This window comes from Amycolatopsis saalfeldensis, from assembly GCF_900110575.1.
In the GTDB taxonomy this organism is placed as follows: Bacteria; Actinomycetota; Actinomycetes; order Mycobacteriales; family Pseudonocardiaceae; genus Amycolatopsis; species Amycolatopsis saalfeldensis.
The window spans coordinates 56896-112405 of record NZ_FOEF01000006.1 but is presented as its reverse complement, the minus strand read 5'-3'; the positions used below and the strand labels follow the sequence as shown (position 1 = coordinate 112405).

The window sequence follows — 55510 nt, the reverse complement described above, 5'->3', positions numbered from 1 at the left end:
GGGCCGATCGCGATCGGCACCGAGGGGTCGAAGCCGATGACCGCAGGCGACCCGATGGACGCCGGCCCCGCGGACCAGCCCGCCGCGGACGCGGTGACCGGGGCGGGGGTCGCGGTGGCCATGATCGACACGCCGCTGTTCCGGCACCCGGTGTTCACCGGCCGCGACGTCTCGACGCGCGAATGGCACACGAAGGGGACCACCACGCTGCTGACCAACCGGGCCGGGCACGGCACGTTCGTCTGCTCCGTGATCCTCGCGCACGCCCCCGCGGCGCGGATCGAGGCCGACGGCGCGCTCGACGGCGCGACCAGCGAGGCGACCGAGTGGGAGGTGGCCCAGGAGATCGTGCGGCTCGGCGACCGGGCCGACATCCTGAACCTCTCGCTGGCGTCGCACACGCTCGACGGCGCTCCGTCGCTGGTGCTGCGCCGCGCGGTGGACCGGCTGCCCCGCCGCGTGCTGGTGATCGCGGCGGCGGGCAACCACGGGGAGACCGAGGACCCGCTGCTGACCGGCACCACCCCGATGTGGCCCGCCGCCCTGCCGGGGGTGGTCGCGGTCGGCGCGATGGACCGCGACGGCATCCGGCTGCCCTTCAGCCCGGACGCGCCGTGGGTGTCCTGCCAGGCGGTCGGGTTCGAGGTGCGCGGGGCCTACCCGGGCGGCTGGGCGAAGTGGACCGGCACGTCGTTCGCCGCCGCCCGCGTGACCGGCATGGTGGCGGCGTGGACCGTGCCGGGGCGGGTGAGCCCCGCGGAGGCGTTCGAACTGGTGCTGGACGACCCGGGTTCAGGCGTCGAGCGGTACCACTGGACCGGCCCGAACCCGGGACAATGAGCCCCATGCGGGACGACCCGTCGGTGGTGGCGCTGGTGACCAGGGCTCGTGGTGGGGACCGCGGCGCGTGGGACGAGATCGTCGAGCGGTACGCGCCGCTGGTCTGGGCCGTCTGCGGGCGGCACCGGCTCTCCGGCGCCGACGCGGACGACGTTGGGGCCGCGGTCTGGCTCCGCCTGGTCGAGCAGCTGGGCCGCCTCCGCGAGCCCGCCGCGCTGCCCGGCTGGCTCGCGACGACCACCCGCCACGAGTGCTTGCGCCTGCTGCGCGCGAAGCTGCGCCAGATCCCGGTGGAGGACGACCCCTTCCCCGACGAGGCCGTCGCGGCGGCCGACGAGTGGCTGCTGGCCGAAGAGCGCCGGCTCGCGCTGCGAAGGGGTTTCGCCACACTTCCCGAACGCTGCCGCCGGCTGCTGGAGATGCTGTTCGACGATCCGCCCGTGGCGTACGCGAGGATCAGCGAGCAGCTCGGCATGGCGGTCGGCGGCATCGGCCCCAACCGGCTGCGGTGCCTCGGCCTGCTGCGCCGCAGCCCGCCTGTCGCGGCGCTGGCCCCGACCACGGCGGGAGCCTGAGATGCCGGACGACTGGGACTCCGACGAGCGGCTGCTGGCCGACCTCGCCGACGCCCTGCGCGAGCGGCGTGCAGTGCCGGAAAGCTTTGTCACCGCGGCAAAAGCGGCCTTCACCTGGCATGCGGTCGACGCCGAACTGGCCGAGCTGGCGCCCGCCGCGCCCGCCGGCACCCGCGCGGGCGGCGGCGGGCACCGTTCGCTGACCTTCACCGCCGGCGGCCTGACCGTCTCCGTGGAGCTGACGCCGGACGCGCTGCTGGGCCAGCTCGTCCCGCCCTCGGCCGCCACGGTCGAGCTCTGCGGCCCGGACGGAGTCGTCGCGAGCACGGCCGCCGACGAGGTCGGCTGGTTCACGCTGCGGCCCGCGCCCAGGGGCCTGTTCCGGCTCCGGGTGCGCACCGGCACCGGGCCCGACGTGCACACGGAGTGGACGCGCGCCTGACGTCTCGTGCGCCACATCCGGGGCACCCGGCGCGACCGGACCGCCGGGTGCCCCGGATGATGAAGGCATGGACGAGCCCGGATTCGACGCCGACCTGCCCGCCCGCGTCGAGGGCGCGCTGGCCGCGTTCCTGGGCCGCGCCGGCGAGCAGATCGTGCGCACCGAGCCCAGTGTGGCGGCCGGGATCGAGGCGCTGTCCGGGTTCGTGCTGGGCGGCGGCAAGCGGATCCGGCCGACGTTCGCGTGGTGGGGCTGGCGCGGCGCCGGCGGCGCGGCCTCCGGGCCGGACGCCGAGGGCGCGCTGCAGGTGGTGTCGAGCCTCGAGCTGATCCAGGCCTGCGCGCTGATCCACGACGACCTGATCGACTCCTCCGACTCCCGCCGCGGCAATCCGACCGTGCACATCGCCTCGGCGAAGCAGCACGCCGACCAGGGCTGGCTCGGCTCCCCCGCGGCGTTTGGGCTGGCCAGCGCCGTGCTGGTCGGCGACCTCGCGCTGGCGTGGGCCGACGACATGTTCGCCGACGCCCCGCTGCCCGCCGCGACCCTCGCCGCCGCGCGCCCGGCGTGGCGCGCGATGCGCACGGAAGTGCTCGCCGGGCAGTACCTCGACGTCCGCACGCAGGCCGTCGGCGACGCCTCCCCCGAGGCCGCGCTGCGCATCGACCGGCTCAAGACCGCCGCGTACACCGTGCAACGCCCGCTGCACCTCGGCGCCGCGCTCGCCGGCGCGGACGAGGAGCTGATCGGCACGCTGCTGGAGTTCGGCGGCGACGTCGGCGTGGCGTTCCAGCTGCGGGACGACCTGCTGGGCGTGTTCGGCGACCCGTCCGTGACCGGCAAGCCCGCGGGCGACGACCTGCGCGAGGGCAAGCGGACCCTGCTCGTCGCGCTGGGCCTGGAGCTGGCGAAAGAGCGTGGTGAGGACGCCGCGGCCGAGGTGATCGCCGGAGCGATCGGCGCCGCCGACCTGTCCGACGCGGCGGTGGACACGGTGCGCGACGCGCTGACGGCCGTCGGCGCGGTCGACGCCATCGAGCGGCGCATCACCGAGCTGACGGCCTCGGCGATGGCCGCGCTCGAACGGGCCCGCCTGGCCGAGCCGGCCCCGGCGGCGCTGACCGAGCTGACCGAGCTGGCGACCCAGCGGACGTACTGATGGCGGGCCGGACCGTCACCGGGCCCACCGACCACGTGGTGGTGGTCGGGGCGGGGCTGGCCGGGCTCTCGGCCGCGCTGCACCTGCTCGGCGCCGGCCGCCGCGTCACGCTGCTGGAGCAGGCCAAGACCCCGGGCGGACGGGCCGGGCAACAGGACTTCGGCGGCAACGCCGTGGACACCGGCGCGAGTGTGCTCACCATGCCCGAGCTGGTCGACGAGGCCTTCCACGCCGTCGGCGAATCGCTCGCCGGCAACCTCCCGCTGACCCGGCTCGACCCGGCCTACCGCGCGCGGTTCGCGGACGGCAGCACGCTGGCGCTGCGCACCGACGGCGACGCGATGGAGGCCGAGATCCGCGCGTTCGCCGGGCCCGCGGAGGCGCGGGGCTACCGGCGGCTGCGGCGCTGGCTCACCGAGCTGTACACCACGCAGAAGGACCACTTCATCGGCGCGAACTTCGACTCGCCGTTCGGCCTCGCCCGGCCGGAGCTGGTGAAGCTCGCGGCGCTGGGCGGCTTCGGCCGGCTCGGCCCGAAGGTCGAAACCTTCCTGCGCGACGAACGCGTACGCCGGCTGTTCTCGTTCCAGGCGCTGTACGCGGGCCTCGACCCGGCGCGCGCGATGGGCGCGTACGGCGTCATCGCGTACATGGACACCGTCGGCGGCGTGTACTACCCGCGCGGTGGCATGGGCGCCATCGCGCGGTCGATGGCCGGCGCCGCCGGGCGCGCGGGGGCCGACCTGCGGTTCGGCACCGAAGCCGCTTGGCTGGAACGGGTTTCGTCGCGGGTGCGCGCGGTCCGGACGCGCTCGGGCGAGCGGATCGAGTGCGACGCGGTGGTCCTCGCGACCGAGCTGACCACGGCGTACCGGCTGCTCGGCGCGCGTCCCCGCCGGATCCTGCCGTTGTCGTACTCGCCTTCGGCCGTGGTGCTGCACGGGCGCACCGGCCGCTCGTGGCCGGAACTGGGCCACCACACGATCTTCTTCGGCGACGCGTGGGAGCGCACGTTCGCCGAGATCGTCCGCGAGGGCCGGCTCATGAGCGACCCCTCGCTGCTGGTCACCCGCCCGACCGCGACCGAGCCGGGGCTGGCCGGCGACGGTGGCGAGATCGTCTCCGTGCTCGCGCCGGCGCCGAACCTGCACCGCGGCCGCATCGACTGGCCACGCGTCGGCGGCGCCTACCAAGAAGAGCTGGTGCGCACGCTGGAAGCACGCGGGCTGACCGGTTTCAGCGGCGAGTTCGCCGTCGACGAGCTGATCACGCCCGAGGACTGGGCCGCGCGCGGGCTCGCCGCCGGCACCCCGTTCTCGCTGGCGCACACGTTTGCCCAGACCGGCCCGTTCCGGCCCGCCAACCTGGTGCGGGCCGCGGGCAACGTGGTGCTCGCGGGCAGCGGCACCACTCCCGGCGTCGGCGTCCCGCCGGTGCTGATCTCCGGACGACTCGCCGCGGAAAGGATCACCGGCCGGTGAACGAACTGGACGCCGCCGGCATCACCGGCCCCGCCCTGCGGTCCGCGTACGCCGAGTGCCGCCGCATCAACGCCCACCACGGCCGCACGTTCTTCCTCGCCACCCGGCTGCTCCCGGCGCGGGCCCGGCCTTCGGCGCACGCGTTGTACGGCTTCGCGCGGATGGCCGACGAACTGGTCGACAACCCGTCGCCGGGCACCGACCCGGCAGTGGCGCTGGACAAGGTCAGCGGACTGGTCGACGAGGTCTACGGCGGCGGCGAGCCCGCCGGCCCCGTGCTCGCCGCGCTGGCCGACACCGTCCGCCGCCACGGCATCGAACGCGGGCTGGTGGACGCGTTCCTGCACTCGATGCGGATGGACCTGACGATCACGGAGTACGCGACGTACGCCGAACTTGCCGAGTACGTGCACGGTTCGGCGAGTGTGATCGGGCTGCAGATGCTGCCGGTGTTCGGCACCGTCGTGCCGCTCGCGGACGCGGCCCCGAGCGCCGCCGCGCTCGGGGAAGCCTTCCAGCTCACCAACTTCCTGCGTGACATCGGCGAAGACCTGGACCGCGGCCGGCTGTACCTGCCCACCGAGGAGCTGGCGGCCTTCGGCGCGGACCGGGCGCTGCTGGTCGAATCGCGCCGCCGCCGGGTGCCGGACGCGCGGGTGCGCCGCGCGCTGGCCGTCGCGGTTTCGCGCAACCGCGCGGTCTACCGTCGCGCCGAGGCCGGGATTCCCTTGCTGCGCCCCGAATCCCGCCCGTGCGTGCGGACCGCGATCACGCTGTACGAAGGCATCCTGGACGAGATCGAGGCGCTGGACTACGACGTGCTCAACCGCCGCGCGGTCGTCGGCAAGGGCCGCCGGCTCGCGGTCGCGTTGCCGGAGCTGGTCCGGCTCCGGCTTGGCATTTTCCGTGGTTGCGGGCCTACGCTGCGATCATGACCACTGCTTCGAACAGGCGGCTCCGGGTCGGGGTCCAGCTCCAGCCGCAGCACGCCGATTACGACAGCATCCGCCGGGCGGCCGCGGGGGCCGAAGACCTCGGCGTCGACATCGTCTTCAACTGGGACCACTTCTACCCGCTCTACGGCGAGCCCGAGGGCAAGCACTTCGAGTGCTGGACGATGCTCGGCGCGTGGGCCGAAGCGACGTCCCGCGTGGAGATCGGCGCGCTGGTGACGTGCAACAGCTACCGCAACCCCGAGCTGCTCGCCGACATGGCGCGCACCGTCGACAACATCTCCGGCGGGCGGCTCATCCTCGGCATCGGCTCCGGCTGGTTCGAGAAGGACTACGACGAGTACGGCTACGAATTCGGCACCGCGGGCGGACGGCTGAACGACCTGGCCGACTCCCTGCCGCGGATCGAATCGCGGCTGGGCAAGCTGAATCCCGCGCCGACGCGCAAGATCCCCGTGCTGATCGGGGGCGGCGGCGAGAAGAAGACCCTCAAGCTGGTCGCGAAGCACGCCGACATCTGGCACGGCTTCGGCGACGCGGAGGTCGTCGAGCGCAAGGTGAAGATCCTCGACCAGCACTGCGCGGACGTGGGCCGCGACCCGGCCGAGATCGAGCGCTCCTGCGCGGTGGAGGGCAGCCCGGACGAGCTGGGCCCGAAGCTCGTCGCGCAGGGCGTCTCGCTGTTCACCGTGGGCCTCACCGGGCCGGACTACGACCTGTCCAAGGTCAAGCCGTGGATCGACTGGCGGGACCGGCAGAACGGCTGAACCCGCACCGTCTCCGATGGCCCTCTCACTCCGGTGCGGGGGCCATCGTCTTGGCCCGGTGCGCCGCCACGCGCTCGCGGGTCGCACACCGCGTCGAGCAGTAGCGCCGTGGGCTGCCGCCGCCCAGGTGCGCGAACGGGCGCCCGCACGAGGGTGAGGCGCACAGCCCGCCCGGCGGCCCCTGTCGTTCGGACAGCAGCCCGGCCAATGCGAGCGCCGAGGACGTCACGAACCACGCGCCCCACGGCCCGTCGTCGGCCGCATCGACGTGCAGGTGCCAGCCGAAGTCGGCGTCGTGCGCGGTCAGCCGGGGCGGGCTCGCGTACTTCGTGAACAGCCGGTTGAGCACCTTCGCGGCGGCAGCGGTGTCCGGCGCGGCGAAGACCTCACGCAGTTCGAGCGCGGCTTTGTGCAGCTCGGTCACGGCGGCCGTGGTCAACGGTTCGTCCGGTTCTCCGTGCGCCATCAGCACTTCGACGACCCGGTCCGGGTCGGGCGGCTCGGGAAGCAGCACGTCGAGCAGGTCGACCGCGCGGCGCACCGCCGAGCGGCCACCCGGGAAATCCGGCGGCGGAACGGTCACACCCCACTGTAACGTCTTGCTTGTGTTGAGCCGTTACCTGGTCGGCGCGACGGCGGCCCGCAGTGGCGACGAGTCGTCCGGCCCGGCGTTGCTCCTGCTGGGGCTGAGCTCGTCGACCGCGGTCACGGGCTCGGCCCTGCTGGCCGGGCTGACCATCGCGGCCGCGTTCGGCGGGCCGTTGCTGGGCGCGGTGCTGGACCGGTCCCGCTCCCCCGGCCGGGTCCTGGCGGCGGCGCTCGCCGGGTACGCCGCCGGGCTCGCGCTGATCACGGTGCTCTTCGGCCGCGTGCCCTTCGCACTGGTGCTGGTGACGGCGGCGCTCGCCGGCCTGCTCAACCCGGCCGTCGCGGGCGGCTGGACCGCGCAACTGCCCGCGCTGGTCCCGCCGGAGCGGCTGCCGCGGGCGAGCACGCTCGACGCGATGACGTTCACCGCCGCCAGCCTGGCCGGCCCCGGGCTCGCCGGGCTGCTGGCGAACCTCGCGGGCGCGCCGGCCGCGCTCACCGTCGCGAGTGTGCTCGTCGCGGCGGCCGTTCCGGTCGCGTGGCGGCTGCCGCGCCGGGCGGAGCGCCCGCGGAACCCGCGAAAGCCCACCGCCGCCGCACTGTTTCTGGTCCGCAACCACCCGCTGCGCCGCGCGACCGTGACCACCACGCTCTCGTACGCCGGCATCGGCATGGCCATGGTCTGTTACCCGGTCCTGGGCCTCCACCGGCTCGGCGGCGCGGGCTACGGCACGCTGTTGCTGGCCGCCATGGCCGTGGCTTCCCTGCTCGCCAACGGGTTGCTGACCCGCCGCCCGCTGCCCGGCCCGCCGGACACGGCGGTGCTGCTCAGCACGGTTGTCCTCGGCGCGGGTTTCCTCGCGACCGCGGCGGCGCCGAACGCGATCCTGCTGGTCGCGGCCGCGACGCTGATCGGATTCGGCGAAGGTCCGCAGCTCTCGGCCGTGTTCGCGGTACGGCACCGGGAGGCGCCCGCGGACGTGCGAGCGCAGGTGTTCACCACCGCGGCGAGCGTGAAGATCGCCGGGATGGCCGCGGGCACGGCCGTCGCGGGACCGCTCGCCGGGCAGTCTCCGGCGGCGTGCCTGTGTGTCGCCGCCGGGCTGCAACTCGCCGCCGCGATCGGTTACCTGGTGTGTTCGCCGGGGACCGGAAAGCGGGACGGGCCGAGGACTAGAAGGCCATCGCCTGCGCGCGGCGCTTGACCTCGGTGCCGTGGCTCGTGCGGAGGGCGTTCACCGGGGTCGAGCCCGGCAGCGTGTCGTCCTCCTCGAAGAGCCAGCGCAGCATCTCGGTGCGGCTGAAGCCGGAGTCCGCGAGCACGGTGATCGTCCCCGCCAGCCCCTTGACCACGCCGTCCTTGACGAAAAACGCGCCCGGCACGCACAGCTCGCCGCCGCGCTTCACCGCGATCAGCTGGCCTTCGCGCAGCATCTGGCGCACCTTGTTGACCGAAGTCCCGAGGGCCTTCGCCACCTCCGTCAGCGGAAGAACCGCTACCGCGGGGTCGAGGACGTCTTCGGCGACAGGAATCCCACTCACAGGTGACACTGTGCCACATTCGACCGGCCGTCCCATTGGTACGCACGGGTGACCTGCCAGGTCACCTCCGGGCCACCCCCGGGGTTCCGTACGATTCAGCCGTGACACGGACGCATCCGAGCCTGGTCGGCACCCTGCTCGAACACCGCTACCGCGTGGACAAGCTGTTGGCCCGCGGGGGGATGTCGTCGGTCTACCGGGGGCTCGACACCCGGCTGGACCGGCAGGTGGCGATCAAGATCATGGATCCCCGCTTCGCCGACGACCGCTCGTTCGTGGAGCGGTTCGTGCGCGAGGCGCGCTCCGCCGCGCAGCTGCACCACCCGAACGTCGTCGCCGTGCACGACCAGGGCTTCGACGCCCCGGCCGGCGAGGATTCCGGGCTGGCGTTCCTGGTGATGGAGCTGGTCGACGGCGGCACGCTGCGCGATCTGATGGCCGAGCAGGGGCCGCTGGAGGTCGCGCTCGCGCTGAGCATCGCCGAGCCGGTGCTCTCGGCGCTGGCCGCCGCGCACGCCGCGGGGCTGGTGCACCGCGACGTCAAACCGGAGAACGTGCTGATCGGCCGCAGCAGCACCGTGCTCACCGGCGGGGTGGTGAAGGTCGGGGACTTCGGCCTGGTCCGCGCGGTCGCGAGCGCCGGGACCACCAGCTCCAGCGTCATCCTCGGCACCGTCGCCTACCTCTCCCCCGAGCAGGTCACCACCGGCGCCACCACGGCGCGCGGCGACGTCTACTCGGCCGGGATCCTGCTGTACGAGATGCTCACCGCCCAGGCGCCCTACACCGGCGACACCGCGCTCTCGGTGGCCTACCGGCACGTGAACGACGACGTCCCGCGGCCGAGCGACCTGCGGCCCGGCCTGCCGCCCGCGCTGGACGAGCTGATCCTGCGCGCCACCCGGCGCGACGCCGAACTGCGCCCGGCCGACGCCGGCGTCTTCCTCGCCGAGCTGCAGGCGGTCCGCGCCGAGCTGGGCCTGGCGCTGGTGGGCGTGCCGATCCCGCCCCCGCCGGACGGCGACGGCCTGTCCGACGCCGAGCGCACCCTGCCGCGCATCCCCGCCGTCACCGAGCAGACAATGCCGGTCTCCGGCCCGCGCGGCACCCGCGCGCTCACCAGGGCCGTGCCGGTGCCGCCACCGGGACCGCCGATGTCGCCGCCGACCGGCCAGCAGGCCGTGCCCCCGCCACCGCCACGGCGCCCGGCGCCCGCCGCGGAGAAGAAGCCGCGTGACCGCCGGAAGCTCATCGCGCTGGTCGCGCTCGGCGTGCTGGTGCTCGGCGGGCTGATCGGCGCGTACGCGTTCATCCTCAGCGACTCCGGGCCGAACACCTCGACCGTGCCGAAGCTCGTCGGGCTCAGCCAGGCCTCGGCGGGTGACGCGCTGCGGGCGGCCAAGCTGACCCCGCAGTACAGCCAGGAGTTCAGCAACACCGTCCCGGCCAACACGGTGATCAAGGCCGACCCGGCCGCGGGCACCGCGCTGGAGCCGAACGCCACCGTGTCCGTGGTCGTGTCCAAGGGCAAGCCGGTGGTGCCGGACATCCGGGTGGGCAGCCCGCTGGCCGACGCCACCAAGGCGATCCAGGACCAGCAGCTCACCGTCACGCAGGGCACGCCGGCCTTCAGCGACACCGCGCCCGAGGGCACCGTGGTGAGCGTCTCCCCCGCCGCCGGCACGCCGGTGGACATCGGCGGCCAGGTCACGCTGGTGCTGTCGAAGGGCCCCGAGCCGCTGCCGCCGGTGCCCGACGTCACCGGGCGGTCGAAGGACGAGGCGTTCGGGATCCTGCAGCAGGCCGGGTTCCAGCCGCAGGACGGCGGCGAGGAGTTCTCCCAGACCGTGCCGGCCGGCTCCGTCACCCGCACCGACCCGGCGGCGAACTCGCCGGGCAGCAAGGTGGTGAAGGTCTTCGTCTCCAACGCCGTGCAGGTGCCCGACGTCCGGTTCAAGCCGTTCGACCAGGCGGAGCAGATCCTCAAGGACGCCGGGCTGCAAGCCGATAAAGGCGGTAACGGCGGCGGCCACGGCCACGGTGGCGGGTTCGACTTCGTCTTCCAGCAGGACCCGCAGCCAGGGTCGCTGGTGCCGAAGGGCACGAAGGTGAAGATCCGCGGCTTCGGCGGCTGACCGCTGGCCACACTGGCGGAAAACCGGGAAGCTGTGGTAGCACAACAGCTGGCCGAGCGCCGGTAAGGGCTCCTTACCGGCCGTACGGGGCGAACGCGGAGGGAGCGTCGGACATGTTCGGCAAGGCGCTCTCCCCCGCGGCGGCCCGGTCGCCGGAGAACGGCGGCCCTTCAGCGCGCGAGCAGGCATGAGCTTCTTCACGGACGGTCCTCGCGAGCGCCCCCTGTTCCCGGTGCGGGAGCAGGAGCTGTTCAGTTACGAGGGCCGTCCCTGGACCGGCCCGCCGGGTGACCACATCGTCCCGGCGCTGCTGCCGTGGGCGGTGCCGCTCGGGCGCTCCGCGCGCACGATCGTCGCGCTGCGGGGCATCGAGGTGTGGCCGGAGGCGATGACGCTGCGGCTCGGCGTGTACTCGCGCGACAGCCTGCACGAAGGCCGTTCCGGCAGCCTGATCGACCATCGCCGGATCCCGGATTACAACGCGCTGCTGATCGGCGTGCTGTACTCGGACGGCCGCCGGGCCAGCTCGGAGACCATCTCGGTGCCCTCGGCCTCGGAGCCCGACCAGCCGGTGCTGCGCGCCCAGGGCGGCGGCGGCTCGCAGTTCCACCTCGACCACCAGGTCTTCGTCTGGCCGCTGCCGCAGGACGGGCCGCTGACCCTGGTCGTGCAGTGGCTCGACCGGGGCATCAAGGAAACACACACCGCCCTCGACGGCGCCGCCATCCGCGCCGCCGCCCACGAAGCCGGCGAGCTGTGGCCCGGGCTGCCGAAGCGGCCGGGCAACGGCGTCGCCGTCCGGCAGGCGGGTATTGCCTCGGTCTCCTTCAGCGGCTCGGCGTACGGCCAGGTGCCCGCCGCGATGCCGACGCCCGTCCCGCCCCCGGCGGAGGCGCTTCCGGCGGACGTGCCACCGACCGCCGTTCCCCCCACTGCGCTGCCGCAGCCCACGCCACTGCCGCAGCCGACCGCGCTGCCGCAGCGCAAGCCCCGGGCTACCACAGCCGAGTGAACCGCCGGGGAGTTAGCGCCCGCGAAACATCGTGACCACCCCCTCGTCATGTCGGGCTGGTGTGGTGGTCGTCGCCTGCCCGAATCCCGGCCGCACCAGGAAAGGCCGCCGAATGACGCGGACCTCGCTCAGCCCGCTCGACGTGGCTTTCCTTTGCCTGGAAAGCGAAACCGCGCCGATGCACATGGGCGCCGTGCTGACGTTCACCCCCGCCGGGCCGGTCTCCCCGGAGCGCCTGACCGCGCTGCTGGCCGAGCGGGCGGCGGAAATCCCGAAACTACGGCAGAAAACGCGCACCGAGCTGTTCCCGCCGGGCTCGGCGACCTGGTCGGAGGACCCGGGTTTCGCTGCCGCGCAACACATCCACCAGCACCGGGTGAGCACGTTCCACGACCTGGAGCCACTGGCGGAGTACGCGGCGCAGTGGATCGCGCAGCCCCTCGACACCGGGCGGCCGCTGTGGGAGCTGACCGTGGTGTCCGGTCTGCCCGAGGGCCGGTTCGCTGTGCTGCTCAAGCTGCACCACGCGCTCACCGACGGCGCGGGCGCGTACGCCGTGGCCGTCGGGCTGCTGGACGGCCTGCCGCTGACCGCGCGGGCCGCCGCCGCGGGACGTGATCCGGCCGGGGTGCCGCGGCCGCGCTCGGCGCTCGACACCGTCAAGGACACGTTCGCCCAGGCCGGTCAGACGGCCGAAATCGCGTCTTCGCTGGTGCGCGCCGCGCGGCCGCCGGCGCCGTTGCTGTCCGCGCCGGCCTCGGCCGAACGGCGGCTCGGCTTCGTCCGGCTGCCCGCCGCCGACCTTCGCCGGATCCGCCGCGCCCACGGCGGAACCGGCAACGACGTGGTACTCGCCGTGCTGTCCGGCGCGTTGCGCGAGTGGCTGGCCAACCGCGGGCAGCGCGTCGACGGCCGCACGCTGCGAGCGCTGATCCCGGTCAGCGTGCGCGGCCGCGCACGCACGCAACTGAGCGGCAACCAGCTGTCCGGCTACCTGTGCGACCTCCCGATCGGCATCGACGACCCGGTGCGGCGCCTCGCCGTCGTCCGCCAGGCGATGACCCGGAACAAGGCAGCCGGACCGTCCCGGGGCGCCGGGGCGTTCCCGCTGCTTGCCGGGCGCGTCCCGCCGGTCCTGCACCGCCTAGGCACGAAGACCGCCGGGCTGGCCGCGCCGCTGCTCTTCGACCTGGTGGTGACCGCCGTACCGCTGCCGCCCGCCCGCCTGACCCTGGACGGCGCCCCACTGGCCGAGGTGTACCCGTTCGTCCCCCTCGCCCCGCGCCACGCCGTCGGCATCGCCGTGGCCCCCTACCGCGACAACGTCCACATCGGACTCCAGGCCAACGGCGCGACCGTGCCGGACCTCGGCTCCCTGCGTGACGCCGTGCTGAAGTCGGCCGCCGCGCTGGTGCACACGGCCCAGCCGTTCTGACCACGGTGGTCGGGTACGGGGCGGCACGTGATCGGATGCTCTTGGAATAGGGGAGAGCCTCCGGGTTCGGTGTGGATTGCGACCGAAACCGGCAGGCTCCGTCCGGCCCGGTGTGTCATGGACGAGCAGTGGCCACTGCAGCGAGCCGCCGAGCGGTTGCAGGTCCCGGTCACGACCGCGAAACGCTGGGCCGGCCGCTACCGCGCCGAGGGCACCTGCACCGGGTTCTGACCCGTTACCCGTGTTCCCGGCTGGGCAACATCCCCGACGGTGGAGGGCATCGTGTCACCGGTCTGCAGAACAGGAAAGCCACCACCGCAGCTCGTTACCGCTACGGCAAACCCAAGATCGGCTCCAGCTATCCGCACAATGCCGTGGATGACCATTCCCGGCTGGCGTACAGCGAGATCCTGCCTGATGAGACCAAGGAAACCGCGGTCGCGTTCTGGGCCCGGGCGCGCGCGTTCTTCACTACCGCCGGGTTCACCATCCGACGGGTGCTGACCGACAACGGGTCCTGCTACAAGTCCTACCGCGCTGCGCGAGGCGGACATCGTCCACCAACGCACGCGGCCTTACCGGCCGCAGACCAAGGGGAAGGTGGAGCGATTCAACCAGGCTTATCCAGGGTGGTTGCACACCTACCATCACCACCGCGGCCACACCGCGCTCGGCGGCAAACCACCCGCCACCCGCATCCCCAACCTCACAGGTCAGAACACCTAGCTGTGCTGTTCGGCGAGATGGGGGCGGCCGGCTCGGGTGTGGCCGTCGATTCCGGTGTGGGTCGGTGGCAGGCCCATTCGTCGGACGACGGAGCGGCCGGCCTTGATCAGCGGCACACCGGGCAAGCCTCAGCCGCGCAGCATTTCCGCGACCAGGAAGGCCAGTTCGAGGGACTGCTGGGTGTTCAGTCGTGGGTCGCAGGCGGTTTCGTAGCGGCCGGAGAGGTCGATGTCGGAGATTTCCTGCGCGCCGCCGAGGCATTCGGTGACGTCTTCACCGGTCAGCTCGACGTGGATGCCGCCCGGGTAGGTGCCCAGCTTGTGGTGCACCTCGAAGAAGCCCTGGACCTCGTCGACGATGCGGTCGAAATGGCGGGTCTTGTAGCCGGTCGACGATTCGTGGGTGTTGCCGTGCATCGGGTCGCACTGCCAGATGACCTTGTGCCCGGACGCCTCGACCTTTTCGACGATCGCGGGCAGCACCTCGCGGACCTTGCCGTTGCCCATCCGCGAAATGAGCGTGAGCCGGCCGGGCTCGTGCCGCGGGTCGAGCCGCTCGACGTACTCCAGCGCCTGCTCCGGCGTGGTCGTCGGGCCGATCTTGAGCCCGATCGGGTTGGCCAGCAGCTCGGCGAACGCGATGTGCGCGCCGTCCAGCTGACGGGTCCGCTCCCCGACCCACAGGAAGTGCGAAGACAGGTTGTACAGCTTCGGGTTCGCCGCGTCGGCGTTGTCCAGCCGCAGCAGCGCGCGCTCGTAATCGAGCAGCAGCGCCTCGTGGCTGGCGAAGATCTCGGTGGAGTGCAGCGAGGTGTCGGAGACGCCGCAGGCATTCATGAACCGCAGGCCGCGGTCGATCTCGCCGGCCAGCGCCTCGTACCGCTCGCCGGCGGGCGAGGCGGACACGAAGTCCTTGTTCCAGTCGTGCACCTGGTGCAGGTCGGCCATGCCGGCGCCGGTGAGGGCGCGGACCAGGTTCATCGCCGCGCCCGCGTTCGCGTACGCGCGGATCATCCGGCCCGGGTCCGGCACCCGCAGCTCGGGCTTCGGCTCGAGCGAGTTGATGATGTCGCCGCGGTAGACCGGCAGGCCCAGCGCGTCGGTGGCCGCCGAGCGCGGCTTCGCGTACTGGCCGGCGATGCGGCCGACCTTGACCACCGGCAGGCTCGCGCCGTAGGTGAGCACCACGGCCATCTGCAGCAGCGTGCGCAGGTTCGCCCGGATGTGCGGCTCGGTGTTGGACTCGTAGGTCTCCGCGCAGTCGCCGCCCTGGAGCAGGAAGGCCTCGCCGTTGGCGACCATGGCGAGCCGGTTCTTCAGCCGGTCGATCTCGGCCGGCACAGTGATCGGCGGGACGCTCTCCAGGACGCCCCTGGCCCGCTTGGCCAGCTCCGGGTCCGGCCACTCGGGCTGCTGCGCGGCGGGCTTGGCCAGCGCCGCGTCGAGGCGCGCGCGCAGCTCGGGCGGCAGCGGCGGGAGTTCGGGAAGTGTGTCGACGGGAACGTCCACTGTCCAGTTCACGAGTCCCAGGATAAGGTCCGCCGGCCGCGCCGCCCCCGGTGGGCGGCAGACCCGCGGCGGACGCGAGCACCGTTCACGTAAACAGGCCCCGGTGCGCCATTGCACCGGGGCCTGCGCTCAGGGGACGGCGCTCAGACGACCGCCAGCGGCAGCGCCGTCGGGTGCACCGGCGCGGGCAGGTCCGAGGCGCCGGTGAGGAACGCGTCCACGGCGTTCGCGACCGAGCGGCCCTCCGCGATGGCCCACACCACCAGAGACGCGCCGCGGTGGGCGTCGCCGCAGACGAAGACGCCCGGGGAGGAGGTCTGCCAGTCGGCGCCGCAGGACAGGGTGCCGCGGCGGGTGAGCGAGAGGCCGAGGCCCTCGAGCAGCGGCATCTCCTCCACGCCCTCGAAGCCGATCGCCAGCAGCACCAGGTCGGCCGGCAGCACCTCGACCTCGTCACTGGTCGGCACGACCTCGCGACGGCCCGTCTCCGGGTCCTTCACGACGCGGACCTGCTGCAGCTCCACGGCCTTCACGTGACCGGCGCCGTCGTCGACGAAGCGCTTCACCGCGACGGCGAACTTGCGCTCCCCCGCCTCCTCGTGCGCCGGGTAGGTGCGCAGGATGTACGGCCAGGTCGGCCACGGCGAGCGCTCGTCGTCGCGGGTGGACGGCGGGATCGGGTACTGGTCCAGCTGCGTCACCGAAAGCGCGCCCTGCCGGGTCGCGGTGCCGTAGGAGTCGGCGCCGGTGTCGCCGCCGCCGATGATGACCACGTGCTTGCCGCCCGCGTCGACCGACGGCGGGCCGTCGCCCTCGACGAACTTGTTGGCCGGCACCAGGTGCTCCATCGCCAGGTGGATCCCGGCGAGGCCGCGGCCCTCGGTCGTCGTGTCGTCGCGGCCGCGCAGCGCGCCCACGGCGAGCACCACGGCGTCGTACCGGGCCCGCAGGTCTTCCACCGTGAGGTCGACGCCGACCTCGCAGCCGGTGACGAACCGCGTGCCCTCCTTGCGCAGCTGCGCCAGGCGCCGGTCGAGGACCTTCTTCTCCATCTTGAACTCGGGGATGCCGTACCGCAGCAGCCCGCCGAGCCGGTCGTCGCGCTCGAACACGGTGACCTCGTGGCCGGCGCGCGTCAGCTGCTGCGCGGCGGCCAGCCCGGCCGGGCCGGAGCCGACCACGGCCACCCGCTGGCCCGAGGAGACCTCCGCGGCGTGCGGCTGCACGTATCCCTGTTCCCAGGACTGGTCGGCGATCGTCTGCTCGACGCGCTTGATCGCCACCGCCCCGCCGGAAGCCGCCGAGATCGACAGCACACAGCCCGCCTCGCACGGGGCGGGGCACAGCTTCCCGGTGAACTCGGGGAAGTTGTTGGTGGCGTGCAGCCGATCGCTCGCCGCGGCCCAGTCGCCGCGGCGGACCAGGTCGTTCCACTCCGGGATCAGGTTGCCGAGCGGGCAGCCCGAGCCGCCGGAGTGGCAGAACGGGATGCCGCAGTCCATGCAGCGCGAGGCCTGCGTGCGCACGGCTTCGTTGCGCTCGCCCGGCTCGACGTCCGCGTAGACCTCGCCCCAGGAGGCGAGACGGTCCTCTTTGGACTTCTTCTTCGGCTCTTCGCGCCGGTACTTCACAAAACCGTTCGGATCAGCCACGAGCGGACTCCATGATCGCTTCGTCGACATCGCGACCGGCAGCGCGAGCCGCCTTCGCCGCGTCGAGCACCCGCTGGTAGTCGCGCGGCATCACCTTGGTGAACGCCGCGGAGCGCCGCGTCCAGTCGCCGAGCAGCGACGCGGCGACGGCCGAGCGGGTGAGGTCGTGGTGCTTGCGCACCGTCTGCTTGAGCCAGGCCAGGTCGTCCGCGTCCGGCGCCGTCAGGTCCACCATGTCCCGGTTTACCTTGGCGAGGTCGAGTTCGAGCACGTACGCGGTGCCGCCGGACATGCCGGCCGCCAGGTTGCGCCCGGTCGGCCCGAGCACCACGGCCCGGCCGCCGGTCATGTACTCGAAGGCGTGGTCCCCCACGCCCTCGGCGACCACGGTGGCGCCGGAGTTGCGGACGCAGAACCGCTCGCCCACCTGGCCGCGCAGGAACATCTCGCCGGACGTGGCGCCGTACGCGAGGGTGTTGCCCGCGATGGTCTGGCGCTCGGCGGCGAACGACGCGGCGGGGTCGGGGCGCACGACGATCCGGCCGCCGGAGAGGCCCTTGCCGACGTAGTCGTTCGCGTCGCCCACCATGTCTAGCGTGATGCCGCGGGGCAGGAACGCGCCCAGCGACTGCCCGGCCGAACCGGTGAGCAGCACGTGGATCGTGTCCTCGGGCAGGCCCTCCCCGCCGTAGCGGCGGGTGATCTCCGAGCCGAGCAGCGTGCCGACGGTGCGGTTGACGTTGCGCACCGGCAGCTCGAGCCTCACAGGGTGCGCGTCCTCCAGCGCCGCCTCGGCGAGCTGGATGAGCGTGCGGTCGAGCGCGTGCTCGAGGCCGTGTTCCTGGCCGCGGACCCGCCGCTTCGCGCCGCCGTAGGGGGTCTCGGACGGCATCTCGAAGATCGGCTTCAGGTCGAGGCCGGAGGTCTTCCAGTGCGCCACGGCCTCGTCGGTGTCCAGCATCTCGGCGTGCCCGATGGCCTCGTCGAGGGTGCGGAAACCCAGCTGCGCCAGCGTTTCCCGGACCTCCTGGGCGACGAACTCGAAGAACTTCACCACGTGCTCGACCTGGCCGGTGTAGCGCTCGCGCAGCTCCGGGTTCTGCGTCGCGACGCCGACCGGGCAGGTGTCGAGGTGGCAGACGCGCATCATGATGCAACCCGCGACGACGAGGGGGGCCGTCGCGAAACCGTACTCCTCGGCGCCGAGCAGCGCCGCGATCACCACGTCGCGGCCGGTCTTCATGGCGCCGTCCACCTGCACGGTGATGCGGTCGCGCAAACCGTTGAGCAGCAACGTCTGCTGGGTCTCGGCGAGCCCGATCTCCCAGGGCGTGCCCGCGTGCTTGAGCGAGTTCATCGGCGACGCGCCGGTGCCGCCGTCGTGGCCTGAGATGAGCACCACGTCGGCGTGCGCCTTGGACACGCCGGCCGCGACCGTGCCGACCCCGAGCGAGGACACCAGCTTCACGTGGACGCGCGCGTGCTCGTTGGCGTTCTTCAGGTCGTGGATCAGCTGGGCCAGGTCCTCGATGGAGTAGATGTCGTGGTGCGGCGGCGGCGAGATCAGCCCGACGCCGGGCGTCGAGTGCCGCGTGCGCGCGATCCACGGGTACACCTTGTTCGGCGGCAGCTGGCCGCCTTCGCCGGGCTTCGCGCCCTGCGCCATCTTGATCTGGATGTCGTCGGCGTTGACCAGGTACTCGCTGGTGACGCCGAACCGTCCGCTCGCGACCTGCTTGATCGCGCTGCGCCGCTGCGGGTCGTAGAGCCGCTCCGGGTCCTCGCCGCCCTCGCCGGTGTTGGACCGGCCGCCGATCCGGTTCATCGCGATGGCCAGCGTTTCGTGCGCCTCGGCGGAAATCGAGCCGTACGACATGGCGCCGGTGTTGAAGCGCTTGAAGATCGCCTCGGCGGGCTCGACCTCGTCCAGCGGCACCTGCTCGCGCGCACCCTCCTGGAACTTGAACAGCCCGCGCAGCGTGCCACCCTCGCGGTAGAGCCGGTGCACCTCGTCGGTGTACTTGCGGTACACGTCCTCACGGCCGGTCTTTCCCGCGTGCTGCAACAGGAACACCGTCTCCGGCGTGAACAGGTGCAGCTCGCCCTCGCGGCGGTAGGCGTACTCGCCGCCGGTGTCGAGTCCACGGTGGACCCGTTCGGTCGGGTTGTCCGGGTAGGCGCGGCGGTGCCGCACCGCGACCTCCTCGGCCAGCACCTCCAGCCCCACTCCGCCGAGCTTCGAGGACGTGCCGGTGAAGTACTCGTCGAGCAGGTCCTGGCTCAGCCCGAGCGATTCGAAGACCTGCGCCGCGGTGTACGCGCCGACGGTCGAGATGCCCATCTTCGACATGATCTTCAGGACGCCCTTCACGAGCGCCTGCACGTAGTTCCGGATCGCCTTCGCGGCCTCGATGCCGGTGATCCCGCCGGCGGCGGTCATGTCCTCGATCGTCTCGAAGGCGAGGTACGGGTTCACCGCCGCGGCGCCGTAACCCAGCAGCAGCGCGACGTGGTGCACCTCGCGGGCGTCGCCGCTCTCCACCACCAGCGCCACGCGCAGCCGCTCCTTGGTGCGCACCAGGTGGTGGTGCACCGAGGAAACCAGCAGCAGCGACGGGATCGGCGCCATCCGGTGGTCGGAGTCGCGGTCGGACAGCACCAGCGTGCGCGCCCCGGCCGCGATCGCCTCGGACGCCTCGCGCCGCACCCGCTCGATCGCCGACGCCAGCGCCCCGGCGCCGCCGCTCACCTCGTACAGTCCGGAAAGGACACTGCACGCGAAGCCCGGCAGGTCGCCGTCGTCGTTGATGTGGATGAGCTTGGCCAGCTCGTCGTTGTCGATCACCGGGTACGGCAGGTTCAGGTGCCGGCACGACGCGGGGCCGGGCGCGAGCAGGTTGCGCTCCGGGCCCATGATCCGCGCCATCGAGGTGACCAGCTCCTCGCGGATGGCGTCCAGCGGCGGGTTGGTCACCTGCGCGAAGTTCTGCTTGAAGTAGTCGTAGAGCAGCCGGGACCGCTGGGACAGCACGGCGACCGGGGTGTCCGAGCCCATCGAGCCGATCGGCTCGGCGCCCTTGGCGGCCATCGGCGCGAGCAGGATCTTCAGCTCCTCCTCGGTGTAGCCGAAGGAGAGCTGGCGGCGCAGCACCGAGTCGTGGCTCTGCACGATGTGGTCGCGGTCGGGCAGGTCGGCCAGCTTGAGCAGCCCGGCGTGCAGCCAGCCCTCGTACGGCAGCTTCGCCGCGAGCGCCGATTTGACCTCTTCGTCGTCGACGATCCGGCCGGCCACGGTGTCCACCAGGAACATCCGGCCGGGCTTGAGGCGGCCCTTGGCGACCACGTTCTCCGGGGCCACGTCGAGCACCCCGGTCTCGCTGGCGAGCACCACGCGGTCGTCCGCCGTGCGCCACCACCGGGCCGGGCGCAGGCCGTTGCGGTCCAGCACCGCGCCGACCAGGCGGCCGTCGGTGAAGGTGACGCAGGCCGGGCCGTCCCACGGCTCCATCAGGCTGGCGTGGAACTGGTAGAACGCGCGCCGCGCCGGGTCCATCGTGGCGTGGTTTTCCCACGCCTCCGGGATCATCATCAGCACGGCGTGCGGCAGCGACCGGCCGCCGAGGTGCAGCAGCTCCAGCACCTCGTCGAACGAGGCGGAGTCCGAGGCGTCCGGCGAGCAGATCGGGAACAGCCGGGTCAGGTCGCCCGGGATCAGGTCGGCTTCCAGCAGGGCCTCGCGGGCGCGCATGCGGTTGCGGTTGCCGCGGATGGTGTTGATCTCGCCGTTGTGCGCCACGAACCGGAACGGGTGCGCGAGCGGCCACGACGGGAAGGTGTTGGTGGAGAAGCGCGAGTGCACCAGCGCGATCGCGCTGGCGAGCCGCGGGTCGGCCAGATCGGTGAAGAACTTCGGCAGCTGCTCCGGCGTCAACATGCCTTTGTAGACGATCGTGCGCGCCGACAGCGACGGGAAGTACGTGCCGTAGCCCGCGGTTTCGCTGTCGTGCTCCACGCGCTTGCGCAGGCAGAACGCGAGCCGATCCAGCTCCAGGCCGGTTTCCTCGTGCTGCGAGGCGACGAAGAGCATCGCGAAGTACGGCATCACCGAGCGCGCGCTGGGCCCGATGTCCGCGCGGTCGGCGTCCACCGGCACCTCGCGCCAGCCGAGGACTTCGAGCCCCTCCTCGCCGGCGATGCGCTCCGTCAGCTCGACGGCCTTGCGACGCTGCTCGGCGTCGGCGGGCAGGAACGCGATGCCGGCGGCGTACGCGCCGAACTCGGGCAGGGGGAAGCCGGACTCGGCGCGCAGCAGCTCGTCGGGGAGCTGCAGGAGGATGCCGGCACCGTCACCGCTGGTCGGCTCGGCCCCCGCGGCGCCGCGGTGGTCGAGGTTGGTCAGCGCGGTCAGGCCGTCGGTGACGATGCCGTGGGAGCGTCGCCCCTGGATGTCGGCCACCATGGCCACACCGCAGGAGTCCTGCTCGGTCTCCGGGTCGTAGAGACCCTGTTTGCCGGGAATGGCGGAGAAGATCATGGAAAAGGGACCTCCTTCGTCGTCTTCGTGCGGTGGCCGGCGAACCGGCCGTGGGGAGCGCACGGGACGACGATGGCCCGCTTGTTAGCGCGACTTTAACACCTGGGAAACACTGCAGCAGCGCCTCGGAGCGGCCCGAACGGCGGTGAACGGTAACGATCTGGCTGCTGAGAACGACGTAGTTCTTGATGGGATCGGAGTAGTTCGCCCTGCTAACTACCTGATCCGGAGCAGTGCCGTCAAGTCTAACCGGCCGTTCCCGTTTCCGGCGGGTCAGGAAGATTACAGCGACCCAGCGTGTCCGCGCCGCTGCGCAGAGTCTGCCGAAGTGACGGCTGCCACCACTGAGTGAAACGTGTTAACGTCCGCCGCATGATCCTCGACCGGTTCCGGCTCACAGATCAGGTCGCGGTGGTCACCGGCGCGGGCCGCGGGCTCGGCGCGGCCACCGCGGTGGCGCTGGCCGAAGCGGGCGCGGACGTGGTCATCTCCTCCCGCACCGAATCCCAGCTCCACGAGGTCGCCGAGCGGGTCGCCGCCGCCGGGCGCCGGGCGCACGTGGTGGCCGCCGACCTGAGCGACCCCGCCGCCACGGCTGCCCTCGCGGAAGCGGCGACGAGCACGTTCGGCCGGCTCGACATCGTGGTCAACAACGTCGGCGGCACCTACCCCCGGCCGCTGCTCGAGACCACCACGGAATTCCTCGAGGAAGCCTTTCGCTTCAACGTCTCCACCGCCCACGCGCTGACCGCGGCGGCCACCCCGGCGCTGCTGGAGCACGGCGGCGCGGTGGTCAACATCTCGTCGATCATGGGCCGGGTGCAGGGCCGCGGCTTCATCGCCTACGGCACGGCCAAGGCGGCGCTCTCGCAGTACACGCGGATGGCGGCCGTGGACCTCGCGCCGCGGGTGCGGGTGAACGCGATCTCGGTCGGCTCGGTGACCACCTCCGCGCTGGAACTGGTGGTGGGCAACGAAGAGATCCGCGTGAAGATGGAGCAGGCCACTCCCCTGCGCCGGATCGGCGAGCCCGAGGACATCGCCGCGGCCGTGGTCTACCTGGTCTCGCCGGCCGGCGGTTACGTCACCGGCAAGGTGCTCGAAGTGGACGGCGGCCTGCAGGCGCCGAACCTCGACCTGGGCCTGCCCGACCTCTGATCGAACCCCTGATCCCGCCCGCCGGCGCCGCTTTCGTCGCCGGACCGGCTGATTTTCCGGAAAGCCCCACGCTGGGTGATCACCTCCTGCCATAGTGTTCGTCGACCGACGATCACGGGGAGGGAATCGGTGGCCGACTTCGACGTGGCACCGGACGTCATGCGTGAGTACGCGGACGTGCTGGACGGACTGCACGCGCAAATCGACAAGATCAACGACTACATGCGCACGACCGCGTGCGACACCTCGGGCTTCACCGGCCTGTTCATGCTGCTGCGCCCGGTCGTCGACCTGGTGCGCGACCTCTACGGCGACACCCTCCAGTTCGGGCACACCCGGCTCACCTCGATGAGCCAGGGCATCCAGTCCGCGGCGACCGCCTACGAGCAGCACGACACCAAGTCCGCGGAGATCCTCAAGAAGCTGGGCCTCTCGCTGGACGACCTGGGCCCGTCCGGCCAGGGCCAGAGCTGAGGAAGGGGAGGGAAATGGCGAAGCACGGCGGCGGGCACGGGTCCGACAAGACCAAGCACACCAAGGAGAAGCCGGAGAAGGAAGAGAAGAAAAAGAAGGACGACTCCGGCGACGACAAGAAGGAGCCGGCGAAGCCCGGTCCCGGCGGGTCGACCGCGGCCGGGTTCGACAACGGCAGCGGGATCACCGAGCAGCTCCAGCCGCCGGAGGACACGTCCGGCGACGACATCCAGGCCATGGTCAAGGATGCCGGCGTCGAGGTGATGGCGGTCGAGTGGATCTTCCAGCAGATCACCGGGAAGTCGCTCACGCAGGAGTTCATCGAGCCGATCACCGGCGACTTCTCGAAGATGTCCGCCGACGCCGAGGCGTGGCGCAACATCGCGGAGGCGATGAAGGCGTTCTCCGGGGTGATGACGGGGAACGAGAAGATCCTCGGCGACAGCTGGACCGGTCCCGCTTCGCTCGCGCACAAGGCGTACGTCGACCTCGGCTGGCGGGCCGGGCTCGCCGCGGAGGCGGGCATCGCGGAGCTGATCGCCAAGGGCTTCGAGCTGCTGTCGGACACCTCGAAGAAGCTCGCGGAGAAGGCGCTCGACCTGCTGAAGAGCCTGATCGACCGGCTGCTCGTGATGGCGGCCGAGGCGTGTGTGCCGATCGCGGGCTGGGTCGCCGACGCGATCACCGGCCTGTCCGAGATCCTGCCGCTGATCAACGCGCTGATCTCGATCGTCGACATGATCAAGGACATCATCCAGAAGGTCGGCGACCTGTGGAACTCGATCAAGGACATCGGGTCGCAGCTGGCGAAGATCAAGGACATCGGCAGCCTCGGCGACGCGGTCGACATCGGCAAGGGCATCGCGGGCGACGTCGGGGACATCAAGGACAACGCCAAGGGGATCCGCGACGACGTCGGCGAGATCAAGGACAAGGCCCAGGAAGGCGTGAAGGAAACCCGCGAGAACCACGAAAAGAACCAGGATCACTGGGACAACCGCAGCAACCGCACCCCGGCGCATTCGGGCAGCGGCCGGATCAGCGGCCGCATCGACGACTGAGACAGCGAAGATCAGGAGGGACGCCGTCATGTCACGGCCCACGCCCGCGCAGGACGCCTGGAAGACACCGGAGATCCGCGAGGCCGAGTCCGCACTGGACCGCACCACGCGCAAGTCGCAGGACCTGGTGAAGGACCTGGAAAAGATCCGGCTCAAGCCGGTCCAGCGGCCGGATACCCCGGAGCGGATCGAAGCGCTGAAGACCGCCGCCTCGAAGCCGGACGCCCCGGCCGAACTGCGGCTGGTGAAGCGGAAAGTCGACGCCGGCGAGTTCAAATGGGAGGACGTCGCGTCGGGGCGGGCGTTCGCCGACCCCGAGGTGCGGGCGCTGGCGAGCGCGAAGCTCGGCGAGAGCAAGGACATCTACGAGGAGCTGGAAGAGGGCCTGACCCCGGAGGAGGTCCTCGAAGCCCGAGCCGGCTCACGCAACGACCTCGCCGACTCGGGGCGCTCGGCGTACCCGGCCGCGCCGGAGACGCCCGCGGGCTTCTCGAACGAGAACCCGCTCGCGAGCAGCGCCGACTCGTACCAGGCCCCGCCGCCGGCCGAGCACCATGCCGCCCCGGAACCCGAGCACGGCCGGCACGCCGCACCCCCGCAGCACGCGGCGCCCCAGCCGAAACCGGTGCCCCAGGACGAAGAGTTCACCAATCCCTTGGGCGACCGGGGGTACTCGGCGCCTTCGGCCTCGCCGGAGCCCGACCAGAGCCGGCACGCCACCGCGCCGCAACGGCCGGAGGCACCCCGTTTCACCGCACCGGAGGAAGACGAGTTCGCCGACCCGCTGGGCGACCGCGACAGCAAACCGCCGCGGCAGGACCCGCCCGCGCGCCGCCCGCGCCGCGAAGACCGCGGCGGCGATGACGACGACTACTTCGGCAACTCGCTGCTCAGCTGAACCCGCGGTACAAGAGGCCCTCGTCCCCTGGCCGGGGACGAGGGCCTCTTGTCGGAAACGGGGCGGGTCAGGACTTCTCGGGCTTCTCCGCCTCCGAAGCGGCCGAGGTCGCCGACGCTGCCGGAGATCCGGCGTCGACCGTGATCTCGTCGCGTGTCTCGTCCGTCGCCTCTTCCGCGGCCGGCTCGGGCTTCTCGTCCGAGGACTCCGGCTGCTCCGACGGCTCAACAGCCTCCGCGTCACGCTCGTCCCCGCGGCTGCGCAACGTCTCCGGCAGCTCCCGCGGCCCGCGGCTCTTGGCCACCACCATCACGATCACCGCGCCGAGGAACACCAGGATCGAGGTCCACACGTTCACCCGGAGGCCGAGGATGTGGTTGGCCGTGTCCGTGCGCAGCAGCTCGATCCAGCAGCGGCCCACGGTGTAGCCGGCGACGTACAGCGCGAACGCGCGCCCGTGGCCGAGCTTGAACCGGCGGTCGGCCCACACCACCAGGCCGGCGATCAGCAGGTTCCAGATCAGCTCGTACAGGAAGGTCGGCTGCACCGGGCTGTCCGGCAGGGGGATGTGCCCGGTGGCGATGCCGTTGAGGGTGTCGTCCGGGTTGGCCGGGTTGAAGCGCTGGTAGATCTCCAGGCCCCACGGCAGGTCGGTGTGCGCGCCGTAGAGCTCCTGGTTGAAGTAGTTGCCGATACGGCCGATGGCCTGCGCCGCGACGATGCCGGGGGCGATCGCGTCGGCCAGCGCCGGCAGCGGGATGCCCTTGCGGCGGCAGGCGATCAGCGCGCCCACGGCGCCGAGGGCGATCGCGCCCCAGATGCCGAGGCCGCCGTCCCAGATGGCGAAGGCGTTCCACGGGTTGCGCCCCGCGGTGAAGTACAGCTCGGGGTCGGTGATCACGTGGTAGAGCCGGCCGCCGACCAGGCCGAACGGCACGGCGAACACCGCGACGTCGATCACGGTCCCCTTGGTGCCGCCCCGCGCCACCCAGCGCCGCTCCCCCCACCAGATCGCCACGATGATGCCGGCGATGATGCAGAGTGCGTAGGCGCGGATCGGGATGAATCCCAGATGCCAGACCCCGCGGTCGGGGCTCGGGATCGTGGCCAGGAAGGCTGCCGAGGCGGAATACACGCGGCCACCGTAGCGCGTCACCCCGCCACTGTGGTCAGGGAGCCGCCGAAGGCCTGGTGACGGGAAGGTGGCCCGCGGGTTTCCCGGCCGGCGGGGTCACGCGTAGCCGCCCGGCTCCAGCGCGGCCAGGTAGCCGGCCATCAGCGCGCCCGCGACCTGGGCGACGGCGCCGTCCTCGGGCAGGAAGACCTCGTCGTGCAGGCTGGGCGCGCCCGCGGTGTCGCCGAGGCCGACGAAGAGCATCAGCCCGCGGCTCTCGCCACCGCAGTAGTGCGCGAAGTCGTCGGCGCCGAAGGAGCGGAAGTCCACGTCGACGTCGGCGCCGCCGCGGACCAGCCACTCCTGTGCCGCCACGGCCAGCGCCGGGTCGTTGACCAGCACCGGCTCGCACGGGCTGATCCGCAGCTCGGCGGTGCAGCCGTGGGCCCGCGCGGTGCCGTGCACGATCTCGGCCAGCGCCTCCAGCGCGTGCTCGCGGTCCACCGAGCGCATGAGCCGCAGCGAGCCGAGCGCGCTCGCGGTATTGGGCACCACGTTCGCCGCCGTGCCCGCCTGGATCCGGCCGATCGAGCAGACGGCGCCGTGCACCGGGTCGATCCGGCGGCTGGCGAGCTGCTGCAGGCTCACCACGAGCTGGGCCAGCGCCAGCACCGGATCGCGCAACAGGTGCGGATACCCGGCGTGGCCGCCCTGGCCGTGCAGGACCACCTCGAACTCGTCGGTCGACGCGTTCACCGGCCCGGGCACGGCCGAAACCACGCCGTACGCCAGCCTCGGCTGCACGTGGGCGCCGATCACGGTGTCGACGCCGTGCTCCTCCAGCACCCCGGACTCGACGATGTCGAACGCCCCGGACGGCGAAGTCTCCTCCCGCGGTTGCAGCAGGGCGACGAGCGGCCGCGGCAGGTCCAAACCCCGCGCGGCGCGGACGACGGCCACCAGTGCGGCGAGGTGCACGTCGTGCCCGCAGGCGTGCATCAGGCCGGAGCCGGACGCCCAGGGGGCGCCGGTCCGCTCGGTCACCGGCAGCGCGTCCATCTCCGCGCGCAGCGCCACCGCGGGACCGGGGTGGTCGCCCGGCAGCCGGATCAGCCGGCCGGTTTTGGCGACGCGCTCGCCTTCCCCCAGGCCGAGCGCCGCGGCGACCACGCGGGCGGTGTCGTCCTCGTCGCCGGACGCCCGCGGGTCGGCGTGCAACCGGTGCCGCAGCTCGACGGCCGCCGGCAGTTCTTCCGCCAACGCCGCACGCCAGCTCGTGAGCAGGTCGGTCATCGCGACTCCAAGCGGTAGATTCGGGCGGCGTTCTCGTGGCCGGCCAGCCGCGCCAGCCGGACAGCGTCCACTTCGGACAGTGCGTCGGCGGCCAGCGCGCCGCGCAGGAAGTCGGAAAGGCCTTGCCGGAACAGCGCCGTGCCCAGGTGGTACAGCTCGGCGAGGCCGAACGCGTCGGTGGAGAACAGCAGCTTGCCGAACGGCACCAGCTCCAGCACCTCGGCCAGCACCGCGGGCGCGCGGAAGCCGGCGTTGTGCGTGATCAGCCCGGCGTCGACGAACACGTGCTCGAAGACCTGGGCCAGGTACGCGGCGTTGCGGTGGAACGGGTAGTTGTGCAGCAGCAGGATCGGCACGCCGTGGCCACGGGTGGCGCGCAGCAGGCCGGTCAGCAGCAGCGGGTCGCAGCGGTGCAGGTCGACGTCGGAGTCGCCGTAGCCCACGTGGAACTGCACGGGCAGGCCGAGGTCGAGGCCGGTGAAGACGAGGTGCCGGTGCAGCACCTCGTCGGCCAGCCGGACGGGCGCGCCGCCGTCCACGCGAGCCAGCCAGCGCCCGGCGGCTTCGGCGACCTCGGCGCCCGAAGGCCGTTCCCCGGACAGCTCCAGCCCCACGCGGTACGCGGCGATCGACTTGAGCCCGACCGCGTTCGCGGCCCGTTTGCCCAGCTCGGCCCCGAAGTCCGCGGCGAACCCGGCGGCCGTGGTCCCGGCGCGCACCACGTCCTCGGCGACCTGCTCCAGCCGGACCACGTCGTGCGCGCGGGCGCCCGCCAGCGCGGCGAACTCCCCGGTCGAGGTCAATGAATCGGGCAGGAAACCGCCGTCCAGCAAGAAGTCCGTGGTCCCGGTGGCCCGCAGGAACCGCCGGTTGACCTCCTCGGCCCCCAGCTCGGCCCGCCGGTCGAGGTAGTCGGCGACGGGCGCGTGCTTCGGCAGGCCCAGCACCGGCGCGCACCGCTCGCGCACGGCCAGGCCCACCAGCGAATCGAACAGCGAAGTCCCCAACGGCGAAACGGTGTCCGCCTCGGTGAGCATCCGCTCGAAACCCGCGCGGTCCACCCCTCGGCCGACCACGCCATGACAGTGGTGGTCGACCAACGGCAACTCGGCGACGAAGGGCAGCAGCTCGGTCATGGGCCTCCTTGGGCGACCGCCAGGCTTTGCCCTTCACCCTACGAGCACGCCTTCTCCCGCGCCGCGACCAGAGCCGAACCCACACGGCGCGAACCGCCCGGCCGGCGTCGCACCGACTGATCGCTGGCTCCCCTGCGGCACGACCCGGCGAACCACGTTCCGCCCGCCCGTTGCCCGGCCGCGGTCACCGTGCTGCATCCGGATAGCCGCGGCTCGGTTCACAATGCTCAGGCAGCACCCTTCAAGTGCGCGATGACCGCTTCGCCGACCTTCTGCGCGCTGGCGCACGTGTTCGCCTTGTTCGCCCCGACGGTGATACTGGTGACCACCGAGTAAGCAAGCTGATCCGTGATCCCGATCCACAGCTGGGCGTAGATGTCGCTGATGCCGCCCGTGCTCTGCGGAACCGCCCCTGCGTGAGCTGGGCGTCGGTCAATGCGGAGCAGGGGTTGATCAACAGTCGACCACGATCGCGGCGTCGGCGGCTTCCTGCTCGGCCACGCTCAACGCCGTGAGATCAGCAGTTCGGATGCTAACGCAACGCAGCCGGGTTCGTGTCCGAGCGGAGCGAGGGCGCCAACAACCTCACGAGCCTCCTTCGGCGACTGCCAGCCTTTCGCCCACTCGGCGGGCGAGGCCGGGCGCCGCGAGCACCAAGATCACCGCCAGCACCAGCACTGCGCCGGCGGCTATCGGGAACCAGCGGGCCGGGCCTTCCGTGGGATACGGCACCACGTTCACGTACACCGTGTAGCCCAGGACGGCGAGCGCGCCGAGCGGGAAGACCAGGTGCCACCACGGCACGCGCATCCGGCGCCGCACGAACAGCAGCAGGATCGCGCCGAGGGTGGTGAGCAGGTAGATCACCAGCAGGATCAAGGTGCCGATCGAGCCGCTCCAGGCGAACGTGTCCGCTGCCGTGGCGCCGAAGAACACTGCGCACACCACGATGATCAGCGCGGCTGACAGTGCTACGGCCGTCACGGCGGCGACCGGGGTGCCCTTCGCGGACGTGCGGCCGATGCCGCGGCCGTCGAAGGCGTCGCGGCCCAGGGCGAACAGGAGCCGCGAGCCGCCGACGACGCAGGCGAGGCAGCAGCCGAACGCGCTGACCGCCGCGCCCACGCTGATCACGTCGCCGACCCACGAGCCGACGAACCGGCCGCCGAGGTCGCCCAGCAGCGAGGACGAGTCGTGGAAGGCCTTGGCGTCGGAGCGGAACGCCATCATCTCGACGGCAGTGACGATGACGAAGTAGGCGCCGCCGAAGATGGCCGTGCCGAGGATGGCGCGCGGGATGTTCCGGCGCGGGTCGCGGGTCTCCTCCCCCAGCGTCGCGGCCGCCTCGAACCCGGCGAACGAAAGGAATCCGAACACCGCGCCCAGGAAGACGCCGGACAGCCCGGCGTCCGGGGTGAAGGTGAAGACCTCGAGGGTGAACCGGCCGCCGCCCGGCGCGTTCCCGGCGATCAGCCGGACCAGGATGATCACGGTGACCAGCAGGATGAGCGCGATCGTCGCGCCTTCCACCGCGAGCAGGGTGCTGGTGCCGCGCCGCGCGGGCGCCACGGCGAGCAGCCAGCTGCCGACGAGCGCCACCGCGGTCAGCACGAACGGCCCCCACCACGGCGGATCCGGCCAGATCCCCACCTGCGTCAGGAAAGCCGTGCCGAGCGTGCCGGCCGCGGAGCTGGTGACCACGGCGTAAAAGGTGTACGTGCCGAGCAGCCCGATGCCCGAGACGACGCCGGCCCGCGGGCCGAGCGTCGCGCCGACGAAGGCGTACACCGAGCCGGCGTGCTGGTAGTACTGGCAGAGCCGGACGAAGCCGTACGCCACCAGCAGCACCCCGGCGGCGGAGAGCAGGAACGCGAGCGGCACGGCGCGACCGGCCGCCGCCGCGGTCTGCTGCGGGTTGATGTTGGCGGCCATGCTCGGGGCCATCAGCGCCACCGAAAGGCCGACGGCCTGCCACACGGACAAGGTGCGGCGCAGCGCTGGACGGGTTTCGGCCGGTTCTGACACGATGCGCTCCTCGAAGCCAACGTGGACGGTTCGTCCGCGGTACACAGTGAACATCGCGGGAGCACGATGAGCCAGCTCGATCGGGCGGAACTTTCACGGCGCGGCACCGAAGCCGCCGCCCGGCTGGGGCGCGCGGGGGTCGAGCTGGTCGCGCTGACCTTCGTCGACAATTCCGGGATCTCGCGGGTCAAGGCGGTGCCGGTGGGCCGGCTCGCGGCCGCCGCCGCGTGGGGAGTGGGCGCGTCCAACTCGTTCGACTTCTTCCTCTGCACGGACACGATCACCGACGGCGCGTACTCGCGCGGCCCGGTCGGCGACCTCCGGCTGCACCCGGACCTCGACGCGCTGACGGTGCTCGCCTCGCCGTCCGGCTGGGCTTGGGCGCCGGCGCTGAAGTACGACCAGGAGGGCGCGCCGCATCCCCAGGACGCGCGGGCGCTGGCCGCTTCGGCCGTCGAGCGTCTGGCCGAGCGCGGTTACTCCGCCCGGATGGCGTTCGAGACCGAGTGGGTCGTCACCGATCCCGACGGCGATCCCTTGCCCGGCCCGGCGTACGGCTACTCGCGGCTGGCCGGCAACGCCGGCTACCTGCGCGCGCTGGTGTCCGCTTTGGACAGTCAGCACGTCGAGGTGGAGCAGGTCCACCCGGAGTACGCGGCGGGCCAGTTCGAGCTGTCCGTGGCGGCCGCGGACCCGGTGCGGGCGGCGGACCTCGCGGTGCTGACCCGCGAGACGATCCGCACGGTGACCGCCGACCACGGGCTGCGGGCGTCGTTCACGCCCAAGTTCGCGCCCGGCGGCGTCGGCAACGGCGGGCACGTGCACCTGAGCGTCTGGGACGGCTCGCGGAACCTGTGCTCCGGCGGGGACGGCCGGTTCGGGCTGACCGCCGAGGCCTCGTCGTTCGGGGCCGGGATCCTGGCGCGGCTGCCCGCGCTGCTGGCCGTCGGCGCGCCCTCGGTGCTCAGCTACCTGCGGCTGGAGCCGCACCACTGGGCCGGCGCGTTCACCGCGTGGGGACTGGAAAACCGCGAGGCGCCGCTGCGCCTGATCCGCGGCGCGCCCGGCGAGCGCGACACGGCGGCGAACCTGGAGGTGAAGTGCTTCGACCTGACGGCGAACCCCTACCTCGTCGTCGCGAGCCTGCTCTTCGCCGGTCTGGCCGGCCTCGATTCCGGCGCCCGCCTGCCCGAGCCGGTCGACGTCGACCCGGGCACGCTCTCACCGGAGGAAGCCACGGCTGCGGGCGTCACCCGGCTGCCGCGGTCGCTGGCCGAAGCCGTGGCCGCGTTCGAAGCCGACGACGCGCTGAAGTCCGCCTTCGGCCCCGAACTCGCCACGACGCTGATGGACGTGCGGCGCGGCGAGATCGCGGAGCTGGGTTCGCTGGACGCGGAAGCGCTGTGCTCGGCGATGCGCTGGCTGCACTGAGCTTCAGCGGGTGGCCAGCTGCGCCGCGACGTCGGACCGGAGTTCGGGAAGCCGGGCATACAGCTTGTCGCCGGGACAGTCGGTGTTGTAGTAGTCGCGGTGACCCTTGATCTCCTCGACCGGGATGCCGTACTGCGTGCAGATGTAGGCGCAGAACACCACCAGCGACGACCACTGCGCCTCGGGCGGCTCGACGGTCATGTAGGTGCCCTCGTTCTCGATGCCGATGGCGTTGTCGTTCTGGCCGGGGCAGTGCGCGGCGCGGACGATCTTGTCGCCGCTGCGCAGCGCGTCGAGGCTGCCGTGGCGGCCTTCCATGCGGTAGCCGCCGCGGGAGACGGTGAAGTGCTGGCCGGTGTCGGACCAGCCGTTGTTGTCGATGTGGTCGGCCTGGTCGTCGCGCGCGACCTGGAACGCGTGCTCGAGCGAGTAGTCCGTGCTGTTGGGGCAGTCGATGTGGTGGATCAGGATCCGGTCGGCCGGGTGGTCGAGCGTGGTGAGCGGGTCCGCGGGCGGCCGCGCACCCCACTCGGCGCAGCTGTAGATCCGCGGTTCGCCGGCCGCGCGCGCCAGGCCGGGCAGCAGCAGACCCGCCGCCGCAGCGGCCGTCATCCCGGCCGCACCGCGAAGAAACGCCCGCCGGGGCAAGTGTCCGATGTCGATAGCCATGCCCGCGACTGTGCGCGTCCGGCGTACACGATTCGTACAAACGCCAGCCGCCGCTGCGAACCCCCCACGATCGCAGCAGCGGGAACCCTGCACCCGCACCAAAATCAGCCGCGGGGGAACGCCGCTCCAGCGCGAACCGCCGCCCCTCAGCCGCGAAGATCCACCCGCGCCGCGAACGGCTCCGCCAGCTCCAGCACTCCGCCCTCGCTCTTCCCGATCGGCACGTACTCCCCACCGTCCAGCCCGAACACGGTGGCGGCCACCGGCTCCTGAGCCGGGTCGACAAGCAGGTAGTACGGGATCAGCGCCTCGGCATACAGCGCCTTCTTCAGAATCCGATCCTGCACCCTCGTCGACGGCGACTCGATCTCCGCGACCAGCAGCAGGTCGGTCGCCGAGTACCAGGTTGTGTCGACCGCGGGGCAGGTCAGCACGACGAAATCGGGGATCAGCAGCCGTTTCTCGCCGAACCGGACGTTGACACCCGGCAGCAGCTCGGTGCCCTCCGGGAGCCGTGGCGCGAAAGCGAGCTGGAGCCTTTGCAGCAGTCGCTGATGGGCCGACGTCGGGGCCGGGCTCACGTTGAGCACCCCGTCGACCAGTTCGACCCGGTTGCCGGAGGTGTGCTCCTCAGGCAGCGCGAGCACCTGGTCGACGGTCCAGCCGTCCAGCCGGCTCGCCACCCTGAACTCGGGCTCAGCAGGAGCCGCCATCTCGGTTCACCACCGTCCGCGCTTGATGCCGCTCTGAATTCCCAGTCTGCCATGCCCGCTCGTTTCCCCCTCGGTTGATCATCACACCGAGAGTGTACGAACGACCACCGACAGTTCCGGCGAGCCGATCAGGCCGGGGTGACCGCCCGGCGAACGCCTTCCGCCAGCTCCCCAGCCAGCGAACGAACCCCGTCCGGGCCGGAAGCCGCCGCCGTCACCAGCGCGGAGCCCACGATCACCGCGTCGGCGAAGGAGCCCACCTGGGCCGCCTGGTCGCCGGAGCGGACGCCGAGGCCGACGCCGATCGGGAGGGAGGTGTGGGCGCGCGTGCGGCGGACCAGTTCCTCCGCATGGACGCCCACCGCGTCGCGGGCGCCCGTGACGCCCATGACCGCCGTGGCGTAGACGAAGCCCGAAGACGCTGAGACCGTCTTCGCGATGCGCTCCTCCGACGAGGACGGCGCGACCAGGAAGATCCGGTCCAGCCCGTGCGCCTGCGAGGCGGCCATCCACTCGCCGGCCTCGTCCGGGATGAGGTCCGGGGTGATCATGCCCAGGCCGCCGGCCGCGGCCAGGTCGCGGGCGAACGCGTCCACGCCGTAGCGGTGCACCGGGTTCCAGTAGGTCATCACCACGGCCTTGCCGCCGCGGGCCGAGACCGACTCGACCACCTCGAACAGCTGCTTGAGCCGGAAGCCGCCGGCCAGCGCCGATTCGGCGGCGGCCTGGATGGTCGGGCCGTCCATCACCGGGTCGGAATACGGGACGCCGACCTCGACCAGGTCCGCGCCGCCGTCCACCGTCGCGGCCAGCAGGTCTTTCGAGCCCTCGACCGTGGGGAATCCGGCGGGCAGGTAGCCGACCAGCGCGGCCCGGCCCTCCGCCCGCGTCGCCGCGAACACCTCGTCGAGGCCGCTCACTTGCCCTCCTGGGAGTCCTCGGGGGCGTCGACCAGGTCGAACCACTTCGCCGCGGTGTCCATGTCCTTGTCGCCACGGCCGGAGAGGTTGACCAGGATCAGGCCGTCCGGCCCCAGCTCACGGCCCAGCACCAGCGCGCCCGCGAGCGCGTGCGCCGACTCGATCGCCGGGATGATGCCCTCGGTGCGCGAGAGCAGCCGGAACGCGTCCATCGCCTCGGCGTCGGTGACCGGCCGGTACTCGGCGCGGCCGGAATCCTTGAGCCAGGCGTGCTCGGGGCCGACACCCGGGTAGTCCAGGCCGGCCGAGATCGAATGCGATTCGACGGTCTGGCCGTCCTCGTCCTGCAGCAGGTACGACATCGCGCCGTGCAGGTTGCCCGGGCTGCCCTTGGTCAGGGTGGCGCCGTGGCGGTCGCCGTCGAGGCCCTCGCCGCCGGGCTCGAGCCCGACCAGCCGCACCCCGGGGTCGTCGTAGAAGCCGGAGAAGATGCCGATGGCGTTCGAGCCGCCGCCGACGCACGCCGCGACGACGTCGGGCAACCGACCGGCCTTCTCCAGGATCTGCTCGCGCGCCTCTTCGCCGATCACCCGGTGGAAGTTGCGCACCATCATCGGGAACGGGTACGGCCCGGCGGCGGTGCCGAACAGGTAGTGCGTGGTGTCGGCGTTGGTCACCCAGTCGCGCAGCGCCTCGTTGATCGCGTCCTTGAGCGTGCGCGAACCGGTCTTGACCGGCACGACCTCGGCGCCGAGCAGCTTCATCCGCGCCACGTTCAGCGCCTGCCGCTCGGTGTCGACCTCGCCCATGTAGACGATGCACTCCAGGTCGAGCAGGGCGCACGCGGTGGCCGTGGCGACGCCGTGCTGGCCGGCGCCGGTCTCCGCGATCACCCGCTTCTTGCCCATGCGCTGGGTGAGCAGCGCCTGGCCCAGCACATTGTTGATCTTGTGCGAGCCGGTGTGGTTCAGGTCCTCGCGCTTGAGGAACACCCGCGCCCCGCCCGCGTGCTCGCCGAAGCGCTTGGCCTCGGTCAGCAGCGACGGGCGGCCCGCGTAGTCCTTCAGCAGCCGGTTCAGCTCGGCGACGAACTCCGGGTCGCGGCGCGCCTTGTCGTACTCGGCCGCCACCTCGTCGACCACGCCGATCAGCGCCTCCGGCATGAACCGCCCGCCGTACGGGCCGTAGTAGCCGCGCTCGTCCGGGTCGTGTTTGCCGTGCTGCCCGTCGGTCACCGCGAAGGCCTCGGACAGGCCGGGTGCGAACCGGCGGTGACCAGCTTCACGACGGCGCCCTTCGGGTCGCCCGAGGCCACCAAGCCCTCGCCCACCAGCACGGCGTCGGCGCCGTGGCCGGCGTACGACATCAGGTCGCCCGGGCCGCGGACGCCGGACTCGGCGACCTTGAACACCTCGAACGGCAGCCCCGGGGCGAGGCGGGAGAAGACGTCCCGGTCCACTTCCAGCGTGTGCAGGTTGCGCGCGTTGACGCCGATCACCTTGGCGCCGACCTCCAGCGCGCGGTCGGCCTCTTCGGCGTTGTGGATCTCCACCAGCGCGGTCATGCCGAGCGATTCGACGCGGTCGAGCAGCGCCGCCAGCGCGTTCTGCTCCAGCGCCGCGACGATCAGCAGCACCATGTCCGCGCCGTGCAGCCGGGCCTCGTGCACCTGGTACGGGCTGACCACGAAGTCCTTGCGCAGCACCGGGATGTCCACCGCGGCGCGCACGGCGTCGAGGTCGGCCAGCGAGCCGCCGAAGCGGCGCTGCTCGGTGAGCACGCTGATCACGCGCGCACCGGCGTCCTCGTAGTCCTTGGCCAGCGCGGCGGGGTCGGGGATGTCGGCCAGCTCGCCCTTCGACGGGCTGCGCCGCTTCACCTCGGCGATCACGCCGATGCCGGACTCGCGCAGCGCGGCCATCACGTCACGGGGCTGCGGGGCCTTGGCCGCGCGCGCCTTCAGCTCGTCGAACGGCAGCGCCGCCTCGCGCACGGCGAGGTCTTCCCGCACACCGGCGACGATGTCCTCGAGCACGCTCACCGGGTGCCCCCACCCGGTGCCGGGGCCGTCGAGCCCACCGATTCCTTCGCTAGGTCGCTCACAAAAACCTTCCCCTTCCCGCCGAAACGATGCTAACCCCCGCTCGAAGACCGGCCCGTCCCGGGTGGCGCCGCGGCCGGTGATTCCCTTCCCCGCCGGGCGATCAGCGGCCCGCGGTGGGGTCCTCGCCCTCGGAAAGCGCGTCCCACAACTCGATGTCCGGATCGCGCCGGGCCTTCTTCGCGCCCGGTGCGGCGTACCGGGCGCCGAGCCGCCGCGCGGTCCCCGCGCCCTTGATCGCTGCCAACCCGCCGAACGCCACGAGAATTCCGCCGAGCACCGCGATCCCTCGGCCCGCGAGCATCTCGGTGACGGGCAGTCCGGCGGCGTACCCGCCGAACCGCACCCCGGCCACCCCGCTCCAGACCCCGGCGACGCCCGCCAGCGCCAGCACCACGCCGAGCACGCGCCGCGCCCAGCCCCCGGTCGCGATCACGCCCGCGACGCCGGCCAGCGCCAGCAGCGCGAGCGGCACCAGCGCCGTGGCCCGCTGTTCGCCGCTTTCGGTGTACAGCACGGTGCCGCGCACGCCCTCGTCGCGGAATTCGGCGAACCAGGCCAGCCGCGAGGCGCCCCACAGCGCCAGCGCGCCGAGCAGCAGCGCCACGATGATCATCCACAGTGGACGCCGTGACGGTCGTTCGCCAGGCTGGGCAACGGGTTCCGGCGACGGCTCAGACACCGGCGGAGTCCTCGGCCGGGTCGAGCCGGTCCGCGGGCACCATGGTCTGCGCCGCGGCCACCGCCGAGAGCACCGTGCGCGCCTTGTTCAGCGATTCGGTGTCCTCGTAGTCGGCCACCGAATCGGCCACCACACCGCCGCCCGCCTGCACGTACGCGACGCCGTCACGCATCAGCGCGGTGCGGATGGCGATGGCCGTGTCGGCGTCGCCGGCGAAGTCCAGATAGCCGACCACACCGCCGTACAGGGCGCGGCGCACCGGCTCCAGCTCCTCGATCAGCTGCATGGCGCGCACCTTCGGCGCCCCTGACAGCGTCCCGGCCGGGAAACAGGCGGTGACCGCGTCGAACGCCGTCTGGCCCTCGGCCAGTTCGCCGGTCACGGTGGACACGATGTGCATCACGTGGCTGTAGCGCTCGATCTGGAAGAAGTCGACCACGCGCACGGTGCCCGGGCGGCAGACCTTGCCCAGGTCGTTGCGCCCGAGGTCGACGAGCATCAGGTGCTCGGCGCGCTCCTTGTCGTCGGCCAGCAGGTCCTTGGCCAGCTGCGCGTCCTCCTCCGGGTCGGCGCCGCGCCAGCGGGTGCCCGCGATGGGGTGCGTGGTCGCCCGCCCGTCCCGCACCGTGACCAGCGACTCCGGGCTGGACCCGACGATGTCGAAGCCCTCCAGGCGCAGCAGGTACATGTACGGGCTCGGGTTGGAGGTGCGCAGCACGCGGTAGACGTCGAGCGCGTCGGCGCCGGTCTCGATCTCGAACCGTTGCGAGGGCACCACCTGGAACGCTTCGCCGGCCTTGATCGCCTCCACCGCCTTGTCGACCGCGGCGTGGAAGTCCTCCTTGGCGCGGCGGCGGGTGAACTCCGGCGCGGGCCGGTCGAACGTCGCGACGGTCGGCGGCGCGGGCACGCGCAGCTGCTCGGTCATGGCCGAAAGCCGTTCCAGCGCGCTGTCGTAGGCCGCGTCCACGCGCTCGGGCGAGTCGTCCCAGTTGACCGCGTTCGCGATCAGCGTGACGGTGCCCTCGTGGTGGTCGAACGCCGCCAGGTCGGTGGCCAGCAGCATGGTCAGCTCGGGGATGTCGAGGTCGCGCTCGGCCAGCTCGGGCAGCTTCTCGAGCCAGCGCACGGCGTCGTAGCCGATGTAGCCGACCATGCCGCCGGTCAGCGGCGGCAGCCCGGGCAGCGGCTCGGTGTGCAGTGCTTCGACGGTGGCGCGCAGGACCTGCAGCGGGTCGCCCTCGACCGGCAGCCCGACCGGCGGCGTGCCGGTCCAGACGGCCTTGCCGTCGCGCACGGTCAGCGCGGCCGGGCTGTCCACGCCCACGAACGACCAGCGCGACCAGGAGGCGCCGTTCTCCGCCGACTCGAACAGGAACGTGCCCGGCCGGTCGGCGGCGAGCTTGCGGTAGACGCCGAGCGGGGTCTCGCCGTCGGCGAGCACCTTGCGCACCACGGGGATCACGCGGCGGCTTTCGGCCAGGCCGCGGAACTCCGCGCGAGTGGGACTGACCGGGCCCGGCCCGGCCGGGCTGCCTGCTGCTGAGCTGACCATGGGCTCATTGTGCCGCTCGGCCGGAACGCGCCGTGGGCGGGCCCTGAATTCAGTGACTGTTGAATTCAGCCGCTCGGAGAGGGCAAGATGGACCCGGTGAGCACAGAGGACACTACCGCCCGCCGCCGCGGCCGGCGGCCGGCCGGGCAGGACACCCGCACCGCCCTGCTCGACGCCGCGCGCGCGGTGTTCGCCGAGAACGGCTACGAGCGGGCGACCGTCCGCACCATCGCCGCGCGCGCCGGCGTGGACGCGGCCATGGTCAACCACTGGTTCGGCGGCAAGGAGGGCCTGTTCGCCCAGGCCGTGCTCCAGCTGCCGTTCAGCCCGCTGGAACTGGTCGAAGCCCTGCGCGACGGCCCGGACGAGCAGTTCGGCGAGCGCATCGTCCGCACCTTCGTCACCCGCTGGGACGGCGCCGGCGGCACGGTCTTCCGGGCCCTCATCCGCAGCGTCGCCGACCGCGAGGAGGCCGCCGCCGTGCTGCACGACTTCTTCGGCAAGTTCTTCACCGAGCTGATCCGCGGACTCGGCTCCGACCGGGCCCAGCTGCGGGTCACGCTGTGCGCCTCGCAGGTGGTGGGCGTCGGCATGGTCCGCTACATCGTCCGGTTCGAGCCGATGGCCTCGGCCGAGGTCGAGACCCTGGTCGCGGCGATCGCGCCGAACCTGCAGCGGTACCTGACCGGCGAGATCGACTGACCGGGGGCGTCAGCGGGCCAGCAGCAGGAACACCAGCGCCAGCGCGGCCGGCAGGACCTGCACCAGCAGGATCCGCTTCGACGCGGTCGCCGCGCCGTAGAGGCCGGCCACGATCACGCAGGCGAGGCCGTAGAGCTTCAGCTGGAAGCCGGACGGGTCGGTGGCGATCAGGCCCCACACCAGCGCGGCGGCCAGGAAACCGTTGTACAGCCCCTGATTCGCGGCCAGCGTCTTGCTCTCCCGCGCGAACGCTTCGGTGGTGCCGAACGCCGCGCGGGCCCGCGGGCTGGTCCAGAGGAACATCTCCAGGATCACGATGTACACGTGAATCAGGGCGACGAGGCCCACCAGGATGTTCGCGACGACGGTCACAGGGCGTTCTCACTCTCTTCGGCGAGGAGCAGGCGCTCTTCGGTGTCGAAACAGCTGTGGCTGCCGGTGTGGCAGGCCGGTCCGGTCTGGTCCACGCGCAGCAGCACGGTGTCGCCGTCGCAGTCGATCCGCACCTCGCGGACGTGCTGGACGTGCCCCGAGGTCTCGCCCTTCACCCACAGCTCCTGGCGGCTGCGCGAGTAGTACGTGCCGCGCCGCGTGGCGAGCGTGGCCGCCAGCGCCTCGTCGTTCATCCAGGCCATCATCAGCACCTCCGAAGTGGAGTGCTCGACGACGACGGCGGCGATCAGCCCGTCCGCGTTTCGCTTGAGCCGCGCGGAAACGGCCTCTTCCAGGCTCATCGGACGACCACCCCGCCGGTGCGCAGCGCGGCCTTGACCTCGCCGATCTTCAACTGTCCGAAGTGGAACACGCTGGCGGCCAGCACCGCGTCGGCGCCGGCCCGCACGGCGGGCAGGAAGTGCTCGACCGCGCCCGCCCCGCCGCTCGCGATCACCGGCACCCGCACGGCCGCGCGCACCATCTCGATCAGGCCGAGGTCGAAACCGGACTTGGTGCCGTCCGCGTCCATCGAGTTGAGCAGGATCTCGCCGACGCCCAGCTCCTCGCCGCGCGCGGCCCACTCCACCGCGTCGATGCCGGTGCCCCGGCGCCCGCCGTGGGTGGTCACCTCGAAGCCGGACGGCGTCGGCTCGCCGCCCTCGGGCACACGCCGCGCGTCGACCGACAGCACGATGCACTGGGCCCCGAACCGCCGTGAGGCCTCGCGCAGCATCTCCGGGCGCGCGATCGCGGCGGTGTTGATGCTCACCTTGTCCGCGCCGGTGCGCAGCAGCCGGTTCACGTCGTCGTTCGACCGCACGCCGCCGCCGACGGTCAGCGGGATGAACACCTGCTCGGCCGTGCGGCGGACCACGTCGAAGGTCGTCTCGCGGTTGCCCGAGGACGCGGTGACGTCGAGGAACGTCAGCTCGTCGGCACCCTCGGCGTCGTAGAGCCGCGCCAGCTCGACCGGATCGCCCGCGTCGCGCAGGTCGGCGAAGTTGACCCCCTTCACCACCCGGCCCGCGTCGACGTCGAGACACGGGATCACCCTGACCGCGACAGACATGCTGTTCAGCCTAGCGTCCACCGGCGACCGGTTTCGCCGGGAGGAGCACGTCACGGCGACGGCGGCGACCAGCCCCAGATCGGCTCCGTCTGCCGCCGGATCACCGACGCCGGCATCAGCGGCACGAGGGCGCCGAGCAGCACCGGCATCCACCACGCGGTGGAGACGTTCGCCACGCCCTTGCTCCTCGCCGTCCGCGTGATGTACGCGGCGCGCTTGCGGCGCTCCCGGTCGTACGCGGCCAGCGCGGCGGGCACGTCCGGCTCGGTCCGCAGCGCGGCGGCGAGCACGACGGCGTCCTCGATCGCCTGGCACGCGCCCTGGCCGAGGTCCGGGACGACGGCGTGGGCCGCGTCACCGAGCAGCGCGACCCGATCGAGGACGAACGCGTCGAGCGGCTCCAGGTCGAGGATGTCGTTGTGCAGCACGGTCTCCGGCACCGTCGCGGCGAGCAGCTCCGGGATCGGCCGGTGCCAGCCGGCGACGCGGCGGGTCACCTCGGCTTGCTCGTCCGGGTACCGCACGCCCGGGGTGTCCGCGGCGGCCCCGAGCGCCCAGCAGACCCGTTTCCCCGGCAGCGGGTGGACCATGAAGTACGCGCCGCGCCCGTTCGTGAAACAGCCCTCGGCCGGCCACACCGAACCGGGCTCGGTGACGCCGCGCCAGGCCGTGTACCGGAACACCGGCCCGGGCGCCGCGGGGAACAGCTGCCGCCGCAGACCACTGTGGACACCGTCCGCGGCCACCACCAGGTCGGCGTCCACTTCGGACGCGTCGCGGACCTCGGTTCCGGGGCGGACGACGTCTTCCGGCAGCTCTTCGAGCAGGACCCGGTGCAGCTCGCCGCGGTGGAACGCGGCCAGCGGCTCGTCGCGCCCGGCCCGGAACCGGCGCAGGTACCGGCCGGACGACGTCCGCAAGTTGCCGGTCACCCCCGACGCCGCGGCGTGCGCCCGCACCCGGTCCCCCACGCCGAGCGCGTCCAGCGCCCGCAACGCGTTGGGCGCGAGCGAAAGCCCGGCGCCGATTTCCCTCAGCTCGGGCGCGCGCTCCAGGACGGTGACCTCGTGGCCCGCCAGCCGCAGCGCGATCGCGGCCGTGAGCCCGCCGATCCCGCCGCCGACCACCGCGGCCTTCACCGCCGCGCTCGCCCTCGCAGCTCGTTCACGATCATCAGTCTATGCTGGTCAGGACCGAATTGGGGGCCGGATGCAGCAGAACGGGCCCCTCGCGCGTCCGAAGGACGTGACCACGAGTTTCGACGAGTTCGTCGAGGACCGCCTCGACGGGCTCCTGCGCTACGCGACCGTCCTCACCGACGATCCGTACCTGGCGCAGGACATCGTCCAGGACGTGCTGCTGCGCGCCCAGCAGCACTGGGCGAGGATCGAGTCGCCGCCCACCTACGTGCGCCGGATGGTCACCAACGAGTACCTGTCCTGGCGACGGCGCGCGGTACGGCGCGTGGTCCCGTCCAGCCACGAAGTGCTCGACGCGCTCAGCCCGCCCGAGGCCGACCCCAGCGCCGCTTACGACGCGCGCGACGAGATGCTCGCGCTGCTCGCGACGCTGCCGCGCAAGCAGCGCGCGGCGGTCGTGCTCCGTTACTACGAGGGCTATTCCGACGCCGAGATAGGCGAGGTGCTGCGGTGCGGCGCTTCGACCGTGCGCAGCCAGATCTCCCGCGCGCTGGCCACCCTGCGCACCTGCGTCAGCCCGCTGCCCACCGTCCTCACCACCGGAGCCGGAGAATGAACCAGCTGTCCGAGCACGAGACCGAGACGCTGCTGCGCGAGGGCCTCGAACGGCTCGCCGAGCGCGCTCCCGACGGGCACGAGGTGCGCAACGCGCTGGCCCGCGCGCGGCAGACCCGCCGCCGCGGCCGTCCCCGGCTGGCGCTGGCCGCGGTGGCCGCGGCCGTGATCGCGGTGACCGCCGGGGTCTCGATCGCGCTGCACGCCGCGCCGGGTGCGCAGGTCACCGCCGCCGCGGGCCGCCCGGTCGTGTCGTTCACCCCGGGCTGGCTGCCGGACGGCTTCACCGAGCAGTACCGCTCGTCCGGGCCGGGCATCACGCCCCAGGTGCGGCGCTGGCTGGCGGGGCCCAGCCGGATCACGCTGTCGGCCTACTCCACGGCGGACCCGGACTGGTCGCAGACCGCGCTGCGCATCGCCGCGCTGAAGGACCAGGTCGTGGTCAACGGCCGGGTCGGCATGGTCACCGGCGACACCGACACGGCCGCGCTGCTCACCTGGATGGCCGACGACCGGCACGTGCTCACCGTGGCCGTCGAAGCCGTGCCCGGCGCTCGGGCGGTGGCCCAGGACGTCGCCGAGTCGGTGACCACCGACGATCCGGCCCGCGTCCGCGGCGAGGCCCGTTTCGGCCCGCTGCCCGGCGGTCTGCAGGAGTTTTCGACGACCGTCCAGGGCGCTTCCCCCGGCGACGGCAGCACCGCGTTCGACGCGAGCGCCGTCACCGCCCCGCGCGTGGCCGCCCTGCACGTGACGGCCGGCGCGGGCTCCCCCGGGCTCGGCGGCACGACGCCGGTCCCCGTCCGCGGCGGCACCGGCGCCTACCGCGCACCAGCCGGACCGCTGGAGGGGATGGTCGCCGTCCAGCTGCCGTCGGGCCACTGGCTCACGGTCTCGGGCCGCCAGCCGCGGGACGAACTGGTGGCCGTCGCGAACGCCGTGGTCCTCGACCCGGCACCGGACTACGCCTGGCTCGGCACGGACTGAATCCGGCTACTGTGGACACATGTCCTCGGAGCTGGAGCGCCTGTCGGCGGAGAAGTACGTCGTGCTGACCACTTTCCGCCGCGACGGCCGGGCCGTGCCGTCCCCGGTCTGGGCCGCGCGCGACGGCGAGGAGCTGGTGGTCTGGTCCGAACGCGACACCGGCAAGGTCAAGCGCATCCGGGCCGGCGGCCGCGTCGAGGTGCAGGCCTGCGACGTGCGCGGCAAGAAGACGCACGGCGCCAAGGCCACCGGCACCGCCCGCCTGCTCGACGACGAGGGCAGTGAGCGAGTCCGCCGCGCCATCGCCCGCGGGTACGGCGTGGTCGGCCAGGTCACGATGTTCTTCAGCCGCCTGCGCGGCGGGCCCCAGCGCACCATCGGCATCGCGATCGCCCTGGACGAGCCGGAAGCCTGAGCCACGGCCGGACGCGGCAACGCGGGTGGCCGTGGCTCAGGCCGCCGCGGCGCGGAATCTCGCGGCCGGCGCGGCGGAATCGTGGTCCGGGGCCGCCCCTTCGACCAGGATGACATCGCCGGCCAGGTGGTCGGTGCGCAGCGGCAGGATCTCGCGGCAGGCGGGCGAATCCCACCACGCGAGATCCGGGAACGCGAGCACCACCGGTGCTCCCGCCCGGCTGCCCTCGACCACCCGCGCCTCGGCGCCGTGGACGGGGGGGGGGAGGTAGCCGCACCGATTACCCGCGGGGTAAAGCTCAGCGGACGGCGGCCAGCGCCTCGGGCAGCGTGAACGCACCGGCGTACAGCGCCTTGCCCACGATCGACCCCTCGACCCCGTCACCGGCCAGGGCGGCCAGCGCCCGCAGGTCGTCCACACTGGACACTCCGCCGGAGGCGATCACCGGGGCGTCGGTGCGGGCGCACACCTCGCGCAGCAGCTCGAGGTTCGGGCCGCGCAGGGTGCCGTCCTTGCTGACGTCGGTGACCACGTAACGGGTGGCGCCGTCGCGGTCCAGGCGGTCCAGGACCTCCCACAGGTCGCCGCCGTCGGAGGTCCAGCCGCGGGCCGACAGCCGGTGGCCGGCCTCGGTGATGCGCACGTCCAGGCCGATCGCGACGCGGTCGCCGTAGGCCGCGACCACCTTCGCCGTCCAGTCCGGGTCCTCCAGCGCCGCAGTGCCGAGGTTCACCCGGCGGGCGCCGGTGGCCAGCGCGGCCTCCAGCGAGGCGTCGTCGCGGATGCCGCCCGACAGCTCCACCTGCACGTCGAGCCGGCCGACGACCTCGGCCAGCAGCTCGCGGTTGCTGCCCTTGCCGAACGCGGCGTCGAGGTCCACCAGGTGGATCCACTCGGCGCCGTCGCGCTGCCAGGCGAGCGCCGCCTCGAGCGGGCTGCCGTAGGAGGTCTCGGTGCCGGCCTCGCCCTGGACGAGTCGGACCGCCTGGCCATCGGCCACATCAACTGCGGGAAGGAGCGTGAAAGTCACGCGGACAGCCTAAAGGCCGTGCTCACCACCCGTCGGAGGCGGGGTTACAGCGTGCCGAGCCAGTTGCGCAGCAGGTGCGCGCCCGCGTCGCCGGACTTCTCGGGGTGGAACTGCGTGGCCCACAGCGGGCCGTTCTCCACCGCCGCGACGAAGTCCTCGCCGTGGTTCGCCCAGGTCACCTCGGGCTGGCGGCCGGCCAGCCCGGAATCCAGCTCCCACCGGCGGGCGGCGTAGGAGTGCACGAAGTAGAACCGCTCGCCGGCGTCGATCCCGGAGAACAGCAGCGAGCCGGACGGCGCGCGCACGGTGTTCCAGCCCATGTGCGGCAGCACGTCGGCGTGCAGCCGCTCGACCGTGCCGGGCCACTCCCCCGTGCCCTCGGTCTCCTCGCCGTGCTCGACGCCGCGGCTGAACAGGATCTGCATGCCGACGCAGATGCCCAGCACCGGGCGCCCGCCGGCGAGGCGCTTGCCGATGATCCGGTGCCCGGCCACGCCGAGCAGCCCCGCCATGCAGGCGGAGAACGCACCCACCCCCGGGACGACCAGCCCGTCGGCCTCGACCGCGGCATGCGGGTCGGCCGTCACCTCGACCTCGGCGCCCGCGCGCGCGATGGCGCGTTCGGCGGAGCGGAGGTTGCCGGAACCGTAGTCGAGGATCACCACACGAGGCACAGGACCAGCGTAGCCCGGGGGCGGGCGCGGTTTTCAGCCGCGCTGGAACGAGTAGACGTCCGTCACCGTGTTGCACGGGCTCGGCGGCACGACCTCCACGCGCAGGGTCCCGGTGGGCGCGTCGTAGTCGACGCCCTCGGGGGTGAACGCGCCGGCGCAGGTGCTGACGAGCGGCAGCTGGCCGAGCTCCTTGACGTGCGCGCGGGTGTCGCGCCCGGCCAGCGGCCGCGGCAGGTCGACCTGGAGCAGCTGGTAACTGGTCGGGTAGAGGTCGTTGTTCGAGTCCGAGGTGGCGCACAGCAGCCGGGTCGGGGACACGAAGTCGCAGCCCTGCGCCGAGCGGATGGTGTGGTCGAGGTGGATCCGCGCGGCCAGCGGCAGGTCGCCCGCCGTGCGCGGGGCCCGGGGGTTGAGGAACGGCGTCGGCGAGACGTACATCTCGGTCGCGTCGCCGAGGGCGCCGGAGACCAGCCACTGGCCGTCCGGGCTGACCGCGGCGTAGGCGTTCGCGTTCACGGGCGGCTCGTCGGCCTGCAGCGGGTGGACGAACTCCGTGGTCTCCCCCGAAGGCGCGGTGACCAGGTACATCTTGTTCACCGGCGGGTTCGCGACGGTGTTCTGGTAGACGTCGAACACGTAGCCGCGCTGCGAGTCCGGGTCGCCGACGTGGCCCCAGCCCTCGTCCTTCAGCGGCTGCGGGATGGTGGTCCCGTTGCGGTACACCGTTTCCGGCGCCTGCCCGGGCCGCCGCAGCGTGGTGATGCCCTCACCGCTGACCGCATTGGCGACGCCGGTCTTGCCGGTCCGGTGCCAGCCGCCGAGCGAGGCGGCCGGGCTCGCGGACGCGAGGCCGGTGCAGCCGAGCAGGGCCGCGGTGGACAAGGCGAGCACTTTCGCCGCCGTCGTCGAATGACGCATGGTTCGCTCCTTCGCGAACGGGACCTTGGCGGCGGCCCGCGGATTTTTGCACGACTCCCCGTTTGGCCGTGCCGCCGAACGGGTAGTCACTCGTTCGCGTGAGGTGCCGCCGGCGCCCCAGTACCCGTGAAGAGGGCGAAATGTCCGAGTCAGACCTCCTGTGCGACCTGCTGCAGGCGTGGCGAGACGACATCGACAGCGTGCCGTTCCCCCAGTTCGCGGCGCCGCGGATCCCGCCGCAGGCCTCGCGGGTGGACATCGACACCCGGTACCGGCTCGAGCCCGCCCACCCCCACGTGACCAACACCACGCACTGGTACGAGGGCCGTCTGTGATTTCCTGCGGGGACCGCATCGCCGCGAGCCCGTAGGAGAACTCCGATGAGCAGCACCCCGGATCCGCACGATTTCCTCGACCTCGACGCCGGGCTCGCCGAGGAGGACCGGGCCATCCGGGACGCCGTCCGCGCCTACGCGCGTGATCAGCTGTCCGGCAATGTCGCCGAGTGGTACGAATCCGGCTCGCTGCCCGCGCGCGAACTCGCGAAGGGCTTCGGCGAGCTGGGCCTGCTGGGCATGCACCTCGAGGGTTACGGCTGCGCCGGCACCAGCGCGATCGCGTACGGCATCGCGTGCCGCGAGCTGGAGGCCGTCGACTCGGGGCTGCGCAGCTTCGTCTCGGTGCAGGGCTCGCTCGCGATGTTCGCGATCCACCGCTGGGGCAGCGAGGCCCACCGTGCGGAATGGCTGCCGCGGATGGCGGCCGGGGACGCGCTGGGCTGCTTCGGCCTGACCGAGCCGGACGCGGGCAGCGACCCCGGCAGCATGCGCACCCGCGCCGTGCGCGACGGCTCCGACTGGGTGCTGACCGGCACGAAGATGTGGATCACCAACGGGACCGTCGCCGACGTCGCGGTCGTCTGGGCGCAGACCGACGAGGGCGTCCGCGGGTTCGTGGTCCCGACGTCCACCCCGGGCTTCACCGCGAACGAGGTGAAGCACAAGCTTTCCCTGCGCGCGTCGCTGACCGCGGAGCTGGTGCTCGACGGCGTCCGGCTGCCGGAATCGGCGGCCTTCCCGGAGGTCCGCGGCCTGCGCGGGCCGTTGTCCTGTCTCAACGAGGCGCGGTACGGGATCCTGTTCGGCGTGGTCGGCGCGGCGCGCGCGTGCTACCAGGCCGCGCTGGAGTACACGCTGGCGCGCGAGCAGTTCGGCAAGCCGCTGGCCTCGTTCCAGCTGACCCAGCGCAAGCTCGCGGACCTGCTCGTGGAGGTCAACCGCGCCGGGCTCGTCGCGCTGCAGATCGGCCGGCTGAAGGACGCCGGCACGCTGGCCCACAGCCAGGTGAGCTTCGGCAAGATGGCGAACGTGCGCTCCGCGCTCGACGTGGCCCGCACCGCGCGCTCGATGCTCGGCGCGAACGGGATTTCGCTGGAGTACCCGGTGATGCGGCACATGGCGAACCTCGAAACGGTGCTGACCTACGAGGGCACCGAGGAGATGCACGCGCTGTCGCTCGGCCAGGCGGTGACGGGGATCGCGGCGTTCCGCTGACCGGCGTCACCGCAGGAAGTCCTTGAGGGACAAGGCGATCGAGCCCGCGTCCAGACCGTGGGCCAGATCGTGGTCGGCCAGTTCGCCGTAACCGCGGACCTCGATGTCACGGCGGACGCCGAGGCCGAGCAGGCGGTGCGGCACGTCGGCGAGCGCTTCGGCGACGCAGTGGGCCGAGGTGCCCGCGAGGTACGGCTCGACGAGGACGACGTCCGCCGCGTCCGTGACCGCGGCGCGCAGGCCGGCGGCGTCGAAGGGACGGATGGTGGCGGCGTAGAGCACCGTGACGTCCATGCCCTCGGTCGCCGCGAGCACGCGGTCGAGCATGGGGCCCACGGCGACGACCACCCCGCGCGAACCCTGGCGCAGCGTCTGGAATCCGACGCCGAAGTACGGCGAAGCGTTCTCCTGCGCGGAAAGCCGGAGGTACACCCGGCCGTCGCCCGGCACGGAGTCGAGCAGCAGCCGGCGGGCCTCGTCCGGGTGCCCGGGCACGTGGATCGTCCAGCCGGGCAGCGAATCCATCAGCGCGACGTCGCCCGGCGACTGGTGGGTGCGGCCTTCCGCGGGCATGTCGTAGGAAGCGCCGTACGACACGAGCACGGCGCCGGCGTCCTGGTGCGAAAGGTCGAGCTTGATCTGCTCGAACGCCCGCTCCACCAGGAACGCGGAGAACGTGTGCACGATCGGCCGCAGCCCGGCGAGCGCCAGGCCGGCGCCGGTGCTGACCAGCAGCTGCTCGCGGATCCCGACGTTCAGCACCCTGTCCGGGTGCCGCCGCGCCGCGCCGGCCAGCTGGGCGGCGGAGATGTCGGCGAGCACCACGGCGACGTCCGGGTCGGTGTCGACGATCTCCTCGGCCGTGCTCAGGAACGTCTCACGCATGTTCGGCATGTCTTTCAGCCCTTCGGTTCCACGACGGCGACCACGGCGAGCGGCCGGCCGGGGTGAGCGGCGGTGAACGCTTCGTAGAGCGCTTCGTGGTCACGGCCGGAGACGGTGCGCGTCTCCCAGCCCTCCACCTCGAAGCGCCGGGCGATGCCGCCGGGCCAGCCGTGCGAAGACGACTGGTTGTCCACGACGACGGTGGTGAGCTGCTCCAGTCCGAGCCGCCCGGCCAGCACGACGGCCTCGCTGTTGGAGCCCTCGTCGAACTCGGCGTCGCCGACCAGCGTCACCACCCGCCCGGCGTGCCCGCAGGCGCGGGCGCCGAGCGCGGTGCCGACGGCGATCGGCAGGCCGTGCCCGAGCGAGCCGCTGGAGATCTCGACGCCCGGCACCCGCCGCCGGTCGGGGTGGTGGCCCAGCCGGGAGCCGACGGTGGACCAGTCCGCCAGCTCCGCCTCGTCGAGGAAGCCCTTGGCGGTGAGCACGGCGTAGTACGCCATCGGGCCGTGGCCCTTGGAGAGCAGGAACCGGTCGCGGCCCGGCTCGCGGAAGGTCGCGGGCGTCAGGTCGAGCACGCGGTCGTAGAGCACCCACAGGACGTCTACTGTGGACTGCGCGGCGGCGGTGTGCTTGTCGTCCCCGGTCATCAACGCGATCAGCCGCGGCAAATCGGCGTAACCGGGCGAAACAGCGGTTGTGGTCATGCCCCCACGATGCAACCTCGACCAATCTCTAGGTCAAGCGCTAACCTGGACCAATGACGAGGTTGGCCGAGCATCTGAGCATCGGGCAGGTGGCCGAGCGGAGCGGGGTCCCGCACACGGCACTGCGGTTCTACGAGGAGAAGGGGCTGATCAGCTCGGAGCGGTCGGCGGGCAACCAGCGCCGTTACCCGCGCTCGGTGCTGCGGCGGATCGCGTTCGTCCGCGCCGCGCAACGCGTGGGCCTCTCGCTGGAGGACATCAGCGAGGCCCTGTCCACCCTGCCCGACGACCACGCGCCGACGAAGGCCGATTGGGCCCGCCTGTCCCGCGAGTGGCAGTACGAACTGGACGCCCGCATCGACGCGCTGCAACGCCTCCGAGACCGCCTCACCGGCTGCGTCGGCTGCGGCTGCCTGTCGCTGCGCAGCTGCGGCCTGTACAACGCGGACGACGAACTGGCCCGCTTCGGCCCCGGCGCGAGCAAACTCCGCCCGGTCGCGGAGGGCGGCATCTGAGTTTCCCTTGCGCGGGGATGGTTCACGGCCCGGCCGGTTGGGCCGAGGTGGAGCCGCCACGGGATCCCGGTGACTCGCGACGAGCTGACGGAAGTGGTCGCCCACAACACGAAACGCCGCTTCGCCTTCGACGACAGCGGCTCGCGCATCCGCGCCAGCCAGGGCCACAGCGTGGCGGCGGACCTCGGCCTGGCCACAGCGACCTCGCCGGACGTCCTCTACCACGGCACGGCGACGCGCTTCGCCGCGGCGATCTTCGCCGAGGGCCTCCGCCCGATGCGCCGCCACGCCGTGCACCTGCCCGCCACCGCGGAGACCGCGCGCACGGTCGGCGCGCGCCACGGCGCTCCGCTGGTACTGCGCGTGGACGCGCTCGCGATGGCCGCCGCGGGCCACGAATTCCAGGTGAGCGCCAACTCTGTCTGGCTCACCGCGTCGGTCCCGCCGGAGTTCCTCACCGCGGCCGGCTGGTCCCGGCTCCGGGTATCCGGTCCGGGGCGCGGTCAGTGGCGCCGCGGCCGTCCCATCAGGCGGCGGCCGACGTCGATCAGCTCGCGGCGCAGCGTTTCGTCGTCGAGTTCGGCCAGGTCCGGGGAGCCGCCGGCCATGGCGACGCCGGTGAGGGCGACCATGGCGGTCACGCGGGCCGCGACGTCCGGGTCCGGGCCGGCCAGGATGGCGATCAGGGCGTTTTTGAAGCCCTCCATGCCGTGGGCCGACTTCTCGATCGCGCGGTTGATGCCCGGGTCGCTGGAGAACAGCGCGACCAGCACGCGGTGGCGCACCACGAGGTCCACGAAACCGTCGAGCAGCTGGTCGATCTGAGCGCCGCGGCGGCGCTGCTTGGCGGCCTCGACCACCAGCACGTCCAGCTCGCGGATGCCGGGCTCGGCCACCGCCTCGGTGATCTCGGCCTTGGTCTTGAAGTGGTAGTACACCGCCGCCTTCGTGACGCCCAGCGCGTCGGCGATCATCTGCAGCGACGTGCCCTCCACGCCGTGCTCGGCGAACAGCCTCAGCGCGGTGCCCAGTAGCCGGGTTCGCGTGTCTTCGGCCGGGACGGCGGTCGTCATCGTTCCTCCTCGTCAAAGCGGAGGGAGCCTACGTCACGCCCCTGCCGATCGGCAAACGGGTTGCCTAGCCGATCGGCTGGCAAACCACTTGCCGTGCGGCTAGTCACACACTTGCCGATCGGCTTGGCAGCGTCCTTGCCGATCGGCTAGCTTCGAACTCACCAGTACGAGTGACGAAGGCCCTATTCGGGCGAAACGGAGACAACACCCGTGGCGACTTTCCTCTACCGGCTCGGCCGGTTGTCGTTCCGGCGGCGAGCCCTCGTCACGGCCGTATGGGCGGCCGTGCTCGTGGCCCTCGGCGTCGGCGCGCTGACCCTGTCCGGCCAGCTGTCCGACTCGGTGACGATCCCGGGCACGGAGTCCCAGCAGGCCATCGACCGGCTGGCGGAGAAGTTTCCGCAGGCCTCGGCCGGTGGCGCGACCGCGCGGGTGGTGATCGCCGCGCCGCCGGGCCACACCGTCACCGATCCGGCGGGCCGGGCCGCCGTCGAGTCCGTGGTCTCGCACCTCAAGGCCGCGCCGAAGGTCGCGTCCGTGGTCGACCCGTTCCAGGCCAAGTCCGTCTCGCCCGACGGCAAGGTCGCACTCGCCCAGGCGAGCTACACGGTCAAGGGCTTCGAGCTGACCGACAGTGACCGCCAGGCGTTGCTGAACAGCGGCAACAGCGTCAAACAGAGCGGTTACGAGGTCGAGTTCGGCGGCGACGCCGCGCAGGCCATGCCGGCGACCGGCGCGACCGAAGGCCTCGGCGTCGCCGTGGCGGCCGTCGTCCTGATCATCACGTTCGGGTCACTGCTGGCCGCGGGCATCCCGCTGCTCACCGCGCTGATCGGCGTCGGCATCGGCTTCGCGGGCATCACGCTCGCCTCCGGCTTCCTGGAGCTGAACTCCAACACCCCGATCCTCGCGCTGATGATCGGCCTCGCTGTGGGCATCGACTACGCGCTGTTCATCGTGTCGCGCTACCGGCACGAGCTGAGCCTCGGCCGAGAACCCGAGGAGGCGGCCGGGCGCGCCGCCGGCACCGCCGGGTCCGCGGTGGTGTTCGCCGGGCTGACCGTGATCATCGCGCTGGCCGGCCTGACCGTGGTCGGCATCCCGTTCCTCGGCCAGATGGGCATCGCCGCCGCGGCGACCGTCGCGGTGGCCGTGCTGATCGCGCTGACGCTGCTGCCCGCCGTGCTCGGCTTCGCCGGCCCTCGCCTGCTCGGCAGCCGGATCCGCTTGCGCCGCAAGCCTTCCGCGCAGACCGCCACCCACGGCGAGCGCTGGGCCCGGTTCGTCGCCCGGCACCGCGTGCCCGTGCTGCTCACGTCCCTGGCCGGCCTCGTGGTCGTCGCGCTGCCCGCGCTGGGCATGCAGCTCGGCCTGCCGAACGACAGCAGCGCCGCGCCGGAGTCGACCCAGCACAAGGCCTACGAGCTGGTCAGCAAGAGCTTCGGCGAGGGCGCGAACGGCCCGCTGCTGGTCGTGATCGACACCGGCGCGAACCGCAGTCCCGAAGCGCTCAAGCAGGCCGTCGCCGGGATCGCCACCCTGCCGGACGTCGCCGGGGTGACCCCGCCGAACGTGAACGCCTCCGGTGACACCGCGCTGCTGACCGTGATCCCGAAGAGCGGGCCGAGCAGCAAGCAGACCGAGGACCTGGTCGCGGCGATCCGGGCGCAGTCCGGACCGCTGCACGAGACGACCGGCGCGAGCCTCGCCGTGACCGGCCAGACCGCCGCGAACATCGACGTCTCCCAGAAGCTCTCCGACGCGATGCTGCCCTACCTCGCGCTGATCGTCGGGCTCGCGTTCATCCTGCTGATGCTGGTGTTCCGCTCGGTCGTGGTGCCGCTGAAGGCGACGCTGGGCTTCCTCGGCTCCGTGGCGGCGACGTTCGGCGCGGTGGTCGCGGTGTTCCAGTGGGGCTGGCTGACGGACCTGCTCGGCGTCGCGTCGACGGGGCCGATCATGAGCATGCTGCCGATCCTGCTGATCGGCGTCCTGTTCGGACTCGCGATGGACTACCAGGTGTTCCTGGTGACGCGGATGCGCGAGGAGCACGTGCACGGCGCCGACCCGCAGGAGGCCGTGGTCACCGGCTTCCGGCACGGCGCGCGGGTGGTCGTGGCGGCGGCGCTGATCATGATCAGCGTGTTCGCGGGCTTCGTGCTGGCCGAGTCGACGCTGATCCAGTCGATCGGGTTCGCGCTCGCCTTCGGGGTGCTGGTGGACGCCTTCGTGGTCCGGATGACGATCGTGCCGGCGGTGATGTCGCTGCTCGGCCGGGGCGCCTGGTGGCTGCCGCGGTGGCTCGACCGGATCCTGCCGAACGTCGACGTGGAGGGCGAGGGCCTGGCCAAGCAGCTCGACGCGCCCGACGATCACCAGCTGACCCACGCCTGACGGCACGCGGCGGATGGCGCTTTTCCCACTCGGCGCGGGGAAGGCGTCATCCGCTGTGGTCGTCGCGGGGAGGTCAGCCGGCCAGCCAGGCGATGGCGCCGCCGACGGAGAGGACGGCGGCCACGCCCAGCACGACGGCGATGAACTTCGCCGTCTTCCAAGTCGAGTAGACGCCGCCGATCAGGAAGCCGCCGAGGGCCAGCAGCAGGACGGCGATGACCTCTTTGCTCACGCCGGTTAGCGTGCCATATGGCCTTCACCGTGACGGTACTGGGCAGCGCGACCCCGTACCCCCGCCCGGACAATCCCTGCTCCGGCTACCTGCTGAGACACGGGGCCACGAAGATCTGGCTCGACGCCGGCCCCGGCACGCTCGCCGCGCTGCAGGAGCACACGGCCCCCGACGGGCTGGACGCGATCTGGATCTCCCACCTGCACGCCGATCACGTCGCGGACCTGCTGCCGGCGGTGTACGCGCTGCTGTTCGCGGACCTGCCGCCGTGCAAGCCGATCCCGCTCTACGGCCCGCCGGGCACGGGCGCGCGGCTTTCGGCGTTCCTCAGCAACACCGGGCGCGCGCCGATCGAGCAGGCCTTCGCCGTGCATGAGCTGCACGACGGGCACCGCGCGCGGGTCGGCGACCTCGAGCTGACGTCGGTGGCCGTGGCCCACGGCTTCCCCGCGTTCGGCCTCCGCGCGACCGACGGCACCCGGACACTGGCCTACTCCGGCGACACCGGGCCGTGCGACGCGCTCACGAAACTGGCCGACGGCGCCGACCTGTTCCTCTGCGAAGCCGACAGTGACGAGCCGTCTGCCGTGCACCTCACCCCCGCCGAAGCAGGCCGCGCGGCCACCGGCGCGGCCCGGCTCCTGCTCACGCACGTGGGCCACACCATCACCGCACGCGACGCCGTGACCCAGGCCGCGGAGCACTTCCCCGGCCCGGTGGCGTACGCGGCGCCACGCGCGGTATTCGGCGTCTGATGTGATGTCCGGGAGGTTGAACCAGGCGGCCGCGCGGGGAGTGGTCGTCGATGACGGTGTGGACGGTCACCGACTTGTTCTTGTCGCCTCGCTGTTTGCCGACGTAGCGCCAGCCGCCGCAGTCGGGTTCGTGGGGTCAGGGTGGGGCACGAAGGCACGACCGGCCGTCACTGCCTCGACCCGGGACAACGTCCCCGGACATCACACCTAGAGCACGCCCTTGGTCGACGGGATGCCGCCCGCGCGGGGGTCCGGCTCGGTGGCGGCGCGCAGGGCCCTGGCGACGGCCTTGTACTGCGCCTCCGCGATGTGGTGGGGGTCGCGGCCGTGGATCACGCGGACGTGCAAGGCCAGCTGCGCGTGGAACGACAGCGAGTCGAACACGTGCCGGGTCAGCACAAACGGGTAGTTGCCGCCGATGGTGAAGGCGTTGAACTGCTCCGGCTCGCCCACGTGCACGCAGTACGGGCGGCCCGAGACGTCGATCGCGGCGTGGGCCAGGGTCTCGTCCATCGGGATCCAGGCGTCGCCGAACCGGCGGATGCCGCTCTTGTCGCCGAGGGCCTGGCGGATCGCCTGGCCGAGCACGATCGCGGTGTCCTCGACGGTGTGGTGGGCGTCGATGTGGACGTCGCCGGTCGCCTCCACCTTGAGGTCCAGCGAGCCGTGCACGCCGAACGCGGTGAGCATGTGGTCGTAGAACGGCACGCCGGTGGCGATCTCGACCTGGCCCGTGCCGTCGAGGTCCAGCTGGACCAGGATCGACGATTCCTTGGTGGTTCGCTCCACCTTGCCAACGCGGCTCATCGCGGTACTTCCTTACTGGCCTCGAG

55 protein-coding genes and 3 pseudogenes (2 of these 58 running past the window's edge) are annotated in these 55510 nt (G+C 72.4%); 27 read left to right on the top strand and 31 right to left on the bottom strand.

Features of this window, described 5'->3' with window-relative positions:
- From BMY97_RS15995 to BMY97_RS15965, 7 genes are all read left to right on the top strand, one after another.
- Positions 1-840: the 3' portion of a S8 family peptidase gene (locus BMY97_RS15995; RefSeq protein WP_091617637.1), read on the top strand. It extends 420 nt beyond the left edge of the window; 840 of the gene's 1260 nt are visible here — the last part of the coding sequence; its start codon lies beyond the left edge, outside the window; the stop codon is at positions 838-840.
- Between the two features lie 5 nt (positions 841-845).
- The gene (locus tag BMY97_RS15990) at positions 846-1415 is read left to right on the top strand and encodes an RNA polymerase sigma factor (protein ID WP_091617636.1); all 570 of its coding nucleotides are present in this window, start codon (positions 846-848) and stop codon (positions 1413-1415) included.
- A gap of 1 nt (position 1416) precedes the next feature.
- Positions 1417-1857: a hypothetical protein gene (locus BMY97_RS15985; RefSeq protein ID WP_091617635.1), complete on the top strand. Its 441-nt coding sequence runs from the start codon at positions 1417-1419 to the stop codon at positions 1855-1857.
- Positions 1858-1924: 67 nt separating this feature from the next.
- The gene (locus tag BMY97_RS15980) at positions 1925-3016 is read left to right on the top strand and encodes a polyprenyl synthetase family protein (RefSeq protein WP_091617634.1); all 1092 of its coding nucleotides are present in this window, start codon (positions 1925-1927) and stop codon (positions 3014-3016) included.
- Complete coding sequence (crtI, locus tag BMY97_RS15975) at positions 3016-4497, top strand: phytoene desaturase family protein (protein WP_091617633.1); 1482 nt, start codon at positions 3016-3018, stop codon at positions 4495-4497. The genes BMY97_RS15980 and crtI overlap by 1 nt, the downstream gene beginning before the upstream one ends.
- Positions 4494-5432, top strand: coding sequence for a phytoene/squalene synthase family protein (locus BMY97_RS15970; RefSeq protein WP_091617632.1), 939 nt, complete (start codon positions 4494-4496; stop codon positions 5430-5432). Before crtI ends, BMY97_RS15970 begins: the two co-directional genes overlap by 4 nt.
- Positions 5429-6217: an LLM class F420-dependent oxidoreductase gene (locus BMY97_RS15965; protein ID WP_091617631.1), complete on the top strand. Its 789-nt coding sequence runs from the start codon at positions 5429-5431 to the stop codon at positions 6215-6217. The genes BMY97_RS15970 and BMY97_RS15965 overlap by 4 nt, the downstream gene beginning before the upstream one ends.
- 25 nt (positions 6218-6242) lie before the next feature.
- Here BMY97_RS15965 and BMY97_RS15960 read toward each other — a convergent pair whose 3' ends face one another.
- Complete coding sequence (locus tag BMY97_RS15960; RefSeq protein WP_091617630.1) at positions 6243-6800, bottom strand: CGNR zinc finger domain-containing protein; 558 nt, start codon at positions 6798-6800, stop codon at positions 6243-6245.
- A 22-nt stretch (positions 6801-6822) separates the two neighbouring features.
- Here BMY97_RS15960 and BMY97_RS15955 point away from each other — a divergent pair, with 22 nt between their 5' ends.
- Positions 6823-8010, top strand: a complete 1188-nt coding sequence (locus BMY97_RS15955) for an MFS transporter (protein WP_245787338.1) — start codon at positions 6823-6825, stop codon at positions 8008-8010.
- Here BMY97_RS15955 and BMY97_RS15950 read toward each other — a convergent pair.
- Entirely contained in the window at positions 7979-8347 is a 369-nt protein-coding gene (locus BMY97_RS15950; protein ID WP_091617629.1) for an Rv2175c family DNA-binding protein, read from the bottom strand. The genes BMY97_RS15955 and BMY97_RS15950 overlap by 32 nt on opposite strands.
- A gap of 101 nt (positions 8348-8448) precedes the next feature.
- Between BMY97_RS15950 and pknB the strand changes: the two genes are divergently transcribed.
- The 4 genes and pseudogenes from pknB to BMY97_RS15930 all read left to right on the top strand — a co-directional run bounded on the left by pknB (position 8449) and on the right by BMY97_RS15930 (position 13655).
- On the top strand, positions 8449-10482 hold the full coding sequence (gene pknB / locus BMY97_RS15945) for a Stk1 family PASTA domain-containing Ser/Thr kinase (RefSeq protein WP_091617628.1): 2034 nt from the start codon (positions 8449-8451) through the stop codon (positions 10480-10482).
- A gap of 187 nt (positions 10483-10669) precedes the next feature.
- Positions 10670-11494: a hypothetical protein gene (locus BMY97_RS15940; RefSeq protein ID WP_245787337.1), complete on the top strand. Its 825-nt coding sequence runs from the start codon at positions 10670-10672 to the stop codon at positions 11492-11494.
- A gap of 112 nt (positions 11495-11606) precedes the next feature.
- Complete coding sequence (locus tag BMY97_RS15935) at positions 11607-12929, top strand: wax ester/triacylglycerol synthase family O-acyltransferase (RefSeq protein WP_091617627.1); 1323 nt, start codon at positions 11607-11609, stop codon at positions 12927-12929.
- A 117-nt stretch (positions 12930-13046) separates the two neighbouring features.
- Positions 13047-13655 (top strand): annotated as a pseudogene (locus BMY97_RS15930) (DDE-type integrase/transposase/recombinase).
- 128 nt (positions 13656-13783) lie between these two features.
- Here the strand turns inward: BMY97_RS15930 and BMY97_RS15925 are convergent.
- From BMY97_RS15925 to gltB, 3 genes are all read right to left on the bottom strand, one after another.
- Positions 13784-15175 carry a class II 3-deoxy-7-phosphoheptulonate synthase gene (locus tag BMY97_RS15925; RefSeq protein ID WP_177231367.1) on the bottom strand — a complete coding sequence of 464 codons (1392 nt, stop codon included), beginning with the start codon at positions 15173-15175 and terminating at the stop codon, positions 13784-13786.
- A 131-nt stretch (positions 15176-15306) separates the two neighbouring features.
- Complete coding sequence (locus tag BMY97_RS15920; RefSeq protein WP_091617625.1) at positions 15307-16815, bottom strand: glutamate synthase subunit beta; 1509 nt, start codon at positions 16813-16815, stop codon at positions 15307-15309.
- The gene (gene gltB / locus BMY97_RS15915) at positions 16808-21349 is read right to left on the bottom strand and encodes a glutamate synthase large subunit (protein WP_091617624.1); all 4542 of its coding nucleotides are present in this window, start codon (positions 21347-21349) and stop codon (positions 16808-16810) included. The genes BMY97_RS15920 and gltB overlap by 8 nt, the downstream gene beginning before the upstream one ends.
- Positions 21350-21721: 372 nt before the next feature.
- Between gltB and BMY97_RS15910 the strand changes: the two genes are divergently transcribed.
- The 4 genes from BMY97_RS15910 to BMY97_RS15895 all read left to right on the top strand — a co-directional run bounded on the left by BMY97_RS15910 (position 21722) and on the right by BMY97_RS15895 (position 24940).
- A complete protein-coding gene (locus BMY97_RS15910) occupies positions 21722-22507 on the top strand; it encodes an SDR family oxidoreductase (protein WP_091617623.1) in 786 nt (261 codons plus the stop codon).
- Between the two features lie 129 nt (positions 22508-22636).
- On the top strand, positions 22637-22981 hold the full coding sequence (locus BMY97_RS15905; protein WP_091617622.1) for a type VII secretion target: 345 nt from the start codon (positions 22637-22639) through the stop codon (positions 22979-22981).
- Positions 22982-22995: 14 nt separating this feature from the next.
- On the top strand, positions 22996-24042 hold the full coding sequence (locus BMY97_RS15900) for a hypothetical protein (RefSeq protein ID WP_091617621.1): 1047 nt from the start codon (positions 22996-22998) through the stop codon (positions 24040-24042).
- Positions 24043-24070: 28 nt separating this feature from the next.
- Positions 24071-24940: a hypothetical protein gene (locus tag BMY97_RS15895; protein ID WP_091617620.1), complete on the top strand. Its 870-nt coding sequence runs from the start codon at positions 24071-24073 to the stop codon at positions 24938-24940.
- A gap of 67 nt (positions 24941-25007) precedes the next feature.
- Here the strand turns inward: BMY97_RS15895 and lgt are convergent, their stop codons facing one another.
- The 4 genes from lgt to BMY97_RS15875 form a co-directional block, all read right to left on the bottom strand.
- Positions 25008-26096 carry a prolipoprotein diacylglyceryl transferase gene (lgt, locus tag BMY97_RS15890; protein ID WP_245787336.1) on the bottom strand — a complete coding sequence of 363 codons (1089 nt, stop codon included), beginning with the start codon at positions 26094-26096 and terminating at the stop codon, positions 25008-25010.
- A 75-nt stretch (positions 26097-26171) separates the two neighbouring features.
- Positions 26172-27347: a M20 metallopeptidase family protein gene (locus tag BMY97_RS15885; RefSeq protein ID WP_091617618.1), complete on the bottom strand. Its 1176-nt coding sequence runs from the start codon at positions 27345-27347 to the stop codon at positions 26172-26174.
- Positions 27344-28483, bottom strand: a complete 1140-nt coding sequence (locus BMY97_RS15880; protein ID WP_091617617.1) for an amidohydrolase family protein — start codon at positions 28481-28483, stop codon at positions 27344-27346. Before BMY97_RS15880 ends, BMY97_RS15885 begins: the two co-directional genes overlap by 4 nt.
- A gap of 585 nt (positions 28484-29068) precedes the next feature.
- Positions 29069-30508, bottom strand: a complete 1440-nt coding sequence (locus BMY97_RS15875) for an APC family permease (protein WP_245787335.1) — start codon at positions 30506-30508, stop codon at positions 29069-29071.
- A gap of 66 nt (positions 30509-30574) precedes the next feature.
- Between BMY97_RS15875 and BMY97_RS15870 the strand changes: the two genes are divergently transcribed.
- A complete protein-coding gene (locus BMY97_RS15870) occupies positions 30575-31939 on the top strand; it encodes a type I glutamate--ammonia ligase (RefSeq protein WP_091617615.1) in 1365 nt (454 codons plus the stop codon).
- Between the two features lie 3 nt (positions 31940-31942).
- Here the strand turns inward: BMY97_RS15870 and BMY97_RS15865 are convergent, their stop codons facing one another.
- The 7 genes from BMY97_RS15865 to BMY97_RS15835 all read right to left on the bottom strand — a co-directional run bounded on the left by BMY97_RS15865 (position 31943) and on the right by BMY97_RS15835 (position 38579).
- Positions 31943-32602: an N-acetylmuramoyl-L-alanine amidase gene (locus BMY97_RS15865; RefSeq protein ID WP_091617904.1), complete on the bottom strand. Its 660-nt coding sequence runs from the start codon at positions 32600-32602 to the stop codon at positions 31943-31945.
- A gap of 152 nt (positions 32603-32754) precedes the next feature.
- A complete protein-coding gene (locus tag BMY97_RS15860) occupies positions 32755-33321 on the bottom strand; it encodes a Uma2 family endonuclease (protein WP_091617614.1) in 567 nt (188 codons plus the stop codon).
- A gap of 128 nt (positions 33322-33449) precedes the next feature.
- Positions 33450-34241 (bottom strand): tryptophan synthase subunit alpha, encoded by a 792-nt coding sequence (gene trpA, locus BMY97_RS15855; protein ID WP_091617613.1) that lies wholly within the window; start codon positions 34239-34241, stop codon positions 33450-33452.
- The gene (gene trpB, locus BMY97_RS15850) at positions 34238-35494 is read right to left on the bottom strand and encodes a tryptophan synthase subunit beta (protein ID WP_091617612.1); all 1257 of its coding nucleotides are present in this window, start codon (positions 35492-35494) and stop codon (positions 34238-34240) included. The genes trpA and trpB overlap by 4 nt, the downstream gene beginning before the upstream one ends.
- Positions 35473-36282, bottom strand: coding sequence for an indole-3-glycerol phosphate synthase TrpC (trpC, locus tag BMY97_RS15845; protein ID WP_091617611.1), 810 nt, complete (start codon positions 36280-36282; stop codon positions 35473-35475). The genes trpB and trpC overlap by 22 nt, the downstream gene beginning before the upstream one ends.
- Before the next feature lie 163 nt (positions 36283-36445).
- The gene (locus BMY97_RS15840) at positions 36446-36958 is read right to left on the bottom strand and encodes a Trp biosynthesis-associated membrane protein (RefSeq protein ID WP_091617610.1); all 513 of its coding nucleotides are present in this window, start codon (positions 36956-36958) and stop codon (positions 36446-36448) included.
- A 58-nt stretch (positions 36959-37016) separates the two neighbouring features.
- Positions 37017-38579: an anthranilate synthase component I gene (locus tag BMY97_RS15835; protein WP_091617609.1), complete on the bottom strand. Its 1563-nt coding sequence runs from the start codon at positions 38577-38579 to the stop codon at positions 37017-37019.
- A 96-nt stretch (positions 38580-38675) separates the two neighbouring features.
- Between BMY97_RS15835 and BMY97_RS15830 the strand changes: the two genes are divergently transcribed.
- Positions 38676-39281 (top strand): TetR/AcrR family transcriptional regulator, encoded by a 606-nt coding sequence (locus tag BMY97_RS15830; protein ID WP_245787334.1) that lies wholly within the window; start codon positions 38676-38678, stop codon positions 39279-39281.
- Positions 39282-39290: 9 nt separating this feature from the next.
- Here BMY97_RS15830 and BMY97_RS15825 read toward each other — a convergent pair whose 3' ends face one another.
- The 5 genes and pseudogenes from BMY97_RS15825 to BMY97_RS49350 all read right to left on the bottom strand — a co-directional run.
- Entirely contained in the window at positions 39291-39653 is a 363-nt protein-coding gene (locus BMY97_RS15825; protein WP_091617607.1) for a DUF1304 domain-containing protein, read from the bottom strand.
- Positions 39650-40015: a phosphoribosyl-AMP cyclohydrolase gene (hisI, locus tag BMY97_RS15820; RefSeq protein WP_091617606.1), complete on the bottom strand. Its 366-nt coding sequence runs from the start codon at positions 40013-40015 to the stop codon at positions 39650-39652. Before hisI ends, BMY97_RS15825 begins: the two co-directional genes overlap by 4 nt.
- Entirely contained in the window at positions 40012-40785 is a 774-nt protein-coding gene (gene hisF / locus BMY97_RS15815; RefSeq protein WP_091617605.1) for an imidazole glycerol phosphate synthase subunit HisF, read from the bottom strand. Before hisF ends, hisI begins: the two co-directional genes overlap by 4 nt.
- Positions 40786-40835: 50 nt before the next feature.
- Positions 40836-41717, bottom strand: a complete 882-nt coding sequence (locus BMY97_RS15810; RefSeq protein ID WP_342744040.1) for an FAD-dependent monooxygenase — start codon at positions 41715-41717, stop codon at positions 40836-40838.
- Positions 41703-41948, bottom strand: a pseudogene (locus tag BMY97_RS49350) (FAD-dependent monooxygenase); the annotation flags it as partial. The gene BMY97_RS15810 and the pseudogene BMY97_RS49350, both read right to left, overlap by 15 nt.
- 82 nt (positions 41949-42030) lie before the next feature.
- On the opposite strand from BMY97_RS49350, the gene BMY97_RS15805 reads away from it, so the two are divergent.
- The 3 genes from BMY97_RS15805 to BMY97_RS15795 are packed head-to-tail and all read left to right on the top strand — an operon-like array spanning position 42031 to position 43941.
- Positions 42031-42540, top strand: coding sequence for an RNA polymerase sigma factor (locus BMY97_RS15805; RefSeq protein WP_245787333.1), 510 nt, complete (start codon positions 42031-42033; stop codon positions 42538-42540).
- The gene (locus tag BMY97_RS15800) at positions 42537-43526 is read left to right on the top strand and encodes a hypothetical protein (protein WP_091617602.1); all 990 of its coding nucleotides are present in this window, start codon (positions 42537-42539) and stop codon (positions 43524-43526) included. The genes BMY97_RS15805 and BMY97_RS15800 overlap by 4 nt, the downstream gene beginning before the upstream one ends.
- Positions 43527-43545: 19 nt before the next feature.
- Positions 43546-43941, top strand: coding sequence for a PPOX class F420-dependent oxidoreductase (locus BMY97_RS15795; RefSeq protein WP_091617601.1), 396 nt, complete (start codon positions 43546-43548; stop codon positions 43939-43941).
- Between the two features lie 36 nt (positions 43942-43977).
- Here BMY97_RS15795 and BMY97_RS15790 read toward each other — a convergent pair whose 3' ends face one another.
- From BMY97_RS15790 to BMY97_RS15775, 4 genes are read right to left on the bottom strand one after another with little or no spacing between them, the layout of a single operon-like run.
- On the bottom strand, positions 43978-44280 hold the full coding sequence (locus tag BMY97_RS15790; RefSeq protein ID WP_091617600.1) for a DUF1330 domain-containing protein: 303 nt from the start codon (positions 44278-44280) through the stop codon (positions 43978-43980).
- Positions 44240-44971: a bifunctional 1-(5-phosphoribosyl)-5-((5-phosphoribosylamino)methylideneamino)imidazole-4-carboxamide isomerase/phosphoribosylanthranilate isomerase PriA gene (priA, locus tag BMY97_RS15785; RefSeq protein ID WP_091617599.1), complete on the bottom strand. Its 732-nt coding sequence runs from the start codon at positions 44969-44971 to the stop codon at positions 44240-44242. The genes BMY97_RS15790 and priA overlap by 41 nt, the downstream gene beginning before the upstream one ends.
- Positions 44972-45015: 44 nt before the next feature.
- Positions 45016-45636 (bottom strand): imidazole glycerol phosphate synthase subunit HisH, encoded by a 621-nt coding sequence (hisH, locus tag BMY97_RS15780; RefSeq protein WP_091617598.1) that lies wholly within the window; start codon positions 45634-45636, stop codon positions 45016-45018.
- A 42-nt stretch (positions 45637-45678) separates the two neighbouring features.
- Positions 45679-46563, bottom strand: a complete 885-nt coding sequence (locus tag BMY97_RS15775; protein ID WP_091617597.1) for a hypothetical protein — start codon at positions 46561-46563, stop codon at positions 45679-45681.
- Between the two features lie 140 nt (positions 46564-46703).
- Between BMY97_RS15775 and BMY97_RS15770 the strand changes: the two genes are divergently transcribed.
- Both BMY97_RS15770 and BMY97_RS15765 read left to right on the top strand, forming a co-directional pair.
- On the top strand, positions 46704-46898 hold the full coding sequence (locus BMY97_RS15770; protein ID WP_091617596.1) for a hypothetical protein: 195 nt from the start codon (positions 46704-46706) through the stop codon (positions 46896-46898).
- A gap of 45 nt (positions 46899-46943) precedes the next feature.
- Positions 46944-48116 (top strand): acyl-CoA dehydrogenase family protein, encoded by a 1173-nt coding sequence (locus BMY97_RS15765; RefSeq protein WP_091617595.1) that lies wholly within the window; start codon positions 46944-46946, stop codon positions 48114-48116.
- A gap of 6 nt (positions 48117-48122) precedes the next feature.
- Here BMY97_RS15765 and BMY97_RS15760 read toward each other — a convergent pair whose 3' ends face one another.
- Positions 48123-49010: a transketolase family protein gene (locus BMY97_RS15760; RefSeq protein WP_091617594.1), complete on the bottom strand. Its 888-nt coding sequence runs from the start codon at positions 49008-49010 to the stop codon at positions 48123-48125.
- 5 nt (positions 49011-49015) lie between these two features.
- On the bottom strand, positions 49016-49708 hold the full coding sequence (locus BMY97_RS15755) for a thiamine pyrophosphate-dependent enzyme (protein ID WP_091617593.1): 693 nt from the start codon (positions 49706-49708) through the stop codon (positions 49016-49018).
- A gap of 53 nt (positions 49709-49761) precedes the next feature.
- Between BMY97_RS15755 and soxR the strand changes: the two genes are divergently transcribed.
- Together soxR and BMY97_RS15745 are read left to right on the top strand one after the other, a co-directional pair.
- A complete protein-coding gene (gene soxR, locus BMY97_RS15750; RefSeq protein ID WP_091617592.1) occupies positions 49762-50223 on the top strand; it encodes a redox-sensitive transcriptional activator SoxR in 462 nt (153 codons plus the stop codon).
- Positions 50224-50292: 69 nt separating this feature from the next.
- Positions 50293-50598 (top strand): annotated as a pseudogene (locus BMY97_RS15745) (RNA 2'-phosphotransferase); the annotation flags it as partial.
- A 128-nt stretch (positions 50599-50726) separates the two neighbouring features.
- Here BMY97_RS15745 and BMY97_RS15740 read toward each other — a convergent pair.
- Entirely contained in the window at positions 50727-51296 is a 570-nt protein-coding gene (locus tag BMY97_RS15740; RefSeq protein WP_091617591.1) for a TetR/AcrR family transcriptional regulator, read from the bottom strand.
- Between the two features lie 210 nt (positions 51297-51506).
- Here BMY97_RS15740 and BMY97_RS15735 point away from each other — a divergent pair, with 210 nt between their 5' ends.
- On the top strand, positions 51507-53690 hold the full coding sequence (locus tag BMY97_RS15735) for an MMPL family transporter (RefSeq protein WP_091617590.1): 2184 nt from the start codon (positions 51507-51509) through the stop codon (positions 53688-53690).
- A 73-nt stretch (positions 53691-53763) separates the two neighbouring features.
- Here BMY97_RS15735 and BMY97_RS47045 read toward each other — a convergent pair whose 3' ends face one another.
- Positions 53764-53922, bottom strand: a complete 159-nt coding sequence (locus BMY97_RS47045; RefSeq protein ID WP_177231365.1) for a hypothetical protein — start codon at positions 53920-53922, stop codon at positions 53764-53766.
- A 17-nt stretch (positions 53923-53939) separates the two neighbouring features.
- On the opposite strand from BMY97_RS47045, the gene BMY97_RS15730 reads away from it, so the two are divergent.
- A complete protein-coding gene (locus BMY97_RS15730; protein ID WP_091617589.1) occupies positions 53940-54677 on the top strand; it encodes an MBL fold metallo-hydrolase in 738 nt (245 codons plus the stop codon).
- A gap of 207 nt (positions 54678-54884) precedes the next feature.
- On the opposite strand, the gene hisB is transcribed toward BMY97_RS15730, so the two are convergent.
- Both hisB and BMY97_RS15720 read right to left on the bottom strand, forming a co-directional pair.
- The gene (gene hisB / locus BMY97_RS15725; protein ID WP_091617588.1) at positions 54885-55484 is read right to left on the bottom strand and encodes an imidazoleglycerol-phosphate dehydratase HisB; all 600 of its coding nucleotides are present in this window, start codon (positions 55482-55484) and stop codon (positions 54885-54887) included.
- Positions 55481-55510 carry the 3' end of a histidinol-phosphate transaminase gene (locus tag BMY97_RS15720; protein WP_091617587.1) on the bottom strand. Its footprint extends 1080 nt past the window's final position, so the window shows 30 of its 1110 coding nt (coding positions 1081-1110); its start codon lies off the right edge, out of view; the stop codon is at positions 55481-55483. The genes hisB and BMY97_RS15720 overlap by 4 nt, the downstream gene beginning before the upstream one ends.

Bases quoted from the DNA above. Each gene is read 5' to 3' on its own strand.
- BMY97_RS15990 (WP_091617636.1), top strand. From the start codon at position 846: ATGCGGGACGACCCGTCGGTGGTGGCGCTGGTGACCAGGGCTCGTGGT.
- BMY97_RS15985 (WP_091617635.1), top strand. From the start codon at position 1,417: ATGCCGGACGACTGGGACTCCGACGAGCGGCTGCTGGCCGACCTCGCC.
- BMY97_RS15980 (WP_091617634.1), top strand. From the start codon at position 1,925: ATGGACGAGCCCGGATTCGACGCCGACCTGCCCGCCCGCGTCGAGGGC.
- crtI (WP_091617633.1), top strand. From the start codon at position 3,016: ATGGCGGGCCGGACCGTCACCGGGCCCACCGACCACGTGGTGGTGGTC.
- BMY97_RS15965 (WP_091617631.1), top strand. From the start codon at position 5,429: ATGACCACTGCTTCGAACAGGCGGCTCCGGGTCGGGGTCCAGCTCCAG.
- BMY97_RS15940 (WP_245787337.1), top strand. From the start codon at position 10,670: ATGAGCTTCTTCACGGACGGTCCTCGCGAGCGCCCCCTGTTCCCGGTG.
- BMY97_RS15935 (WP_091617627.1), top strand. From the start codon at position 11,607: ATGACGCGGACCTCGCTCAGCCCGCTCGACGTGGCTTTCCTTTGCCTG.
- gltB (WP_091617624.1), bottom strand. From the start codon at position 21,349: ATGATCTTCTCCGCCATTCCCGGCAAACAGGGTCTCTACGACCCGGAG.
- BMY97_RS15910 (WP_091617623.1), top strand. From the start codon at position 21,722: ATGATCCTCGACCGGTTCCGGCTCACAGATCAGGTCGCGGTGGTCACC.
- BMY97_RS15900 (WP_091617621.1), top strand. From the start codon at position 22,996: ATGGCGAAGCACGGCGGCGGGCACGGGTCCGACAAGACCAAGCACACC.
- BMY97_RS15895 (WP_091617620.1), top strand. From the start codon at position 24,071: ATGTCACGGCCCACGCCCGCGCAGGACGCCTGGAAGACACCGGAGATC.
- BMY97_RS15885 (WP_091617618.1), bottom strand. From the start codon at position 27,347: ATGACCGACCTGCTCACGAGCTGGCGTGCGGCGTTGGCGGAAGAACTG.
- BMY97_RS15880 (WP_091617617.1), bottom strand. From the start codon at position 28,483: ATGACCGAGCTGCTGCCCTTCGTCGCCGAGTTGCCGTTGGTCGACCAC.
- BMY97_RS15870 (WP_091617615.1), top strand. From the start codon at position 30,575: ATGAGCCAGCTCGATCGGGCGGAACTTTCACGGCGCGGCACCGAAGCC.
- BMY97_RS15860 (WP_091617614.1), bottom strand. From the start codon at position 33,321: ATGGCGGCTCCTGCTGAGCCCGAGTTCAGGGTGGCGAGCCGGCTGGAC.
- BMY97_RS15840 (WP_091617610.1), bottom strand. From the start codon at position 36,958: ATGATCATCGTGGCGCTGCTGCTCGGCGCGCTGGCGCTGTGGGGCGCC.
- BMY97_RS15835 (WP_091617609.1), bottom strand. From the start codon at position 38,579: ATGGTCAGCTCAGCAGCAGGCAGCCCGGCCGGGCCGGGCCCGGTCAGT.
- hisI (WP_091617606.1), bottom strand. From the start codon at position 40,015: ATGAGCCTGGAAGAGGCCGTTTCCGCGCGGCTCAAGCGAAACGCGGAC.
- hisF (WP_091617605.1), bottom strand. From the start codon at position 40,785: ATGTCTGTCGCGGTCAGGGTGATCCCGTGTCTCGACGTCGACGCGGGC.
- BMY97_RS15800 (WP_091617602.1), top strand. From the start codon at position 42,537: ATGAACCAGCTGTCCGAGCACGAGACCGAGACGCTGCTGCGCGAGGGC.
- BMY97_RS15795 (WP_091617601.1), top strand. From the start codon at position 43,546: ATGTCCTCGGAGCTGGAGCGCCTGTCGGCGGAGAAGTACGTCGTGCTG.
- BMY97_RS15775 (WP_091617597.1), bottom strand. From the start codon at position 46,563: ATGCGTCATTCGACGACGGCGGCGAAAGTGCTCGCCTTGTCCACCGCG.
- BMY97_RS15770 (WP_091617596.1), top strand. From the start codon at position 46,704: ATGTCCGAGTCAGACCTCCTGTGCGACCTGCTGCAGGCGTGGCGAGAC.
- BMY97_RS15765 (WP_091617595.1), top strand. From the start codon at position 46,944: ATGAGCAGCACCCCGGATCCGCACGATTTCCTCGACCTCGACGCCGGG.
- BMY97_RS15760 (WP_091617594.1), bottom strand. From the start codon at position 49,010: ATGCCGAACATGCGTGAGACGTTCCTGAGCACGGCCGAGGAGATCGTC.
- BMY97_RS15755 (WP_091617593.1), bottom strand. From the start codon at position 49,708: ATGACCACAACCGCTGTTTCGCCCGGTTACGCCGATTTGCCGCGGCTG.
- soxR (WP_091617592.1), top strand. From the start codon at position 49,762: ATGACGAGGTTGGCCGAGCATCTGAGCATCGGGCAGGTGGCCGAGCGG.
- BMY97_RS15740 (WP_091617591.1), bottom strand. From the start codon at position 51,296: ATGACGACCGCCGTCCCGGCCGAAGACACGCGAACCCGGCTACTGGGC.
- BMY97_RS15730 (WP_091617589.1), top strand. From the start codon at position 53,940: ATGGCCTTCACCGTGACGGTACTGGGCAGCGCGACCCCGTACCCCCGC.
- hisB (WP_091617588.1), bottom strand. From the start codon at position 55,484: ATGAGCCGCGTTGGCAAGGTGGAGCGAACCACCAAGGAATCGTCGATC.